Below are 47,536 nucleotides of genomic sequence, written 5' to 3' on the forward strand. Positions count from 1 at the left end.
TACCATTTCGCCATTGTCAACTTCTACGAAAAACTTTTTTAATTGTTAATTTTTCAAGGTGTTGTTGGCTACTTGTATTACTATATCACCTTTATTCGCAGAAGTCAACTTCTGTTTTTTATTCTTTTGATTAAAGTTCCTCATCAACTAATAAGCTCTTCATGAGGACGGATTCTCATTTTACAAAATAGCTACACATAAAGCAATACTTTTCTTCACTAAAAAACGACTGCTTCTATGAAACAGTCGTTTCCCGTTATTATCTCTTGTTAAACTCGTTAGGGTTTGGACCTTTGCGTCGGTTACGATTGATACCATTGATTTGTTCCATCTCTTCTGAAGAAAGCTCAAAATCAAATACATCAATATTTTCTTGAATTCTAGAAGGTGTCACAGATTTAGGTATTACAATTGAATTATTTTGTAGATGCCATCTTAATACGACTTGAGCAGGCGTTTTACTATGTGACTCAGCTAGTTTAATAATCACATCATCTTGTAGTACTTCTCCACCTTGGTCAAGAGGGCTCCATGCTTCTACGAAGATGTCATGCTTAGCGCAAAACTCTTTTAATTCATTTTGTGCTAAATATGGGTGGCACTCAATTTGGTTTAAGACTGGCTTTACTTCACATTCGTTAAGTAGTCTCTCTAAATGCGCAATTTCAAAATTACACACACCAATTGCTTTAACCTTTCCATCATGGTAAAGCTTTTCCATTGCCTTAAATGTTTCAACATATGTATCGTGTTCTGGTGTAGGCCAATGAATTAAGTATAAATCAATATAATCTAGACCTAACTTTTTCAGACTTAATTCAAAAGCTTCTATTGTGCTTTCGTAACCTTGGTCACTATTCCAAACCTTCGTTGTAATGAATAATTCTTCACGGGGTACATTGGATTCCTTAATCGCTTTTCCTACACCCTCTTCGTTTCCATAAATCATAGCGGTATCGATGGAACGGTAACCTGCTTCAATCGCAGCCGTTACGGCAGCTGTAGCCTCGTCATCTTTCACTTGCCAAACACCGAAACCAAGCTGTGGCATTTTTACACCATTGTTCAACGTTACAAAGTTCATATTCATTCTCCTTTAAGAAAGATTTACTTGATAACCTTGGAAGAAAATAGATTTCCTTGTTAATTTTAATAAAGATAATTTAAAATTTAAAGTAGTCAAATGTTTTTAATATAGTCACCTATTATTAACTTAGTATAAAAATGATACTGGGAGTTGAAGTTTTGAAGGATCCAGCATGTTCAATTGAGAAAACGTTAGAGATTATCGGAAACAAGTGGTCATTCCTTGTTCTAAGGGAATTATATGATGGCACAAAACGCTTTAATGAACTAAGAAGGTCGATTGAGGGCATTAGCCCTAATGCACTTACCTCCACTTTAAAGCACTTAGAACAAAAAGAAGTCGTTAAACGAAAAGCAATTCCTACTGTACCTGTTACAGTTGAATATTCTCTTACCGAGAAGGGTCAATCATTTAATAGCGTGTTAAAAGAAATGAAAAAGTGGGCAAGAGAATGGGGCTAATATCTTCGGTCAACCACACCTCCGAATAATAGTTTGATCTACCTTATTCTAATTATCCTTTCTATTAGAAATAACAATAACTGTAGAGCAATGCTCTACAGTTCATTATTAAAACGAAGTAGTTGCTTGAACCTTTTCAGTTCCGGCTGGCTCAATTATTTCTTCCGATGGTAGCTTTTCTATTTTAAATCCTGTATACGCATAGATAATTGCCACAATTGGACTGATTATACAAAGCAGCGCGTATGGCGCATATTGAAAGGTGGATACTCCAAGGGTAGCGGTCATAAATGCGCCACATGTGTTCCATGGAACTAGAGGAGAGGTCATCGTCCCCGCATCTTCTAGTGTTCGAGATAAGTTCTTTGGATGCAGGCCACGCTTACGGTAGGCAGTTAAGTACATTCTACCTGGCAGTAGAATTGATAGGTACTGATCACATGCGACAATGTTAGCAGTGATACAGGTCGCTACCGTTGTTGTAATTAAACTACCTGTTGATTTGGCCATTCTTAATAGGCTTGTCACAAGTGTATTCATCACTCCACTTGTTTCTAAAATCCCTCCAAAGCTCATCGCAATCATAACGAGAGATACAGTGTACATCATCGCTTCCGTTCCGCCATTGTTAAGCAAATTATCCAATACTTCATTGCCTGTTTCCATTTCAAAGCCATATACCATAATCGATAAAATACTGCCGATTGACTCACCCTGAACAGTGATGGCAACAATCCCCCCTAGAATTGATCCAATAACAAGGCCTGGGATCGCGGGTGTTTTCATAGCAATAATCCCAAGAACAATAACAGGAATTAGGAGTAACCAAGGACTGATAATGAAAATATCAGCTAACTCTTGTTGAAGAGTTGCAATGTCATTCACACCAGCTCCTTTTCCTTTAAACGTAAGGCCGATAAAAAAATAAATGACAACGGAGAGGACAAGGGCTGGTATCGTCGTATAAAGCATATGCCGTATATGGTCAAAGAGTTGAACACCCGTGATCCCAGGTGCCATATTCGTTGTTTCAGACAAAGGAGAAATTTTATCCCCAAAGTAACAGCCAGAGATGACGGCCCCAGCCACCATAGCTGGATTAATACCTAAACCAATTCCAACTCCCATAATAGCAATCCCTATTGTTCCTGCAGCTGTCCATGCATTTCCCGAAGCGATAGCTACTACACTACAAATGATGGCGGCAGCTGGGAGGAAATAGGTTGGAGATAGTATATCTAACCCGTAGTAAATCATGGTCGGAACAATTCCGCCTGCTAACCACGTCCCAATAATGGTACCAATAATCATTAAGATTAATAAGGCTTGGAGTGCCAGAGATACTGCTTTGATAATCCCTTGCTCAAGCTCTCGCCAAGTATATCCTAAATAAATGGATACTAGTGAGGCCACAGTGGCACTAAGCAAGAGGGGAATATGTGGATCTGCTTCAAACATGAAAATTCCTGTAAATAAAAATACAATCATGGCTCCGATTGGAATCAAAGCAACTGCTAGTGATGGCTGTTTCTTTTCTTTCATTATCATCCCTCTTTCAATATAAAATAGATTGCTATTTTTATATTGCAATTTCCGTGCCAGATGTAATATTCTTAATTTTCTGTTATCAACTTCCTTTCTCCTGCTTGATTAGAAAGCAATTCTGCATAATCCATTCAATTTTGCATAGTTAGCTTTTTCCACATCAAAAAAACCTAGTTCCGTATAGAAACCAGGTTTTTAAGCACTCTTTATATATTTAGTCCAATGGAAATATATTTTACCTCTAGGAACTCTTCTAGACCGTGATGGCCCCCTTCTCGACCTAACCCACTTTCTTTATAACCCCCAAATGGTGCTTGAGCCGTTGACGGAAGACCATCATTTAAGCCGATTATTCCGTATTCAAGCTCCTCGGTGATCCGGAAGGCACGACTTAGGTTTTCGGTAAACACATAGGCAGCTAAGCCGTAGACCGTATTATTGGCTCTCTCAATCACTTCCTCTTCTGTTTGAAAGGTAGCAATGGCTGCTAGTGGTCCAAAAATTTCTTCTTCAATGCACATCATTTGATCATTCACATTTGTGAGAATCGTTGGTGGAAAGAAGAATCCTTCTTCCCCATCTTGCTTATCTCCTTGATACACAATCTTTCCACCTTTATCAATCGCATCTTCAAGAATTTCATTTACTTTATCTACAGCAGGTTGATCAATAAGGGGACCGATATCAATTCCTTCTTTTATACCGTTACCGATTTTAAGTTTGCTTAGTTCATTTTTAAAGAGTTCGACAAATGGATCGAGAACCGATTCTTGAACGTAGATACGGTTCGTACAAATACATGTTTGACCGGCATTCCGAAACTTTGAAGCCAGTAACCCTTTGGCCGCTTTCTCTAAGTCCGCATCGTCCATGACGATAAAAGGAGCGTTTCCGCCTAATTCTAGGGAAATCTTCTTCACCGTATCAGCAGCGCCTCTCATAAGTACCTTCCCTACTTCAGTTGAGCCCGTAAAGGTAAGCTTACGAACGCGTGAATCCTTTAACCAAGCATCGCCAATTTCTTTTGATTTCCCGGTTACCACGTTAAATACCCCAGCTGGAATGCCTGCTTTTCCCGCTAACTCCGCTAGTTTCAGAGCAGTTAGTGGCGTTTGCTGAGCGGGTTTGACCACCACCGTACAGCCTGCGGCAAGAGCGGGGGCAACCTTTCTTGTGATCATCGCAGCTGGGAAATTCCATGGAGTAATCGCTGCAACAACCCCAACTGGTTCTTTTCTAACTAAGATACGCTTATTTGGATGCGTTGCTGGAATGGTTTCTCCATAAATTCTCTTTCCTTCTTCGGCATACCAAGAAAGAAAGCTATTGGCATAGTTCACTTCACCTATTGCTTCATTAACAGGCTTTCCTTGCTCCAGTGTCATCAATGTCCCAATTTCTACTTTATGCTCATCAATAAGATGGAACCATTTCATAAGCATCTGACTGCGTTCGTCTGCGGTTTTTTTCGACCAAGCTTTAAAGGCCTTATGAGCGGCATCTACTGCAGCCTTCGCTTCCAATGTTCCTCCATTTGGAATCCTGCCAATCACTTCTTTTGTCGCGGGGTTCATAACATGAATAAAATCCTCGCATTCGTCACCAACCCATTGGCCATCAATATACATTTTGTATAGATGCTGTTTTTGAAAAGCGATATTCGAACTCATCTACTTACCCTCTCTTTATATATATTGGGGAGATAAAACAGCCTCTAAGGATTCTTCTAAAATGAATAATCCTTCTTCAAGCTGCTCATCTGAAATCGTTAAAGGCATTAATAGTCTAATCACATTCCCAAAAATCCCTGCACTAAGTAATAGCAATCCTCTATTAGTCGCCTCTCGAACAATACGACTAACTAGTTCCTTGTCCGGCTGTTTAGATGTCTTATCCTTTACCATTTCAAATGCACACATCGCTCCTAAGCCACGGATGCCATCCACTTGCTCAAATCGATCAGACCATTGTTGAAACTTGTTCATTACTATTCTACCAATTCGTTCCGCTCGTACATTCAATTGTTCTTCTTCTATAATATCTAGGACCGCGAGAGCTGCTTGGCAGCCTAATGGGCTTCCTGCATACGTTCCACCGATTTCTCCTGGCAGGCTCACATTCATAATCTCTTCTCGCCCAATCACTCCGCTGATTGGAACACCAGCTGCCATAGACTTCGAAATAGTGATGAGATCTGGTTCCACACCAAAATGGTCAATCGCAAAGTAACGGCCCGTTCGTCCAAAGCCCGTTTGAATTTCATCTGCAATAAATAATATTCCGTGCTCCTTACAAATAGTATACACACGCTGTACAAATTCACGGCTTGGTATGATAAAGCCTCCCTCTCCTTGCACCGGCTCCATCACAACAGCCGCAATCGTTTCTGGTGCGACCTCCGCTAATAGGAACTGCTCGAACTGCTGAATGATGTATTCATGATACTGCTCTTCATTCATTCCATTTGGCTTCCGGTACTCATATGGATAAGGAGCTTTATATACCTCTGGTGCAAAAGGTCCAAATTCATATTTATAAGGCTTTACTTTACTAGTCATTGTCATTGTCATTAACGTACGGCCATGAAACCCTCTCGTAAATGAGACAATTCCTTGTCTTTTCGTGTATTTTCTAGCAATCTTTACTGCATTTTCCACGGCTTCTGCCCCACTGTTAAAAAAGGCTGCTTGCTTTGGAAATTTGCCTGGAGCGAGCTCTGTTAACTTTTCCGCCAATGTGATATAAGACTCATACATCATGACGTTAAAACCGGTATGAACAAAGTCTTCCACTTGTCTCTTCAAAGCCTGAACAACCTTTGGGTGGGAATGACCAACATTGATCGTTCCAATAGCACCAGCAAAGTCGATAAATGTATTTCCATCAATATCCTCTACTAGTGCTCCTTCCGCCTTATGAACAAAAGCAGCACAATTATTACTAATTCCTTGTGGAACGACTCTTTTCCTTCTTTCTAATAATGCTTGTGATTTAGGCCCTGGAATAGACGTCTTTACTTGGGCAAATTTTTTCACGGACTCGGCACCTTCCTTAACGGAAAAAGGAGGCTTCCCTCCTTTTTCTCTTCTATGTTTTTTATTGGATCGAGTGTAGAACCTCTTTAAAGTTTTGAATGACTGTATTTACTTCATCGTACTGAATCGTTAGCGGAGGCTCAATTCGAATCGTTTTTGAGTTTACTAGAGTTCCAGCAACAAGAATGCCTCGTTCAAACATTCCTTTTGACACTTCCCAGCCAATCTCATCACGTTCAAATTCGATTCCAATCATCAAACCTTGGCCTCGAATTTCCATTACTAAGTCTTCATGACCTTCAGCAGCTTTCTTTAATCCTTGTAAGAAATATTCCCCCACCTCAGCCGCACGAGCTGGTAAGTTCTCTTCTAATAGAACGTCGATCGTTGCAATGGCAGCTGCACATGCGAGTGGGTTTCCACCAAATGTGGTTGTATGCATAAACGGGTTATCAAACCAGCTTTTAAACACCTTTTCTTTTGCAACGATGGCACCTGCTGGCATTACTCCCCCACCGAAGGCTTTGGCAAGACAAAGAATATCAGGCACAACATGATATAAGTCCGAAGCGAACATTTTCCCTGTACGTCCCATGCCTGTTTGTACTTCATCAAATATTAGTAATGCATCATACTGGTCACATAACTCACGAACCTGTTGTAAATACCCTTCTGGCGGAAGGATGATTCCACCTTCTCCTTGAATCGGCTCTAAAAGGACCGCTGCTACATCTTCTCCAACAAGCGCGCACGTTTCAAACGTTTTTCTCATCATATCGATGTCACCAAAGGGTACATGGCGAAATCCTGGAATCAACGGTAAAAATGGCTTACGGAACACTCCTTTGGCTGTTCCTGAAAGCGATCCAAGACTTTTCCCATGAAAAGCACGGGTTGTAGAAATAAATGTGGATCTTTCGCTATACATTTTTGCAAGCTTTAGCGCTGCCTCCACACTTTCCGTTCCACTATTGGTAAAGAAAGAATATTTCAAATCCCCAGGAGTAATATCTGCTAAAATTTTCGCTAACATTGCACGTAGTGGATCCAAAAGGTCTTGGCTGTGCAGAGCTTGACGCTTTAACTGGTCGCTTACCGCCTTCACGACTTTTTCATTTCGATGACCGACATTATAAATCCCAAAGCCACCAAGACAGTCGATGTATTCCTTGCCATTCACATCCTTAAAACATGAATCTTTATCCGACCATTCAACGGCTGCAGAGAGTCCTCCCTCTGTAACGGTTTTTCGGTAATCAAGGAATCCCGGATTTACATGGTCGCGGAAATGCTGAATCGTTTCCTTTGAGATCCAATTGGCCTCCGCCTCCGTAATCTCCTCTTTTTCTATCATATTTAATACCTGTTTAATGTACTGCTGAACATTCTTTTCCTTTACTTCCTCTTGTTTTTTCTCAATATTGGTACTCATATGATCTCTCCTATTCGTGTTTTATTTTGAAAACCAGCCAATGGGTTCGACTTGTAAATTAACATTAATCTGCTTAATCTCTTGGAATGTCTCTAGACCGTACGTTCCAAGCGCGCGTCCAAAACCACTTTGCTTATATCCGCCCCAAGGAGCTTCGTTGTAAGTATTATGGTAGGTATTGATCCAGGTAATTCCTGCTCGTAATTGTTTGACGACACGGAATGCCTTCGCTCCATCCTTCGTAAACACTGCTCCTGCTAGTCCATAATCCGTTCCATTTGCTAAAGCAATGGCTTCCTTCTCATCTTTGAACTTTTCGATTACAACAATTGGACCGAAGATCTCCTCTTGAACAATTCTCATGTCAAGAAGTGTATCAACGAAAACCGTTGGCTCGACAAAGTATCCCCCTTGCAAACCCTCTTTCTCGATTCGCTTGCCCCCACAAACCAACCGAGCTCCTTCGTTCTTTCCAATCTCTATATAAGATAGAACTCTTTCCAAATGCTCTTTGCTCACTAAAGGACCCATTTCTACCTCTGGATCATTACCTGGACCAACCTTGATTTGATTGGCGCGATCAACAAAGCGAGAAACAAATTTGTCGTAAATCTCTTCTTCTACTAAAATACGAGAACCTGCTGCACAAATTTGCCCTGCCCCTGCGTATATACCAAACAATGCATAATCTACTGCTGTTTCAAAATCAGCATCAGCAAACACAAGATTTGGGGATTTTCCTCCAAGCTCTAACGATAATTTTTTTAGGCTGTCTGCTGCTACCTTCATAATTTGTTTCCCTGTCTTTGTTCCGCCTGTGAATGAGACAAGGTCAACGTCCTTGCTCTCTGCTATGGCATTCCCAACAACATCACCAGACCCCATTACCATATTAGCAACGCCTTTTGGTAACCCTACCTCTTCAAAGATCTCGAATAACCTCGTCGGGGTAACCGGAGTCACTTCAGAAGGCTTGTAAACAACCGAGTTCCCTGCCGCAAGTGCCGGTGCTAGCTTCCAAACACTTAATAATAAAGGATAGTTCCACGGAACGATTAACCCACAAACTCCGACTGGTTCACGGACGACGATCCCTTGAACCGGATCGGAGACTGGATATGTCTCACCATTAGGCTTTGTAATTAAGCCCGCATAATAACGGAAGCATGCAGCGGCATCTGCCACATCAAAGCCAGCTTCTCTTAATGGTTTGCCATTGTCTAAGGTTTCTAGTTCGGCTAACTCCTCTGCTCGCTCCTCCATTTTTTCCGCGATTTTAAATAAATAGGCCGCTCGTTCAGCTGGAGGAGTTTGTGACCATATCCCACTTTCAAAGCTGGACTTCGCAATCTGTATGGCTTCTTTTACATCTTCGATTGTTCCTTCAGCTGCTTGGGCAATCACTTCGCCTGTTGCTGGATTATAAATATCACGTGTTTCTTTATTTTGTGATTCTCTCCATTCACCATTGATATACATCTTTAACGCATGCATGTTAATCAATCCTCCTTTTTTATTACTAATGCAAGAACCGTGCCAACACTTTTTGCTTTGAATAGTAGGAATCATTAAAAAAAGCTATGCAATTTTGCATAACCCTAGTTACCTTTGCATAACTAACTTTTCTACATAAAAATGGCACAGACATTTGTCTGTACCATTCTTAAAAAGAGACTTCTCCGTACTTGGCTTGTCTATCATTCATGATTTTTTGATATTTTCTACTAACGGATGACTGGCTGATACCGAGTGCTTTTGCTGCTTTTGTCGTGGTTTTATATTGCTTCATTGCTAGTAGTATTAGTTGCTCCTCAATATAGTCTTGCGCTTCCTGAAGCGGCATGACATTCGTAAATACTGGTTTCTCTTTTTTTAGATTACTATTAAAAGATAAAAACTGATTCACAAAATCAGCATCTAGAGAGGAATGATCAGCTGACACAGCTAATCGTTCAATCATATTTTGAAGTTCACGAATATTTCCTGGCCATGAATACACTTCCAGTAAATTCAAAGCATCTGGTGTAAAATGATAGTTTTTATTGTATTTCTCATTCAGCCTCTGAAGAAAATGATACGCTAGAAGTGGAATATCTTTTGGACGTTCGCGTAAAGGTGGGACATGAATAGGGATGACATTCAAACGATAATATAAGTCCTCACGAAAGGTTCCTTCTTGAACCATTTTTTCTAGCTTTTTGTTTGTCGCTGCAACAATTTGTACATTGATCGGTATCGGAGTGGTACTTCCAATCGGAACGACTTCTTGTTCCTGTAAGACTCGTAACAATTTCACTTGAAGGCTAACAGGCATTTCGCCAATTTCATCTAAAAATAATATCCCTTGATCGGCTTTTTGAAAATAACCCACTTTCCCATTTTTATCAGCACCTGTAAAAGAACCTTTGCTGTACCCAAACAGCTCACTCTCTAATAGATTCTCAGGAATAGCACCACAATTCAGCTTAAGAAACGGTTGATTCGCACGGTTCCCACTTTGATGAATGGCCTGAGCAATTAATTCCTTCCCTACACCTGATTCTCCCGTAATCAGAACCGTAGAGGAAAAATGCGAAATCTTCGTAACATGCTCCATAATTTGTTCCATTTTTGGACTGCAGTAAATAAGTCGGTTAAAAAGGCGGTCTTTATTTTTAATTCTTTCGAGTTCCTGCTTATACTGATTGGATTGTTTCTTCACTTCTCGTAATTCAGATTTTAATTTGGTTGTTTCTGTAATATCCCTTGAAGCGATAATGATTCGGTCAATGTTTCCATTTTCATCAAAGATCGGGTTCCCTACCGCTAGGATTCGCTTATTCCTCTGGGTTTCTTGAACAATCGATACCTTTTTCTTCTGTTCCAGTACTAACCGAGTAACAGACGGGGTAAATAGCCCCTCTCCTTCAAGCTCCAACAGATTCTTTCCCATTAATTCCTTTAACTCCACTCCCCAAAAGTCGGAAAGAAACGTTTCACTATATCGAAGCAGCTCTCCTTTATGGTTCACGACTAAAATTTCGTCATAAATCGTTGATAAAATGGCATTTAGATCTTTATTTAAATTTTTAATATGTTCAATTTCCATGGCCATATCCTCAACCATTGGCAAATCTTGAACGATAATGATAATCCCTTCTACTTCATTATTAAAGTCGAAAATAGGACTGTAATCTACAAGGACACCCATCGTATCAGTAATTTGAATTTGATTTAATATAGTTTGACCTGATGAAAACACGTGGTGAATATGTTCCCCATGAAAAATATCCTCAGCAGGTTTTCCAGAAACATCCTCTGAAGTTAGCTTAGTCATTCGAAGGCCTGATTCATTAAAGTTAATTATCTTCTTTTCCCGATCCACAACGAATATCCCCATCGGAATGGAGGTTAAGATTACCTTTAATAAATCAACACTGCCATGCGGTTCTTGTTTAAATAAGAGGGCCAGCACATCCTCCCGTTTAATATAACCAGATGGCTTCCCTTGATCATCCATTACAAGTGCAAACGGCTCACCAATAATTTGAAAAAGAACAGGAACAGAAATCGTAGGATTTAACTTGGACACGTTGGACATAGGAACTGATTTTTCTTGGAAGACTTTTGATAGACAGATATTTTCGTTTAGTGGCACATCCTTCATTTGGATATAAGAGAGTATCTCCTGATCCTTTTCAAGAAAAAGGATGGGCTCATTGTGCCTTGTAAGACACGCTACCCACTCTTCTTCTGGATCATCTAAATTTATGGATAAAATGGGTCTTATCTTATCTTTTTCTAATGTAAACAAACGTCCCCCTCCTTTTTATCCTTTTCTTTTTATTATATACTGCAAAAATATTAATTTTCAAATTTTCAAACAAGTATGAAAAAGGAGATGGATCCTCCATCTCCACACTTCTTAGTCACATCCTGTTGGGATCAAATCATCTTTAATAAAAGCCAGCACCATGCCAGGAATAATGCTATCGCCCGTTTTCACTTCTATGGAAACGACTTCCCCACTAAGACCGACACTCACTGTTTCTAGATTTCCATTTACCGTTCGAATCGTAAATAACTTTTCCCATTCATAAATTCGTGAATGGACCTCAATTGCCACTTCCTCTACTTTACCGCTAACAGTACTCACAACAAAATCGTGTTCCACAACTCACCCTCCTAACTTAATATTGATCAGAAACTCCGTTATGGTTAAGTACCATCCTAAAAAACGTCTTACATTCCTCCACATCTACGTCAACGATGGCTAATCTCTCTGCCCAATACTCTTCATTTTCGATATCATCTTGGCACATTAATGCCCACTTCCCTGCTTGCATGGAAACGACCATCGCTTTGTCAAAAAACTGATGTGAATAGACAATCGTAAAATCATAACGGTGAGATCCAATTGATAAACAATAATAATGGATAGGTTGTGTTTCTCTTTCCTCTAATAACACTTCAACCATTTCCTCCACTCCCCTCATATTTTGATCCAGCCGCGAAGCTGTGACGTTTCCGCTAATGCCTGTATACCAACGATATAAGCCGCTATTTTTAAATTGGTACGATACTTTTTGCTCACCTGGAGGATTTGATCAAAGCTGATTTCCATTTTTTCTTTTAATTTTTCATCAACCTCTCGCTCCGACCAATAATATCCTTGGTTGTTTTGGCACCATTCAAAATAAGAGACGACGACTCCTCCTGAATTCGCTAGTATGTCCGGAACAACGAGAATATCCTTTTCCATAAGCACGTTTAATGCTTCCTTTGTCGTCGGTCCGTTCGCTGCTTCAAGTACAATTTGACACTTTAACTTATTGGCATTACGTTTTGTAATCTGGCCACCTAGTGCCGCCGGAACGAGGACGTCACATTCCTTTTCAAGTAACTCTTGATTGGAGATGGTCTGTTTGAAGAGATTGGTTACTACACCAAAGGAATCTCTACTATCCATTAGATAAGGAATATCTAATCCCTTTTCATCATAAATGCCACCAAGCACATCAGAAATCCCTACTACCTTTGCTCCACGCTCATATAAGTACAAAGCTAAATAACTACCGACATTTCCAAAACCTTGAATGATAATCTTTAAATCTTTTATAGGTAATTTCTTTACTTCTAACACCTTTTGGAGCGTATATAGTAAACCCTTTGATGTAGCCGTTTCGCGTCCTTTTGAACCACCTAATGCTATGGGCTTTCCGGTAATAAACCCCGGGTTATCAAATTCACGAATAAAGTTATATTCATCAAGCATCCAAGCCATTATCTGTGCGTTCGTATATACGTCAGGGGCTGGAATATCCTTTGTCGGTCCAACAATTTGGCTGATGGCTCTCACATACCCCCTGCTTACCATTTCTAGCTCTCGCAAACTCATCGTTCGAGGATCACATACAATTCCTCCTTTTGCCCCTCCGTATGGAAGACCTGTAATCCCACATTTCATACTCATCCAACCAGCTAGTGCTTTCACCTCTTCTGGGGTGACGTCTGTGTGAAAGCGAATTCCACCTTTTGTAGGACCTGTCGCGTCATTGTGCTGAGCCCGATACCCTCGGAAAATCTTGGTCGTGTTGTCGTCCATACGGACAGGAATATTCACTTCAAGAAAACGCAAGGGCTCCTTCAAAAGCTCAAAAACTTCCTCAGGATACCGTAAAATTTCAATCGCTTCTTTTAAGATTGAATGAAATTCCAACAGAGGATTATCTTGAAGTCCTTCCTTTTTTTCGATTGTTTGTTTTTTCGACTCGACGACTGAGTCAGCCATGATAACACCTCATTCTTATAATTTGTTATTAGAGATGCAAGAGCCGTGCCAACTTAATGAAAAGGCAGATATTAGGCTTCATCCTGTGAACATGACAGAGGACATCCTACTAAACTGAATAGACTATTCAATTCTGCATAATTAAAAACAAGACAAAAAATCCCCTATCACATGACCGTTTACTAGTCACCCATAGGGGATTGGAAAATGTTTTCTCTATACTTAATTTGTTCATATAAGATAGCCGTCAAGGTTTGTATGACTAAAAATATTGGAAATGAATAGGCTATTCGAAACCCTTTTTGCAGATTAATGATCCCTAACTGGGTAAAAAGCCAATGAGCACCCACTCCGACGATCGCCCACGCAAACACATAAAAAATAACCTTCTTCTTATTAATTTTAAATCTATGATAAAAATAGAAAAAGAAATACCCAAAAGGACTAAATAAAAGGAAATATACCACATCCGTCACTTCATAGGAATTGGAATCATTAACCCTATAAAAATCGAGAAGTCCTCCACCTATCGTAAACTCGATTAATATCCCTACAGTAAAACCCCAAACTAAACTTAAAAGTGTGATATGTGGTTTGAATATTTTTTTCCTTAACACAAGAAATAAGACAACAAAGACAAAAGTAAGTAAAATCAATAGGTAAATTTCATTGTTGTCAAATTGCTTCCACATTTTCATAACAGGGTTACCTCCTCTTTTATAAGCTTTCTATACATCTGTAAAGAGAAGTACGCTATTAAATGTAGAGAAATAAAATATAAAACATCGTACAACGTATTCCAATTATTTAGCTTTGTAATATTAAGAAAGTTCCCTATCATCTTTAATCCAAGAAGAATAACCGTAGAAAGACCTACATATAAATAAGCCTTTCCCTTCACATTGGCTGATCTAACGGCAGCATTTAATGTAATAACAATAATCAAAGGGATTCCAATACTTCGATTCATTAAAAAGGCTGTATAATCCAATGGCTGTCTTGATAATTCTAGAAACTTAAACTCTTCAAATATGATCCAAGACCAGTTCACGCTTACGATTAATATAATTAAAAACACAAATATATTTTCAACAAAAGAAAGTGATTTTTTCATTACCGTAAACAATACAGTTACAAGCCACGATACAAAAAAATAGAAGACGAAACCCAAATGAATCCTCCTCAAAAGTTTGGTTTTATCTTTTGCCAAAATACACTGATATATTCGTATATGTATAAAATTGAAATTTTTCCCAACGCTTTATAATCATTATAAATAACCGATATAACTGATACACCATATCTCTTGGTAACAGAGATAGAACGTCACAACAAAGGAGAACGTCATGTTTACCGTACCAAACTCCGCCTTCATTCTTGAAAGTGATTATACCTTTTCACTTGTTTTTTTATCTATAGTAATAGCCTGCAGCGCCTCTTATACCGCGCTCTCTTTGAATGAGAGAATCCAGCACAATAGCTTCTTTCATCGTTTTATTTGGATTGGATTAGCCTCCGTAGCAATGGGCTTTGGCATTTGGTCGATGCATTTCATTGGAATGGGTGCACTCAACCTTCCTTTCGATATGCAATATGATCCTTTTTTAACGCTCCTTTCTATCTTTCCTGCCTTGACTGCATCGCTTTTAGCTTTTTATATTGCTAATCGCCAGAATCAGAGTATTATTGCATTTATTTTTTCTGGAGTCATTATGGGACTTGGCATTTCAGCAATGCACTATATGGGCATGGCAGCAATGGAAATGGAGGTGAAACACGCCTATAATTTAGGGACTTTTGTGGCATCCATCCTGATCGCGATGACAGTATCCTTCGTTGCACTTTACATTTTTTCATCATTACAACGGTTGATGAATCGCAGAGTGATCAAAATGATAACAAGTTTGATTATGGGATTGGCTGTTTCGAGTATGCACTACACAGGAATGGCATCTGTTGTTTTTTATGTAGATGCTGACATTGCTATCCCTACAAACCATTCTCATTCAACCCATACATGGGTTCTTGTAATTGCGGTTGCGATTGGAACTTTCGTTTTACTCATCCTTTCTAGTTTGTCTGGTGCATTGGATCGATATGTTGATTACCGAATGAATTTTTTCGATCCCTTAACGAAGCTTCCTAATCGGCGTCAGTTTGAGAAGGCAATTCACCAGTTTTTACATGCAAATACAATAGCAATTCTGCATATTCATGACCTCGAGAAATGGAATATTGGGTATGGATACAAGTTTGGAGATAGAATTCTTACGGAAGTAAGTCAGTTATTGCTGAAGTTAAAATCAACGTCTTTAGAGATTTATAGAGTAGAAGGGAACCGGTTTGCTTTTATATGTAAGGAAGATACAAATGAACAACTAAAAACGACATTAGAGAGAATTTCGTCTATTTTAAAGGTGCCTTTACAGTTGGATGACCATACGGTTCTAGTAAATACAGTTAGTGCATTAGCTGTTAAGGAACGCAATGAAACAGCGAACCAACTGTACGCTAATGCTGTTGCTGTTCTGCATCATCCCTCTATCGAATATCAAAATCAAATCATTGAGTATAATCCGAAGATTCATACGTATAATTTTGAGCAGCGCCTTTTATCTGATATCGATACCGCTATGGAGAATAACCACCTATACATCGTGTATCAGCCAAAAATAAATGCATCTTCACATGAAATCTTAGGTGTCGAAGCACTCATCCGTTGGAATCATCCTGTTCATGGCTTTCTCTCACCTGGTCTATTTATTCCGGTGTTAGAGAGAAGTGGGAAAATGTTTGATGTGACCGATTGGGTCATTGCAAAAGTGTGTCAGCAGCTTGATCAGTGGAATAAGGAAGGTCAACCTGTGCGGCACATAGCTATCAATATCCCCGGTACCTACATTACATCTGCCAGACTGTTAAAAACTCTTAATAACTGTGTAGACAAGTATGCTATTTTGGCCAAAAATCTTGAACTAGAAATTACAGAAACAAGCGTAGTGAGTGATATTGAAAACGCCATACGTGCAGTAGGAGAAATACGAAAACAGGGATTTTCTGTAGCTCTTGATGACTTTGGGACAGGGGTTTCCTCATTGTCGTATTTAAAAAGACTACCAATTTCTACGTTAAAAATTGATAAATCCTTTGTAGACGGTGTACCAGAGTGTAAGAAGGAATCAGCAATTATTACCGCTATTGTCTCTCTCTGTCATTCGTTAGACATTGAAACCGTAGTTGAAGGTGTGGAAAATGTAAAGCAAGTCAACTATCTAACATCAATGCCAAAAATACCAACCATTCAAGGCTTCTATTTTGCTAAACCAATGAAACAAGAGGAGCTTATCACTTGGATGAAGCAATTCCATTCGCACCGTAATGAACTTTCAAATTCCATATAATTTGGTTAAAAAGGTATCGGCCCATTGGACGGTACCTTTTCTTGTGTCTGCTGTGACTTAAAGCATATGAGCAAACCATATGAAAATGGTATGCTAGCGATGCACAAAAGGAGGGATTTCAATTGAAACGAATTGTAACACTTAGTACTCGTAAACTAGTAGATACAGTCAAACACGGTGGTTGTGGCGCTTGCCAAACATCTTGCCAGTCCGCTTGTAAGACGTCGTGTGGAGTGGCGAATCAAAAATGTGAAAACCATTTAAACAGATAGAAATACATATCCCGCCCACTACATTCAGATGGGCGGCCATTTTTTTATTATAAGGAGACAAACATCACATATGATCCATCAATATAAATTAAACGGGTATAACATTGTCCTCGATACGTACAGTGGCTCGGTCCATGTGGTAGATGAACTAGCATACGATATAATCGGACTTTACGAACACGCTTCTTCTGATACAATCGTGGCATCCATGCTGGACAAATATAACCAAGATTCCCGAATTACCGAGATTGAAATAAGAGAAACTCTTAAAGATATTGAGGAACTAATAAATAATGGACAACTATTTACGGAAGATGAATTTAAAGACCTTTCTATTGATTTGAGAAAACGCAAAACCTATGTAAAAGCTCTATGTTTTAATGTTGCACATACCTGCAATCTATCATGTGATTACTGTTTTGCTAGCCAAGGGAAATATAACGGTAATCGGGCTATTATGAGCTATGACGTAGGAAAAAGAGCCATTGATTTCTTATTGGAACATTCCGGGCACCACCGAAACCTTGATATTGATTTCTTCGGTGGTGAACCGCTCATGGCATGGAACGTTGTTAAGCAAATCGTTTCATATGCACGAAGCAAAGAACAGGAGTATAGAAAGAATTTTCGGTTTACTTTTACGACAAACGGTATGCTGTTAAACGATGAAGTAACCGAATTTTTAAACGAAGAAATGGATAACGTGGTACTAAGTCTAGATGGTAGAAGAGAGGTACACGATCGACTTCGTAAAACAGTCAATGGCAAAGGAAGCTATGACCATATCGTTCCCAAGTTCCAGCAGTTCATTAGAAAGCGTGGAGAGAAAGAGTATTACGTTCGAGGAACGTACACACATGACAATGTCGACTTTACAAACGACATTTTTCATATCGCTGACCTTGGCTTTGATAAGCTGTCAATGGAACCGGTTATTTGTGACCCAAAGGAACCCTATGCTCTAACCGAAGAAGATCTCCCATACATTTATAATCAATACGAAATTCTTGCGAAGGAAATGATTGCTAGAGGTGAGAAAGGAAAAGGATTCACCTTCTACCATTACATGTTGGATTTATCCGAAGGACCTTGTATTCAAAAAAGAATATCTGGTTGCGGCTCTGGCACTGAATACCTCGCTGTTACTCCGTGGGGCGAACTCTTCCCTTGTCATCAATTTGTTGGCGATGAAGAATTTAGCATGGGAAACATCTGGGACGGGGTAACAAAGCCAGAAATTGAAGCACAATTTAAAGAAAGCAACTGCTACTCAAAGGCAGAATGCCAGAATTGCTGGGCAAAGCTGTATTGTAGTGGTGGTTGCCCTGCTAACTCACTGCACGCAACAGGTTCCATTAATGGAACCTACGATTTCAGCTGCGATATCTTCCGTAAAAGAGTTGAATGCTCAATGATGGTCAAGGTTGCTGAGTCTATTTGAGAGATGGAATAATATAACCCTATAAAAGAGGCCAGGTTATCATCAGATTGCTTTTGATGATAACCTAGCCTTCATTACACCCTGAAATGAAATGCAAAAATCTCGTGAACAAATCCAAATGTTCACGTATTTGAAAAGAAATCTGCATCGCCACTGCACCTTTATTTTGTAATATGAATATGAGAGGGTAATTTTGGAATAGAAAGGGTGTTTCTAATGAATTACGAAGAAATTAAACAGGACATTACCTTAAAAATTGAGGTTTTGCAAAGAAAATTAGAGGACCCAGACATAACACCATCTGAAACAGAAATGATTCAAAATATGATTAACAACTACCAGTATATTTCTGAGCTTGCAGAAATGAACCATTATCATCGGGGATTAATGTAGTAAAGCTTTTACAAGGGCTATGGTATTTAGCTCTTGTTTTTTTAATATTGACCAGCTTTTCTACCATATTTCCACATATTTCTTACACGGTAGGGGAATTTTATTACCTATTAAAAGTGTAAGGAGAACTCACAGTGAACGAAAAATTATTTAAAGTAATTAATCAATATTCGGGTCGTTTATCTTTCATTGATTTTTTAATGATATTTTTTTCGAATAAGATACGTTATGTGTTTGTTTTTGTATTAATTTTCATGTGGTTTAAAAATGGTATTTACAGAAAAGCAACCTATAAAGCTGGGATTTCTGCTGGGATTACGTTACTGTTCCATACATTAATTAAGCTCATGTATTACAAGCCTAGACCTTTTGTTAAACGACGAGTTGGTCTACTTATCCCCGCAAAAAGGGATTCAACCTTTCCAAGCAAACATACATTACTTGTTTTTGCTATATCAACTTCCATCTATCTTTATCACCGTGTAATTGGTTCCGTATTAGGGGTGCTAGCTTTATTAACAGGATTCTCACGTATTTGGGTAGGAGCCCATTATCCATACGATATTGTAGGGAGTGCTGCTATTGGTACTATGACCAGTATTATTTTTGACAAGACCACAAAACAGAATTTTGATTAAAAATACCCATCACAAGAGATGGGTATTTTGACCAATTAATTGGTTTTTTCAGGTCCTTTATTAGGGATTAATTCTTCTGCAATTTCAGCTAGCCCAGCAAGATTCCCCATTTTATTCATTTTCCCTATATCGAAGTTATTCATCATGTTATTGATAGGAGAGTTCATCTTATTATTTCTTCTTAATAGAAAAGCAGCTACACTGACTCCTATACTTAACAATGAACCCCACATCCACCCTCTACCGTTCCTTTTCTTCCCGAACAATGCCATTAAAGGGTTTCCTCTAGTTTGAAATAGTGACATGATCCAGTTATTCATCTTTACCCCCACCTCATCTAATCAATTTTGAATCCACTTTTCACTATTTAGATTTCTCCTCAAGAAACCTATACATCCTGACAAAATATTGGTGGTTTAGGAATACCATTTTTAAAACCAAAAATAAGGAATAATGATTTGATTATAAGACACCCTAAAAAAGGGTTCTCGAAACTTATCCGACAACCCTGCTTACTCATTGAAAGTTCTTGCTATTTTCTGATCCCCCAGTTCCGTGCATACTCTTATAGTGTTCCTCTAATTGCTGAACAGATAAATCCGGATGCATGTTCTTCAAATGTTCTTTCATTTGACCAAAATTCATGTTTTTACCGTTCATCATTTCGGCCATATTTAAATGCATCATTTCTTCCATATTTGAATCGGAGTTTACCATCCTATCCATCATCATATTTTCGTTTGAGATTCCTTCACTTTCTTGAGCAGAAACGTAATAAATACCTGTACCTCCTCCCAAGAGTAATCCAGCTCCTAATGAAATGACGAGTAGATTCTTTTTCATCATACACCTTCTCCTTTTTTAAAAATTTTGTTTATAACTAATACGTCCTCATGCACTTATTATCACTACATCTATACTATAGAAAAGAATCATGGAGAAAGTATGGAGATTTTAATGATTCTCAACCATTAAACGATAAAATTCCTGTTATAAACTCCTCACCTCACTTAGGAAAAAATATATAATAATAATGAGGTGTTTACTATGTGTGTTTCTAATCATGCGTTTGAATTTCAAGCATATAAAATGAGTGAACAAATAATAAACCATACAATATACCAACCTGTGAGAGTCGTTTATTTTGGGGAGAAAGACGCTTATGTAAACGATATTAATCCGTTAGAGCTAATTACAAAAATTATACTGCAGGACAATGAAGGACATTACTATGAGGTGGAACCTAGCGAAAATGGGATAAGGTTTGCCAAGGGAGAAATCACCTATCAAGAGTATTTACAATTGGGAAAAAAGGATATTAGAAACCTAATTACTTATTCTTCTGCTTCTATTGGCACTATATTTATTTTAAGCTGGGCATTGGTCAATTATTTTCTCTGAGGATAGTGAAAAAAAGACCTGTCCCTCGTAATATGAACAGGAAATTTTCATTTTATAAAATATCCATCCGAATTTTTACAGCAGTGTGATAGCGAATGAATTCTTCACACACAAGTAAATCCTTGTAGATTCTACAAGGATTTACTACTAACTAATTCCCTTCCTCAGCAGCCAATGCATCGGCCTTCGTCTCATGAATGGTACCAAATGGGTGCTGTGGGGGCGCATAAATGGAGTAGAGTTTTAGTGGTTTATTCCCCGTATTGACGACATTATGCCATGTACCTGCTGGTATGATCAAAGCAAAATCATCAACTACTTTTTCTTCAAAATCTAACTTATCTTTCTGGGGACCCATTCGAACCACCCCTTCCCCTTCTTCCACTCTCAAAAATTGATCGAGTTCAGGGTGAATTTCTAATCCGATGTCCTCACCAACATTAATACTCATTAAGGTTACCTGTAAATGGCTTCCTGTCCATAAGGCTGTGCGGAAGGTATCGTTTGCTTTCGTCGCCCTGTTAATATCCACAACAAAGGGTTTCCTTCCATAGTCCGTTACTCGAGAAGTGACTTCTTCACTTAAAAACCTAAAGCAGGCAGCATTTTCTTGTTCACCATTTAATGCCCATAAAAATACATTCTGTATCATTGGATGATGAATAAGCGAAAAACCCCTTTGATATTCATCATATCCCGCTACTTCTATTTCATAAGCCTTTTGTAACCCATCTTTGTAGTTAACAAAAGGAATTTGATCCACTTGGTAGACTGGCAAAGTGCCAGTAAATTGCACATAAAGATTGTTTAATTGTGTAAGCTGGGCTTTTTTTCTTTCTATAGCATGCAAAATATCGGTCTGATGCATGTCATTTGGAGCGACATTGACTAATTGTCTATATAACTCAATGGCCTCTGCCTCTCTTTTTATTCGGCTAAGTAGAACATTACATACTTGTTGATGATTCTCCTCATGATTTCTATTCCTATAATCAGAAGAATAGTTTGGGGTATTTGCCCAATAAGGATGCGAATACGTATTCGGAACAAAATACATGTTGGTCATTCCCCTCCAGAATTTTTATAAAACATCATATGCCTCTGACCAGAGAATGTACGTTGATTTACATAATTAAACTAGTTGACTTCATCACTAAAGATAAAATCAAAGTAATTTAGAGATCTATGTTATATTCAAGACATAGACTTTTTTTAGAAATCGGTAGATTCAAAAACTTGAGGAGGATTGCATATGAAATTTATCAAGGATAAGGAATGGCTTCTTAAGAATCTAGATCAGAAAGATGTAAGAATCATCGATTGCCGCTTTGCGCTTTCCAACCCTGAATTAGGAAAGCAAGAATATGACAACAGTCATATTCCGGGAGCGGTATACTTTGATTTAGAGAAGGATCTCTCTAGTCAAGTTAGTAGCCACGGTGGAAGGCACCCTATGCCAGAAATCAATAAACTAAAAGAAAAACTCGAAATAGCAGGCATTGATGAGAATACAACCATCGTTGCTTATGATAACGGTGAAGGAGCCTATGCAGCTAGATTTTGGTGGATGCTAACTTATCTAGGACATAAAAGAGTATATGTACTTGATGGAGGTTATAAAAATTGGTTAAAATCCAATTACCCTACCACATCTGATGTCCCTGTATTTGACAAGTCGGAATTCCATGTTGATGTTCAATCTTATCTATTAGCTGACGTAAAAGAGGTACAAGAAGTTGTATCTAGTGGTAATCCAAATATCATACTAATTGACTCACGTGAGAACAAAAGATACTTAGGAATCGAAGAGCCGATTGATAAGAAGAAAGGCCATATTCCAGGCGCTATTAACAAGCCTTGGATGGAAGGACTTCGTGATGGATATTATCACTCTATGGAAGAACAAAAACTAAGATTTTCAAGCCTTGACCCTGATAAGGAACTGATCGTTTATTGTGGTTCTGGAGTAACAGCAGTACCAAACCTTATTACACTAAAAGAAGCTGGCTTTGAAAAAGTACGACTTTACTTAGGAAGCTTTAGTGATTGGATTTCTTACGAAGAGAATAAAATAAAGTAATATTCATATCTAAAAGCTGTCAAAACGACAGCTTTTCTTAATTTCTCATCCATATATTTTATTATTTAATATATCCTTTATGGTATAGCTTTGAAGAGCAGACTGAAATTGTTCTTCCGCCTTTGAGATAACTAATGAAATAAATTGTTCGGTTCCTGTTGAAGGGACTGACCAGTAGGGAGTTGGTGAATGGTTTTCGAAGGCCAGATAAACACTTCTCACCGTAATCTCATTCGAATCCTTATACAAGCTATATCCACCGTATCTTCCACCATGAGCCTTTACAATAGCTGCCTTCACTAACTTAGCTAATATTTTTCTTACAAAAGTAGGATCCTCACCAAGTAGTGTTGCTATATTTTTACTTTTTAATATGTGATTAGATTCTGCCAGTAACGCTATCGCTCGTAAAGCAACATGAAACCACTTGGGACCAAGATCTCCTGATTGAGTGATAAGTTGCACGAAATCTCTCCTCTCATGTACGCCCCTATGTTAGAATTTTCTAAAAACTTATTGACCATTATATCATAGCCTAGCTGAGTTTAATTGTGAATTATTTACCGTAATTATATAAGCACCTATAAAAAACCGACCTTTCATTCAAAAAGAAGTAGACTAACCTAATTCAATGAGACAATATAAAACACCTTCGAAATGGTACACTTAATAAAAGTGGATTCGGAGGTGTTTTTGCATGGGCAAAAACGTATATTCAGGTGAAACAAAGTGGGCAGTAGTAAAGGATAAGATGAGTGGTCAATTTACAAACGAGGAAATTATGAAAAAGTATGGAATTAAGAATGTATCTCAAATCAAAACATGGATGAGATGGTATCGTGAAAATCAAGTACACAGATTTAATCAGCCTATAGGTAAACAGTACACTTATGGACATGGACCTGAAACAAAAAGTGACGAGGAAAAGAAAGAACAACAAATAACGCACTTGAAAATGGAGAATGAAATCTTAAAAAAGTATTTGGAGATCGAAAAGGAGTTGAAAAAGAAGTAGTTCTCCAGTTAGTACAAAAATTACGAAAAAAGTACAGCGTTACAGCGATTTTATCTGCTTTAAATATCCCTAGAGCTACATACTACCGTTGGGCATCTTCTAAACAAGCTAAATTGTCTATGAAAGAAGAAGCAATTATTTCACTATGTAAAGAAACAAAATATCGCTATGCCACCGAAAAATTAAAATGTTACTAAAGCGTAAGTATAAAATAGAGTTAAATCGTAATACCGTACAACGTATCATGCAAAAATATCACCTACAATGCCGAGCGAAAATTAAGAGGAAATGGAAATCTCAGGGCGAATCAGTCATAATAGCTCCCAACCTATTAAAAAGAGATTTTCAAGCATCATCACCTAATCAAAAATGGGTAACGGATATAACTTATATTCAGTATGGTTCAACTACACTGTATCTATCGACCATAATGGACTTATATAACAATCAAATTGTTTCCTATAAGCTATATTCACATCAACAAACTCCCCTAGTTATAGACACTTTAAAAGATGCTTTAGATGAAAGAGGATACCCAGAAGGAGTAATCATACATTCTGATCAAGGAAGTGTATATACCTCTTATTCGTTTCAAAACTTCGTGAAAGAAAAGAACTTGGTGAGCAGCATGTCAAGAAGAGGGAACTGTTGGGATAATGCAGTAATTGAGTCATTTCACTCTAACCTAAAATCAGAGGAATTTCAGTATGTAAAGTTTAATTCTATTTCTTTGGAGAAGGTAAGCGAAAAAGTTGATCACTATATAAAATATTACAATGAAGAGCGTATCCAAGAAAAATTAGGCTACCACACACCAATAGAAATCGGTAATATGGCTGCCTAAAAGGGTGTTTTATTTCTGTCTCAAATGTCTATGTCAGTCTAAAGGTCGGTTTTTTATATTACTCTCTTACTTTTTCACCTTTGTTACTTGATCACAGTCTTGCTTATCCATTGCTGTCCCTCTTCAGCAGACTCCCAATCATTTAGAGACAAATGTCCGTCTTTCGTTATTCCAAGTACCTTTCCGTTATGAACAGAAGTAACTCTTACAGTTCCGTTATCATTTTTTGAAATGAACCAACGTTGATTATGATAGCCAAGATAATCGTATAGCTGTATTTTATTCTGGCCGGTATCATAATCAATGGCTTTGCCACCCTTGGTTCGTATGGAATACGAACCATACTCATCACCAGTCGGAACCAACGTCCAATTTGTTGCATTGTCTGCGTCCGATACAGTCACTGGCTCTCCATTCTGAGACGTAGCCGTATAAATTGCTTGGCCTGTTGCTTTGTTTGTAAAGCTTGTTACCGTTAAGTTTGCATCTGTCATTTGATTAGCATTTACATTCTGATAAGATGCTTGACCACCAAATACATTGACTCCAAAATGTCCTTCTGCAAAGGTGCCATCCTTTATATCCATGATTTTTTGTCCATCCACTGTGATTACAATGTGAGGACCTTTTGCTTCAATTTTTACCTTATACGTTTTTCCACCTTGAATAAAGGCAGGAACTCTCCCAAGCACCATTCGATCTTCAAAGCGACCGTCTATTTTGTAGAAAAGACGAAAAGCTTTCATATTCGGATCAAGATTGAAGTAATATCCGCTACTTCCGTCTTCACTAGCCCGGAACAAAATGGAGCCTGCTCCCCCTGATTCCCCTAGCATCATATCAGCTTCATACGTAAAGTCGCCAGCCTGTTCAGCAGCGACATAATTCGCATCACTTGTATACGTTCCACGAATTCCGTTTTCTGTGAGGTTCCATTTGGAAGCAGAGATATCTGACTTCCATCCAGAAAGATTCGTAAAGAATTCCCCTTCAAATACTCTCACAATAACACTTTCAGAAGTTTTTCCATTAGGGGTAAAGGCGGTAATAACCGCTTCTCCTTTGCTTCCTGCTTTTAGTACTGCTTTTGAGTTAGTAGAGGAGGCTACCGATACGACTTTCGGGTTGCTAGATTTCCACTTTATTGGTTGTGTACTCTTTCCTTTTCCAGTCTCCACGGATGAGAATAAAGTAAGTTCATCACCTTTGCTCATCTCTCTTTGTATCGTATCCATGACAATTCTTGTCGTCTTTTCATTGTCTTCCGCCCAAGTATTAGCAAGAGAATGGACTTTTAAGGAGCGTACATTCACTTCTCCGCCCTTCGTGTAGAAGCTCATGCTTCGACTGGATGGATCAGGGAAAATAACATCAGAAAAAACAACCTTCCCATCATTGGCAAATACCTCAATGGACCCATCATCTACAAAAATATTCAGTTTGATGCGCTTATTTTCTGGCTTTAAAGGTGCTTCATGTAAGATGGAAAAAGAGCTAGAGAAATCCGTCTCTCCTGATTCTGCACGATTAACAAACATTTGATTTTCCGCTGGTTTGTATCCCACAACTGTTTTTTCATCCGTACCTTCACGAACTTTGAAACCAAATTCGGTAGTTTGGCTATTAGATGGGATTTCAATTTCCACCTCTATTTCAAATGCACCTGAAGTGATCCCTTTTAGAAGATTCGAAGCATTGGTAGGATGTAGAATTTTGTTCTGTGTTTCAAATATAGTGTTTCGAATGGACTGCAGTTCCTTAATCGGAGCTTGCGCCAGTCTTATACCTCCCTCCGTATTCACTAGTCTGACTTCCCTCGGAATCGACAGCTCCCCCTTCCAACCTGTAGTTGGGAAGGCAAATGGATAATCCCAGTTTGTCATCCATGCCATCATCACACGACGGTTATCTGGCATATTAGAAAAGGACATCGATGCGTAAAACTCTTTCCCATAATCTGTTTTTAATACTTTTCCTAAGGCATTGTCATTGACGAATTTTCCATCCGCCGTTAAATGCCCGATAAAATACTCTGCATCAGAGCCTTGCGTTTTCGGATTTGCTCCCGTGCTGATCATGAGCACCCACTTTTTCTCTCCTGTCCCGTCTACCTGAAGCTCAAACAGATCGGGGCATTCCCATACACCCCCACGAACATAATCCCCATATCCAAAATTATCTGTAAGTGTCCAATCTATTAGATTGGTGGATGTAAAGAAGCGAATATGATCTCCTCCTGATACAACCATCACCCACCGATTGTTGGCCTCATCACGTACCACCTTCGGATCACGGAAGTCCCAGCCACCTGGATCCTGCCCATTCTTACCTGGATTTTCTATCACAATAGGGTTTTCCGTTGAATATTTCCATGTTCGTCCCTGATCAGTGCTATACGCTAGACCAATTCGTTGGTTGCCATTCCATCCATCCGGATTAAACGAAGTGTAGTAAGCAATCAGCCCTTTTCCACCCGTATGAGTGAATAAACCGGAAGCATTATTCGAATCCGCAATAGCTGAACCTGACCAAACATGACCGTGGTCATTCCACGGCAGTGCAATAGGAAGTCGTTTCCAATTTACCAAATCTGTACTTACAGCATGAGCCCAAGTCCCGCCATCTTGATGAAATAAATGATATTCACCTTCGTAATAGACAAGTCCATTCGGGTCACTAACAGAGCCGCGAGCTGGAGTATAATGATAATCTGGTCGATATTTTTCTTTATAATAGTTTGTTGTTGGAACAACATACACATCTTGGAAGACTGCAGACCCAGAGGTTACCATAAACCCTACCAATCCAGTTGAATAGATCGTGTCCGAAATCTCAACAGCTGCCTCTAAATATCCATCCACATACAGCTCGATTTGATCACCGTTTGCAATAACCTCTAGATGATGTTTGCTACCTTCTTGGGAAGGATAAGCACGTTCAGAGGTTTTCAGAATTGTACCATCCATCTTCTTCAATTGCGCTTTAACCGTGTTTCCTTCCTTAATAAGTGCAGCTTCATACCCTTCGGTTCCTTGTTCATTTGTTCGAAAAACGAGTGCTGCCTCCGATTGTTGATGTTCAAAAGAAACATTTCCCTCAAGAACAAAGTCACTTTCACTCGTATGAAAAACATTTTTCGCTTTTACACCATCAATAGCCATTCCTTTTAAGCCATGAACGGATGGCTCCCATGTTCCTTCCTTAACAAGAGAAGAACCTAGATTAGTAGAAAGCTCACTAACCTTTACATTTTGAAACAATGCAGAGCCATCCCATACATTCAGTCCAAGAAACCCCTTCTCATAGGTGGCATTGTTCACATCAATAATGGGCGCATATTGATTACCCCAATATACTTTGATATTGTCCTCTACCACCTTCACCTTCAGATGATAGATTCCTCCCTCTTGAAGTGTGACTGGATATTCTGCTTTTAACCTTGTTTCGTCACGTGCATCGCGGAGTCGAATCATTCCCGCATTCGGGACAATTTGGAGCATATAGGAGTCCCAACCATCTTCACTCGAACGAAAGACTAACGTCGCGTCTGCATTCATATCAATGACTTGTATATCTGCTTCATAAATAAAATCTTGAGAAGTAACTCTTGAGATAGCCATTACATTCTCATTGGGTTCTGAAGTCAGCAATAATCCCTGTTGTGTGTCTTCTAATGACCCTTTTCCTTTCACTTGCCAGCCTGTTAGATTCGTATTTGCTTGTAATCCACTTTCTAAAATGGTTGCACCCTCCTTCGATTCGGTTGCCGATCCTGCCGTAGGGCGAAAATTAAAAATTCCTGCAGAGGAAGCAAGTAGCAAAGCTACCAAAAATACAGAAGCCTTTTTTTTGAAAGTTGGTTTCATCCTTTCCCCTCTCTTATAAATAAATGAATTTTTTGCGGTTCTCATTAATCAAACCTTTCACATCGTCCTCGGTCGGTAATGCTGATATGGCTCCCACTTTCGTACAAACCAATGCACCAACGATGTTGCTGTAAGAAATCACTTTTTTTAATTGTTCAAAGTCTTCTAAAACAAGTTTAGGATCTTTAAGCTTAGATAACTGATAGAGAGTTGCTCCTACAAAAGCATCTCCCGCTCCGGTTGAATCAATGGAATTGACTTTTATGCTAGGAACCATCTCACACTTCTTTCCATTGGAGATTAGTGTTCCCTCCGCCCCTAAGGTAACGGCAAGAACTTTGGCTCCCATTTGATGCAAAGCCGCAATTCCTTCCTTTACATCGTCCAGCCCCGAGAGAATTCTTAATTCTTCCTCACTCACTTTTACAAAGTCAGCGATAGACATTCCTAGCTTTGACCACTCCTTAAAATCATCCACTCTTCCTCTCCATAGAGAGGACCTATAGTTTGGATCGAACGATAGAAATTTTCCTTTTTCCTTTGCGTCCCTCATCAGACCTATATACGTAGATCGAAATGGTTCATTTAACAGGGCAGTTGCGGAACCGAAGTGAAGAATTTGATTCTTCATGATGCTCTCTATATCCAATTCGCCCTCTGTTACAAACGCATCTGCTCCTCGGTTGAAAATAAAATCTCTTTCCCCATCTGCCTTTAAGGAAACAAATGCTTGTGTCGTTGGATAAGCTTGATCGAATAATAATAAGGACGTATCTACAAGACAATTTTCTAATGTTTGCTTTAAAAAATATCCAAACGGATCATTTCCAACCTTGCCAGAAAACTGTGCTTTTCCCCCTAACTTCACAATTGCTGCACAAACATTGGCCGGCGCACCACCTGCCTGTTTTTCGAAGTTTTTTCCGTCTATTAAGTTCACATCCACATCTGTACAGAAAAAATCAATCAGTAATTCGCCTATACAAAACACCGATGAATTGGTTGCCATTCATCATCAACCTGCCTTTTCAACATTCTCTTAGTTTCGATTCAGGCTTCCTTCATTTCTCCCAAATGGAGGAGAGCTCAGTAAGTACTAATGAAGAGATATTTGTGGTTCCATCTTTTGAAAAGATGACCATTTTGTTATATGGTTGATTCGGATAGACTAGGGTTGTGCAAACATCCTTTCCATCATTGGCAAATACCTCTACGGAAGATGTGTCTAGCCAAATTTGTAAGTGTATTTGGTTGTTCTCTGTTTTTACGATTGCTTCCTGTATCGTAGCAAATGAGTCAGAGAAATGATTGATTCCTGCATTCACCCTGTCAACCGTTAGCTTTTCGTTTTCCGCATCATACTGAATGATGACTTTTTCCTGGATCGAATTTTCAAAGATGACTCCAAACAAAGTAGAATCTCTTTTTTCAAAGGAGATATTCACTTCCATTAAGCTACTAAGCAGATCGCAATGAAATGGGTTGTTCGATTCTAGCAATACTTCCTGAATGACTTCACTCTCATTTCGTAATGCCTGAATTTCTGATACAACCTTCTGTACAACACGAACTCCCGATTCAGTAGTGGTGAGGAATAGTTCTCTAGGCAATGTCATCGCACTACGCCATCCCCCGGTTGGGAGTAAGTTTGCGTACCGCCAATTGCTCATCCAGCCAATATAAATTCTTCTACCATCTTCCTCAGGTACATCCGACCAGCTCACTCCCGCGTAGTTATCTCTTCCAAAATCAAGCCAAAGAGTCGTATCATCAGAATTTTCATTCTTGAACGTTATTCCATCAAATTGCCCAATGAAATATTGTGTCCGGGACCCTTCTGAAAAAGCTGGATTATCTCCAATGCTAACAAGCATCACCCATCTCTTATTACTTTCATCACCATCTACAGGTAGTTCGAATAAATCTGGGCATTCCCACACTCCATCATGCGAACCTGCTAGATGGCCAAATTCACTAGCAAACTCCCACTCTATTAAATTGGAAGAGGTATAAAGAGTAACTGTTTGGCCAGTTGCTAAAATCATCACCCATTTGTTGGACTCCGTATGCCAAAATACCTTCGGGTCCCGGTAATCAGTAATCTCCTCGTCTGAAAGTACAGGATTTCCTTCGTATTTTATCCATGTTCGTCCGTTATCTTTGCTGTATGCCAGGCTTTGCCGTTGTCTTGGTCTCTCGGAATCCGGATACGTATCATGGCTCGTATAAATTGCTACCAATCCTGCTTTTCCATCAAAGAAGCCCGTCGTATCCTTCCAATCGACCACAGCACTTCCAGAAAAAATCGTGCCGTGTTCATCCGGATGCAATGCAATGGGATGCTGCTCCCAATGAACCAAATCTTTACTCACTGCATGCCCCCAGTGCATTGGGCCCCAAGTAATACCAAATGGATGATGTTGATAGAACAGATGGTATTCTCCTTCAAAGAACACCATTCCATTTGGGTCATTCATCCACTTTTCTTCCGGGGAGTAATGAAATTGAGGTCGATGTTTTTCTTTATATCGTGTCTTAATCATGCTTTTTCCGCTCCTTTTCTATAAGTAGAAGAAGGCTGTAAAAGGTTACAGCCTCACTCCTATTCATCCCATTACTGATTTCTGTCATAACCTGCTTGCTTAATTTCTAGCCAATCTTGTAAGCCTAGTCGGTCAAGCTCTTTTAGGTAGCTATTCCATTCTTTTTCCACTTTTCCATTTTGAATCCACTCCGCTCGTTTTCTCATTACGAAAGCGAACATATCCGTTTCTATCGCCGATAAACGATCAAGGTCTTCAATTGAGAAGAACACTCTTGGGTAAATATTATCCGCTTGCATATGAGGAACCATTACGTCCTTCAACAAACCTAATCTCCATGCAGCATCATCTGGCTTTGTTGTTACCGTACCGTAGTACTCGTCAAGGATGGCCAACGGTCCGCCAATATTTGTCTTTTGTCTTAACTCTACTGGTGCCGTACCTTCTAAAGGTAAGTGCTTCAGCATATTTGCCGCTTCATCGTATTCAAAGATGTTCTGTTGCTTATCGTCTCCGTACGTTCCCCAGTTATTTTGTACCGATTGAATCGGATCGTATAGCTCATCAATCCACTTGGCTGTTAATTCAAGATTTTTATTTGCACTCGTAATAACCATTCTTCCACGGTCAAAGCCCATACCATTTGTTCTTGTCACGTTTACATGCCCATCTGGACCAGCAAGTGGTTTCATAACATCGTACTTATCGTTCATTCCAGTAATATTTGCCTTATCCCAAGTGAAATATAGTCCGTAGCGGTTGTCTTTCCCCTTGGCAATGTAGGTATTCCAATCTTGTTCAAATGCCTCAATATCAATTAACCCTTCTGCGTATAATTCATTTAAAAATTTGATTCCTTCCTTATACCCTTCCTCGGAAGCAGTGAAGGTAACCTTTCCATCATTTGTAACGACTGTATGATCCCAGTTCTCACCAAGGCCGAAAGATCCAAATAAGAAGGCTAAGTCTTCCCCACCAGGCTTATTAATAAATGACATCGGAATTTCATCCGCTTTTCCATTTCCATTCGGGTCCTGTGTTTTAAAAGCAATTAATACTTCTTTTAACTCTTCTGTTGTGGTTGGCATTTCTAGGCCTAATTTGTTTAGCCATTCAACGTTAATCCATGGGAGATCATCTACAGAATGAATGCTCTCTTTTTCAGAACCAAGCTCCTCAATCCAAGGGAAAGAATAGATATGACCATCTGGAGCAGTCATCATTGCTCTATACTCTGGTGCTGCCTCAAGAACCTTTTGCAAATTCGGCATATACTTCTCGATTAAGTCTTCAACCGGGACAATAGCACCATCCTTTGCTAGTTTTAAAAGATCATAGTCTCCATACCCTGCGTCAATGATGGCATCTGGTAAATCTCCGCTCGCCATCGCAAGATTTCTTTTTTCTACAAACACATCGGATGTGTAGTTTTTCCACTTGATATTGACACCTGTTTCTTCTTCCAGACGTTGATAAATTAATTTTTCATTCGGATCCTTTGGAGCTAGCGGTGAGCTTTGTGTCATAAAGCTTAGTGTGACCTTTTCTTCAAGTGGAAAGCTCACATCCTTTAAGTTATACTCTTTTGATGCGGTTTCGCTGCTCTTGTTGCTGCAGCCAGAAGCTAGTAATAAGGCCGCTAAGGTGACGGTAGCAATCTTTTTTCCATTTTTCATAAAATTGACCCTCCTAAATAATTATTTGTAAGCATTTTCATTATCCTTTATAGTTAATAGCTCATTATTTTAATGAACCGACCATAACACCTTTTTCAAAGTACTTTTGGAAAAATGGATACATCACGATAAGAGGTAGACTCGAAATGACAATTGATGAGTATTTAATCATTTCTGACAGCTTTTTCAGCTCAGCCATCGCCAACTGATCGCTAATCATTCCAGGATCTGTTGAGTTTTGGATCAAAATCGATCGTAATACGAGCTGCAATGGATGAAGGTTTGGATCATCCAAGTAAATCATTGCGTCAAAGTACGAATTCCACTGTCCTACGAAGGCATACATGGCTAAAACAAAAATAATCGGTTTGGATAGTGGCAGGACAATTTTAAAGAAGATAAGTAAATCGGAAGCCCCATCTACCTTTGCCGCTTCATGTAGCTCGTATGGAATCCCCTTGAAATACGTTCTTGCGAGAATGATATTCCACACATTGATGGCACCTGGAAGAATGATGGCCCAAATCGTATTTAACATCCCTAAATCTTTTACAAGTAGGTAGGTTGGTATCAGTCCACCACTAAAAAACATCGTGATGATAAACATCGTCATAAAGAGGTTTTTTCCGACAAATCCGTTAACTGAAAGTGGATAGGCTGCAAACAAAGACACCACGACAGTAACAACCGCAAAGCCAACCGAATACAGAACCGAATTGATGAAGCCCTTTAGCATGGCATCATTGCCTAGGATGAGCTTATAGCCTTTCAGACTCCAATCCGAGAGATTAAAAGAGATTCCTTTATTTAATAGAACGGTTGGGTCCATAAATGAGGCTAATACCACATACACTAAAGGAACCAATACGACTAATACTGCTAGGAAGAGAAAGATATTATTTAAGGTTAAGATCATTCGGTCCATCCGCGTATACTTGATATTCATTGGTTTAACTCCTTTCTGATCAATATAACCCTTCGCCTTCGTTCAGCTTCTTCACGATATAGTTCACGACAACAAGCATGATAACATTAATGACTGAGTTAAATAGCCCAACGGCAGCTGAGTAAGCATAGTCTCCTGCTTGTAAACCAACTTTGTAAACATAGGTTGGAAGAATTTCAGAGGTGGGCAGGTTCATTGATGTTTGCATCAGATACGCCTTTTCAAACCCGATTGCCATGATTCCTCCTGCACCTAATATGAACGTCACAGCCATCAATGGCTTTAATGTTGGTAAATCGATATGAATCATTCTTTGTATAATATTGGCTCCATCAAGGGTAGCGGCATTATGCAATTCTGGGTCTACATTCGCTAGAGCAGCTACATAAATAATGGAAGACCAGCCGGCCGCTTGCCAGATTCCTGATAAGATATAAATGCTTCTGAAGTAATCTGGGTCGGATAGGAACCCAATGGGCTCTCCTGTCATTATCGTGACCACCTGATTGATTGGACCTGTCGGGGATAAAAAGATAAAAAGCATCCCAACGATAACAACGACAGAGATAAAGTTTGGTGCGTACAGGACAAGCTGCACATTTTTTTTAATAGCTGCCCGTCGAACTTGATTCAACATAAGTGCAAGGATGATGGGTATTGGGAACCCAAGGATTAACCCGTAAAGACTGAGCTTCAGTGTGCTCATAAAAATGGTTCCAAAGTTTGGCGATGTCAGAAACTTTGTAAAGTTTTCAAAGCCGACCCATTCGCTCCCAAGTATTCCTTTGATCGTACTAAAATCCTTAAAGGCAATGATCGCACCATACATTGGAATATATTTAAAAACGATAGTGAGAATAATAGCGGGTGCAATTAACAAATAGAGAAAATAATTTTCTCGGATATAACGTAATTTCTTACTTAGTTTCGTTACCCTTTTCTCTTCCTGAACCGGGAGTGCAGCGTCTTTGCCTGCTTCAGCTTTTAATAGTTCCTGCATTTCATAACCTCCAATCTAGTTTTCTACTAAAGAGCCAATAAAGTAAGGGGTTACATTTTCTTTTGATTATGACTTCCACCAGAACCCTAGCTCTCTTTCTTGTTTTAACTATAACAGGATGTTGAAAGACAATATTTTGAGTTCTTCGGAATTGGATGTTTAAAATTTTCGGCACATGGAATCGTTTCCAAAAACAAAAAAATCCCCTAGCCATTTAGCTAGAGGATCCATCCTTTATGGTTTCTGAAATTCCTGTATCCCTGCATTAATCTTGTCGACTGCCTCTTTGGCGGAGATATGAACATCCTTCCCTCCGAGACCAATGTCTTCAAATAAAACCCGGATGGCATTACTCACCACAGGATAGGCAGGAGTAACTGGACGGTTTTGCGAGTGCCTAAGCGTTTGCTCGACAAAAATATTTAATGGATACTGATTAAGTTCCGGGATATCTTTTACTACGGAGTATCTTGCCGGCAGATCACTTGTAATCGTGACATATTTCTTCATTCCCTCATATCCAGTCACGTACTTAATAAACTTCCATGCTTCGTTCGGATATTTGGATTGCGATGAAATTCCTAGCGCCCACCCCCCATTTGGAGACACTTGGTACATCCCTTTCGGTAAAGGAGCTACTCCAAAATCCTCTCCAAGAGTAAAATTTGAATTTCTTTCAAAGTCCTTAAGTGTCCACGATCCTAATAATGTCATCGCGAGCTTTCCTTTTATAAAGTCATCTGTTCCCATTTCCACTGAAGCGACCCCTTGCTTGTGATAGAAATCCTGGAATAATTGCAGAGCCTCTATTGCCTTCTCTGAATCCAAATATCCACTTGCTGTTGTTGAATCAGGACTCAACACATCGGCTCCAAACTGCCACAAGAACGGCATTTTAAAATAGGCAGGTGCTTCTCCTTCTCCAAATCCTTGGCCAGGATCAATGCCAATGATTCCTTTTTCCACATTTGTTACTTTTTTGGCAATCTCAATCACTTCGTCCCAAGTTAATGGTTCATTTGGATTGGATGATGGGAAAGGAACACCTGCATCTTTCAGAACATGCTTATTATAAAATAGAGCAATACTCGATTCTGCAATTGGAGCAAGATAGATTTGGTCATTATAACTTAGCCCTCTTAAAGTGGACGTTGGGAAGTCCTCAATACTCCCCTCGCTTTTCATAAAATGATCAATAGATAGGAGTGATCCAGCATTGGCATAAAGAGCGAGTGTTGGACTATCTATTGCCATTATGTCTGGAGGAGTGCCTGTTGCGATTTCTGTCCGGAGTCTCACTTCATAGTCGCTGTAAGGAATGGTTTTCATCTGAATTTTGATATCCGGATTCGCCTTTTCAAATGATGCAACTAACTCTTCATAAGCTTTATTTTCTGCATCATTTCCTCTATTTCTCCAAAACGTTAGCTGGTTTTTTTGTATAACCTTTGGTTGTGTCTCTGCATCTTCTTTTCTATCTGGTTGAAAGAGGGAAAGAACCACTACCAACAGGCCAAGAAATATAACGAAAGATAGAATGAAAGCCATCCGTTTTTGCATCTGTTCATATCCTTCCTAGTTTTTCTTTGTATGACTGACGAAAATCCACAGGTGTTTGCTGAAAATGCTTTTTAAAAACCGTACTAAAATATCCGGAGTTCGAATAACCAACCAAATTAGCAACATCAATGATCTTAAGCTGCTTGTCCTTCAAGAAATCCTTTGCTTTTTCCATTCGTACATTCAAGAGATAATCGCTAAAATTTTGTCCCACTTGATTTTTAAAGGTTTCTGACAAATGGGCACTATTAATATGAAACATTTCTGATAGAAAGGTAAGAGAGATTTCATTGGCATAATGCTGATCCAAGTACTGGCGGACACCCTCAATAATTAATTTTCCATTAGAAAAGCGGGCCGTTCTTACTTTTTCAATAATCAGTTGCCCTAACTCCATAAGTTGTTCAATCACTTTAGAGAAGGAGTTTAATTCCCAAATACTTTGCTGGCAACTCCACATCATGCTCTGAACGTCCCTTGTTTCCATATCATATTTACGGGCAGCTGATCCTAATAAAAATAACACCCGGTTGGAGAGGAAGGAGAAGGCCATAATGGACTGAGCTTCATTTCTTCCTAAAAGAGTTTCAATATTTTCCTTAAACAATCTGAAATTGGCCGTTTCGACCGCATTGACCAATTTCCTTTCCATATCTGACGAAAATTCAAAATCGCCTTCCTCTAAATGGGATGCATCCATAATCTGTGAACGAGAACCTAATTGACTCTTACTCCAAGCTAGTAAACTAGAAATATAGCCATTTTTCAGATTAGCTACTCCCTTTACCACACTGCCCAAGCCAATCACTGTCTCTAAATGAAGTAGATTTTGTACATTCTTCTGAATATCTTTGACCAGACTAGAACGCGTATCCTGTTCTTTGTCTACAACCTGTAAAAAATGAATCATATTCGCATAACTAGGATCATAAAACGGATACAGTCCCTTTTCACCATGTGCGATTTCTTTACACATCATGTGAAACGGGAGCCATAGTTCTTTTAAACGATAGACTTGCTCGTTTTTATCCCTGATTTCAACTGTTATAAAACGGAATTCTTTACTTTCACTTGCCATGTCTTCCAAATGAAGTTGTCGAAGTCTTTCTTTAACCATAGATGACTCGGTCCACTCTTCCTTCACTAAATAAAGTAAATATTGTTCTTGCACTTCTTGGAGGTGGGTCATGGCGAGATGTCTCATTTTGGCTGCTTCCGACTGCTTTTTCTTCTCTTCTTCCGTTTCTTTACGAATTTTTCGTAATGTTTCTTCTAGCTCATCTGGAGCAACTGGTTTTAATAAATAATCCTTTACTCCCTGCTGCATGGAACCTCTGACGTATTCAAAATCAGAGTATCCTGATAGCACGATCACTTTCACCTGTGGAAATTCTTCAAAGCAGCGTTGAGCAAATTCAAGACCATCCATAATAGGCATTCTCATATCAGTGATGACAAGGTCTGTTTTCATCGTTCGTAACCATTCTAATGCTTCTTTTCCATTGGATGCTTCTCCAACAATTTCAAACCCTTCTTCCTCCCAATCAATCTTCATCCGAAGCCCCATACGCACTTGCTTTTCGTCATCCGTGATGAGTACCTTCAACATTTCGGGTCACCTCCACTATACTTAATACGCAGCTGGATTTTTGTCCCTATCCCTTTGGTAGAATCAATTTGGTAAGAAAAGTCCTCCCCGTAATAAAGCTGTAAACGACCGAGTACATTTCTGAGACCAATACTCGTTCCCTTACTTTGAAGGACACTTGTTGATTCCTGTGCATCCTCCTGATGAAGGAGATCTACTAACATATCATCCGACATTCCCACACCTTTATCTTCAACCATTAATATCAATTGGTTATCAATCATTTTTGTTTGGATGAAGATATCAGCATAACTTTTCTCACTAAAGCTATATTTTACTGCATTTTCCACTAGTGGCTGGAGGATAAATTTAATGATTGGGAAGTGTTTAGCAAAGTTATCTTCATCAATCGTGATAGAAATGTTGTCAACATATCTCATTTTTAAAATATTAGTATAGCTGCGAATATAGCTCAATTCTTCCCCTAAAGTGACCATATCATTTTGAGTATTTAAGGAGTATCTCATCATTCGTCCTAAATAAACGCTAACATTCATTACTTCTCTATTTTTCCCTTGGGCAGCCAAGCCACCAATGATTTCAAGTGTATTATTCATAAAATGAGGATTAATCTGTAGCAACAAGGCTTTGTATTCTGCATCTTTCCTCCGAATATTCGCCTCATATTCGGTCTCTATTCTATTTTTCAGCTGATCGACTGTATGTCCAAAAACATTTACTAGATAACCAACTTCATTGTTTTGAGATTCAATCGTTGGCATAAACCGCTTAGCACCGGCAAAATCTCCTCTTTCAATAAATCCCATTGCTTTTGCCAGCTTCCCTAATGGGCTTACAATATTGGACGCGAGCATATACGAGGCCAAAATGGTAAGTAAGAAAACGAATCCACTAATCGTAAGCATGCGATGGCGCAAATCATTTGCCTTTGAAAATAAGTCTGACTCCGTTACTTCACTCAATAAAATCCAACTGCCAACAGATAATTTTTGATAAAACACGAAGTACGTTTCGTTGTTCAACTTTACTTCTATCAATCCGTTATTCTCTTTACTATTGTTGATTTTCGTAAGGCTCGTTGATAGCACCTGTTTCGGAGTATGAATCTCCCCTGTTAAGACATTTTCTCCTCTTTTGTTCAACAAGTAGGCATGGCCCTTTTGTCCAATCTTGTTTTTATTTAAAGCCGTCGCAAGCAATTCGGTTGGAAAATTCACCTTTATGATTCCATAGGATGCTAGTGTATTCATATCTATCAATGGTGATATATAACTATTAATATTCCCTGGTGTGGGCTGATAAGGATCCGTATGTGAAGTGATAAACGAACTCCCATCCCCTTTATACTCCTTATACCAATTTTCTTGCTTTAATAGTGGGTTATTTCCCCATGCACCTGTGCCATCATTAAGCATGACCCCGATGGACATCCCATGTGAGTTATTAACCGTCATTGAAGCAAGAAGACTCTTCATTTGATTCCTGATTAATAACCTCTGGTTTTTCGTCACATCCGATGAAACCTTATCTGTCTTCATCCACTGCAATGTCGTTGGATTAACAAGTATTTGTTTTCCTAAATCCTCCGCCTGCGTGGTAATCGATTGTATATACAACGAATATTGATCCATCATCTCCACAGTTAAATCCTGGGTCTGTTCTTCAATCACAGAAGAAAACCAACTTGGAACCAAGAAGGAGAAGACGACAAACGGAATCGTTAACAAACAGGTGAAAACCAAAAATAGACGATTACGTAATGAAAAAAACATTTCCCACCTCCTCATGTAAGAAACCCCTTACAAGAACTTGTTATACCCAATTTAGCATATCGAGTTATTTTGGAACATAGAAACTTAAAAAGTAAAAGACCTCCGTATCACACACGGAAGCCTTTTTCAACAGCTTATCAACGAATCAATGATGATGATCGTGACCTTCTTCTTTTTCCTGAACATCTTTTTGTAAATATTCTAGCTCACTGTTAGAAAGTTCGCCAACTACAACCTGGATTTGGGGCATGATGATTGATCCATCATTACTTGCATGGATTTTCAAATAATAAAGTCCATCGCTATCGAACTTTTTGGTAGTACCATATATTCCTGCTTCCAGTTTAATAGGTTGTTCACTAGTAGCGTGTAGAAAGTCATCATGTTTCCAAAATTCAAATTCCAACGAATCTACCTCTTCCACCCTTTTTCCATCTTGAGTAAGAATGACCTTTAATGGTACTTGTTCCCTGCTGCTTATGCTCTCGGGTAGAGTCACTTCTGCATGAAGGGGCTTTTCCTGTAGGTATAACTCAGCCACATCCTCCTTGAGGGAACATCCACCTAAGAACAAAACTATTATTGCTAAACAAAATAAATTTTTCATTAAATAGTTCCCCCTTTTATGCTGATAAAAATCTCTTTAAGAATGGGATTCGTTGTATCAATAACATATCCATAAGAAAAATGATGATTAGGGACAAACCAACCAAAGGAAACAGAATCCCCAAACCTACTAAAACAACTAAAAATAGCTTCATGTTTTTGATGCTAGTCGATTTCGGTGCACCCATACTTTTTTTCGGCTTGCGCTTTATCCATAAGTAAAAACCACTTAAGGCAACAAGAATCATTCCTAAGCAAATAAAAAAACTAACTAACTGATTGATTAACCCAAATTGTGTCCCTTTATGCAAAGTAATCCCTAATGCAATAACTTGTCCCATGAAACCATAATGATCAAAGCGATAGTCCGTTAACACGGCACCCGTATATTGGTCAATATGCATGGTGATCTCGTCTTCAGCTTTTGGCGTAAAAGCTGATAATGTATAAACACCTGTTGGTTCTCTTGGAATAAATACGGTATAACTTGGATGGACCCCTTCACGTTTTGCAATCTGAACTACATCATCAACCGATAGGGGGATGAAACCTTGTATCTCTGAAGCAGGTACATCTAGTTTTTCAGCTGCCCAAGGAACCTCGGCAATATCTTTTGTTACGGTTGAGACAGGTGCGTTGCCTACCCAAACAGAAGGTGGATAGCCTGCTCCAGTGTTGGTAACGATTGTTTGAAAATTATTCCCCCAAAACCCTGACCACGGTAACCCTGTCATTACTAAAAATATCATTCCTGCCGTTATCCAAAATGCTGGAACAACATGCAGATCTCTTGCTAGAATACTTTTTCCTTTATTCCATCGCAAAAAAAGGATACCAGCCATGTTCGGCTTTTTCCTTGGAAACCATAAATATAGACCAGTAACCAGTAACACGATGGTCCAGCAAGCAGCTAACTCTACTATTCTATCTCCTAGTGTTCCTATCATTAATTCGCCATGGATTTCCTCTATTTTATCCATGATTCGATCATTATCATTTAACTTACCCATTGATGTTCCAGTGTATGGATCAATAAAGACCGTAAGAGATTCTTCCTGTAAAGTGAGGCTCACCTCACTCGAACGTGTCTCATTTTCTCCCGGCCGATATTTAGTAATCACTGCATCAGGGTATAGCCTTTTTACTTCTTCTATTTGTTGCGATGCTGGTATTTTTTCACCTAGTGGAGTAACCTCGTATAAATCTTGATACAGCACTTGTTCTATTTGTGGCTTAAATAAATAGATAGAACCTGTAACAGCTAAGATGATTAAAAAAGGTGCCACTATGATTCCAGCATAAAAATGCCACCTCCACACGGTTCGATAAAGAGATGATTTCTTTTGTGTGTCTGATTTAGATGTAGTGTTTAAATCCGTATTCACTAATATTTCTCCTTTTAATACAATGTCAGATTCAATAACGTAACCTAGTTTACTGTTCAATTGTGATATAAGTATGAAGTTTATAATGAAAATGCAAAAAAAGTGTCGAGCATAGCCTTAACATAAAAAGGAAAAGGACATGAATCCTCCTAGATCCATGTCCATTTTCTCCTATAAAAGCCCTACCATTTTTAGTCCGTGTAGTATTCCATTTTCTTCAACAGACTTTGTAACAAATTGGGCTACTTCCTTTACCTTATCTTCTGCATTTCCCATGGCAACACTGTTTTTCACTGTGGAGAGCATCTCCAAGTCATTCAACCCGTCACCAAAGGCATATTGGCTTTCTGGTGGAAAACCTAGTGCATCTACGATTTTTTGTATCCCCTTCGCTTTTGATCCACCCTTTGGCACGATGTCTAGGGAAACAGGATGCCATCGGACAAAATCAAACGCATCATATTGCTCAGCGTATTGCTTTTCCTCCCCTTCTTCACAAAAAAGAAGGGTTTGATACAATTCACGCCCTTTGTAATAATGAGGATCATGCGTAGGGAAACGATTAATTTTTAACGTATCAATACTTTGTTTGATATAATCATGCTCTGGAACATTGGCTCTCATATCTTCATGATCCATAAACACAACTGGATGATCGTTCTCAAGTGCAGCAGCCGTTAATTTCACAAGTGAATCAATCTGTAATGGATTGGTATATAAGACCTTTCCATTTAACACGGTATACTGACCGTTATAGCTAACATATGTATTAATTTCTAACTCTTTCCTCAGTTCTTCAAACATAAAAGGGGCTCTTCCTGTAGCGATTGCCACCTCATGACCAAGTTCCTTTAATGTGAAAATCGCCTCTTTGGTTGTGGTGGGTAATTCTTTGTTATGGGTAAGTAGAGTTCCATCTATATCAAAAAAAATCACACTTCGATTCGTCATTTTCTCTCCAACTTTCATGTAGATTCTAAATACTTAATCATTGTTCTATTTTATCAGTTTGTCATGTTTTTATAAAAAATAATTAAGTAATTATGCTTTTTGAGATTTAAGATTATTTAGATGCTCGCTTTTTACTTATATCCTAGTCAGAATACAAGGTTTTTCATAGAAAGGGAAATTCCCCCACTTTATAAGGAGGAGGAAAATGGAAAAGACCCTAATATCCTTATCATACAGGAGGTTAAGGTCTAATAAATATTATGTTACCTTTCTATCTTAAGTGCTTATCTAGAAAATCTAAAACCTTGTTAATATTATTCGGGTCATCAAACTTCGGACCTCCATGACCTGCATCATCCAAAAGCTCGAGATACACTTTATCTGGTCCAAGAACGGATTCTAATTTATCAGCAAAGTGTACAGATTGCAGTCTTGGAATAATGTCATCAATCCACCCATGTTGGATAAAGATTGGAGGGCAATCCGGTGTGATAAAGTTTTCAGGATTATGCTTGGCAACAAGGTCTGGAATAAGTGTAATCTGCTGGCCCATTAGCTTTGATTCAAAGGAATCTGAGGAATTATGTATTTGTCCTTCAATGCCTATTTCTTCAAACTGCTGATCCATGGTTAGAAAGTTAATCGGCCCAAACCAATCTACCGCTGCCTGAACTTTATCAGAAACATCTACGTTCCCTAGAAGTGGATTCTTAAACTCCACAACATCACCGGAAGTAGCACACATAGCAGACAAAGCCCCCCCAGCCGATCCTCCCCAAGTAGCAATTCTCTCAGGATTCAGAGAATACTCAAATGCATTGGCTCTAATAAAACGTATAGCCGCCTTTACATCTTCAACATCAGCAGGAAAAGTTGCTTCCCCACTTAAACGGTAATTAACTGCTACCACCGCATAGTTTCTTTCGAGTGCATGCAATGTAGACACAGTATCAGGCCCCCGGCTGTCTCCAAATGCAAAAGCCCCTCCATGAATAACGATAATGACTGGAAAGGGACCATCTCCCTCTGGTAAGTAGATATCTAGTTTTTGTGTAGGGGAAAGATCAGCATAAGGAACATCAAGAATTTTCCTTTTATAGTAATCAGTATTTACTACTCGTAATACCCGTCCGTTTTTCTTAATTTCATAGCTTGGTTTGATTAGGTCCATCTTTATCCCACCTTTAAGAAGTTACTTATTTCTTTACCCTCGAAACCGTCATCCCATCACCGATTGGGATAAGCACGGATTCTAATTGAGGATTATTCGCTACCATTTCATTAAATTCCTTCATGAATTCTGTATATCGTTTCGGTGCCACCGCATCATCGGCCACACTACCACCCGCTAGAACATTATCAATAACGATTAATGCACTTGGTTCCGCTAATGTAATGCAATGGTTTAAGTAATTTCCATAGTTTTCTTTATCAGCATCAATAAAGAAAAAATCAAACTTCTGATTCTTACTAACAAGTGTTTCAAGACTTTGTAAGGCTGGCCCTGTTAGATAGGAAACCTGCTTAGCGAAGCCTGCTTTCAATAGATTACTATACGCAAGTTCTGCATATTTCTCCTCAAGTTCAAGTGAAGTTAATGTTCCATCACTCCCAAAACCTCTTGCTAGGCATATTCCACTATATCCACCAAGTGCTCCAATTTCGAGTACATTTTTAGCCCCGGAAATTTTTATAAGCATCGATAGTAGTTTTCCAGAGGAAGGAGATACTGACATAGACCGCATCCCGTTTTCTCTGATAGAAAAAAGAACTGCCTCTAACAGTTCATCGTGATTAGAAAATAACGAATCGATATAATGGTTAATTTGTTTCATTGGGTTCATCACCATCAACTAAGGACTCCTTACTTTTCAATGCAGATGCTTCTTCGTTCATCTTCTCAAATGGGAGGTCCATTGTTTCTCCCTCATGTAATTCAAATAATTGAATAAACTCATTTTTAACCATATCAATTGCTTTTAATTCACCGAGTAAGATCTGGTTAATTGATTGAAACTCAGGTTCTTCTAACTGTTGCTTAATCGTTGCACGCTTAAGGTTTAACATTTCCAAGAATGCAATTGCTCTCCCTCGGCGAAAAGTTTTTGCACCACCACGTTGGTGGGTAGCATGCTCCCTTCCTCTATGGCGCTCACCACGGTGATGTCCCTCTTTTTTAAAATCCTTAAATTTTTCTTCTCTCAATGTAAAGCTCCTTTCCTTTGTATACATTTGTATACAAGTTGTAATATCTCATATTGTATACAAATGTATACATTATGTCAAATCAATAAAAAAAAGCTTCTGTTTATAACAGAAGGCTTTTAATTTGGGAAAATATATTGTTCTATAATACATTTGAATGCTTTTATTTTATTTTTTAAATTTTAACATCTTACATATTTACGTTTGAAACCAAGTCTCCCTCTCACAATTTCCTTTTGAATACTTTCGTAAGCATTGAGAAAACTACTTTTTTTGTTATCCCGTTTGACTTCTACTATACCTACTTCCTTTGAAATCTCCACTGCTTTTTCATGGAGCGGCAAATAGGAAATCCCCACGGTGTATAGGAAATTATTCATAGCGGCTTTGGTTCGTTCTGGGGAATCATGAATCGAGTTTTTCACAAGATCAAGCATACTGGCAAGCTTGCCTACAGAAAACTCTTTGTCTTTCCGGTTCCCTAAAAGCCAGCAGTAACAACTCCATCCGGCTGACATTCTCAACTCATCACTGCTTGCAATCCATTTATCAGCAACGTCTTGTGCAATATCTGACTCTGATAAAGTTACTGCAACTACATAATCGGACAGCATATAAAAGTACGCCCCATCCATCCAACGATCGAAATCCGATTCAGTCATGGCTTTTGGGTCTGCAATAATGCCTGCAAAATACATTGCATCGTAGTTGCCTGTGGCATAAAGGTCTTCAGCCAAAGGTTGATTTATTTTTATTTTCTTTGCGATTGGCTTCATAGCACCTGTAGCCACGCCAAAAACTGGCTCGTGCGCACCATTGGATATGTACATTTTTTTCGTTCGTTCCTTACCGAGGTCTGCAAGCTCCTGCATAACTGTTTCGAAATCCATGTTTTTAGCACATCCTTTTTAATATTACTCACATAATTGTAATCAAGTCTATCACTAGTATATACTATGCTAAAAGCAAAAAAATGGATGATACCCGAAGATATCATCACATAAAATAAGTATTTATTAATATTCTGTTTTGGTTTTGGTGACTTTAACCTTAGTGCCTGGATAATAGTGGCCTAAAATTTCTTTATAGGTTTTCCCCTTTTCTGCCATTTCGTTTGCACCCCATTGACTCATACCAACACCATGACCATTACCATTACCACTTACTTTATAAGAAGTAGAGTTCATTTCAAACGAACTTATTAAATAACTTCTAAAGTGTGCTCCACCTATCATCGGTCGTATTTTTTTTAATTCAACATGTTCTAATGAGGCTCTTTCGAATAAAATGGTGCCATCGATCAGTCTTCTCATAAACTCAATTTGGATCGACCCTCTTACTGATCTTTGTGATCCATTTTTATCTTTATCGATTGCAAAAAAAGGAATACTTAAAATTTTTATTTCCCCTTCATACCCATTCCGATTAAGCCATTTATTAATAGAAATTGCGATTGTTCTATCTTTCTCCCTTAATTCATCCCAATCCTTTGTTCTGATTTCATCCATATCTATTTGTGTTTTTAATAATGTAAATTCCCAAGGTTGAATGGGATCATAAGGATCCTGTTTGATTGGGAAATATGGGCTTGGTTTGCCACCCCATACATTTTTATTACTTTCTGTTATCCCACCATTACTCGCAGAATAAAAAGCACTTATAGGTTTATCTTGAAACGTAATTATTTCCCCTTTGGTATCAATTACTGCCCTCTTTGTTTTATCGAATTCATTGTACCCTCCGTAGACTTGATATTGAATAGTGTCATCAAGTTGGGGACTTTTATGGGTGATTGTGTAAGTACGAGCAGCTAACGTTTGTGCTTTTAAGGCCTCTAGATTCCATTCAGGAAACACTTCAAATGGGACAACACCCTTTAAGTAATCCTCTAGTAGCACTTGATTAACGGGTCTAATGTATTTTTCTTCTTCTATATTGAACTCTATCGCACCCATATAAGGCCTTCCATCAATGTAAATTAGATGTTTTTCATCATAAACGTCTGGATATAAAATAAACGGACTATCTATCTCCATTTTTGACCCGCTACAAGTAAGAAGCATTTTCTCACCTTTAAACGAAAGGATATATTCATCTCCTTCATTTAACATCAATGCGGGTTCTAACGTTGAATAAGCACCTTTAATGTGAAGTGATAATTTAGAGGTGTCTCCAATATAGTTCCTTAACTTGACGGTGACCATCTCTTCCGCTTCTACTTCACTAGCGAACGAGAGTAAGAAAAAGGAGGAGATCATAAAAATTAAAGTTTTCATACTCCTATTATTTATAATGTATTTATTGATTATTCCTAAAGTTCTTAACGAATTAGAGAGCATAAAAAAAACGCTAATTAGCGTTTTTTGTCTTTTTTACGCGCCTTAGAGGATTCGAACCTCTGACCGTACGCTTAGAAGGCGTATGCTCTATCCAGCTGAGCTAAAGGCGCATTATAAATTAACGGAGAATAGGTAATTCACCAAATAAAAAAATGGCTCCGCAGGTAGGACTCGAACCTACGACCGTTCGGTTAACAGCCGAATGCTCTACCACTGAGCTACTGCGGAACATTAATATGTTATTTTGCTATCGCAAAATATTC

The 47,536-nt window shown here is 38.7% G+C and carries 41 protein-coding genes, 2 tRNA genes and 1 pseudogene; 9 read left to right on the top strand and 35 right to left on the bottom strand.

What is annotated here, in order from left to right; all coding sequences use genetic code 11:
* Positions 1-259: 259 nt before the first annotated feature.
* Positions 260-1,084: an aldo/keto reductase gene (locus BKO01S_RS21705; protein ID WP_066059586.1), complete on the bottom strand. Its 825-nt coding sequence runs from the start codon at positions 1,082-1,084 to the stop codon at positions 260-262.
* A gap of 161 nt (positions 1,085-1,245) precedes the next feature.
* Here BKO01S_RS21705 and BKO01S_RS21710 point away from each other — a divergent pair, with 161 nt between their 5' ends.
* Positions 1,246-1,548 carry a winged helix-turn-helix transcriptional regulator gene (locus tag BKO01S_RS21710; protein ID WP_439951058.1) on the top strand — a complete coding sequence of 101 codons (303 nt, stop codon included), beginning with the start codon at positions 1,246-1,248 and terminating at the stop codon, positions 1,546-1,548.
* 108 nt (positions 1,549-1,656) lie between these two features.
* Here the strand turns inward: BKO01S_RS21710 and nhaC are convergent, their stop codons facing one another.
* The 11 genes from nhaC to BKO01S_RS21765 form a co-directional block, all read right to left on the bottom strand.
* Complete coding sequence (gene nhaC / locus BKO01S_RS21715; RefSeq protein ID WP_066059592.1) at positions 1,657-3,090, bottom strand: Na+/H+ antiporter NhaC; 1,434 nt, start codon at positions 3,088-3,090, stop codon at positions 1,657-1,659.
* Positions 3,091-3,299: 209 nt separating this feature from the next.
* Entirely contained in the window at positions 3,300-4,721 is a 1,422-nt protein-coding gene (locus tag BKO01S_RS21720; protein WP_066059667.1) for an NAD-dependent succinate-semialdehyde dehydrogenase, read from the bottom strand.
* 57 nt (positions 4,722-4,778) lie between these two features.
* Entirely contained in the window at positions 4,779-6,128 is a 1,350-nt protein-coding gene (gene gabT, locus BKO01S_RS21725) for a 4-aminobutyrate--2-oxoglutarate transaminase (RefSeq protein WP_066059595.1), read from the bottom strand.
* Between the two features lie 61 nt (positions 6,129-6,189).
* Positions 6,190-7,560 carry a putrescine aminotransferase gene (locus BKO01S_RS21730; RefSeq protein ID WP_066059598.1) on the bottom strand — a complete coding sequence of 457 codons (1,371 nt, stop codon included), beginning with the start codon at positions 7,558-7,560 and terminating at the stop codon, positions 6,190-6,192.
* Positions 7,561-7,581: 21 nt separating this feature from the next.
* Positions 7,582-9,054, bottom strand: coding sequence for an aldehyde dehydrogenase family protein (locus BKO01S_RS21735; protein ID WP_066059601.1), 1,473 nt, complete (start codon positions 9,052-9,054; stop codon positions 7,582-7,584).
* A gap of 169 nt (positions 9,055-9,223) precedes the next feature.
* Complete coding sequence (locus tag BKO01S_RS21740; RefSeq protein WP_066059604.1) at positions 9,224-11,353, bottom strand: sigma 54-interacting transcriptional regulator; 2,130 nt, start codon at positions 11,351-11,353, stop codon at positions 9,224-9,226.
* Between the two features lie 111 nt (positions 11,354-11,464).
* Positions 11,465-11,713 carry a biotin/lipoyl attachment domain-containing protein gene (locus BKO01S_RS21745; protein WP_066059607.1) on the bottom strand — a complete coding sequence of 83 codons (249 nt, stop codon included), beginning with the start codon at positions 11,711-11,713 and terminating at the stop codon, positions 11,465-11,467.
* Between the two features lie 16 nt (positions 11,714-11,729).
* A complete protein-coding gene (locus BKO01S_RS21750; RefSeq protein ID WP_066059610.1) occupies positions 11,730-12,017 on the bottom strand; it encodes an SAV0927 family protein in 288 nt (95 codons plus the stop codon).
* A gap of 14 nt (positions 12,018-12,031) precedes the next feature.
* Positions 12,032-13,330, bottom strand: a complete 1,299-nt coding sequence (locus tag BKO01S_RS21755) for a Glu/Leu/Phe/Val family dehydrogenase (protein ID WP_066059613.1) — start codon at positions 13,328-13,330, stop codon at positions 12,032-12,034.
* Between the two features lie 182 nt (positions 13,331-13,512).
* A complete protein-coding gene (locus BKO01S_RS21760) occupies positions 13,513-14,028 on the bottom strand; it encodes a hypothetical protein (RefSeq protein WP_066059617.1) in 516 nt (171 codons plus the stop codon).
* On the bottom strand, positions 14,025-14,501 hold the full coding sequence (locus BKO01S_RS21765; RefSeq protein WP_066059619.1) for a hypothetical protein: 477 nt from the start codon (positions 14,499-14,501) through the stop codon (positions 14,025-14,027). Before BKO01S_RS21765 ends, BKO01S_RS21760 begins: the two co-directional genes overlap by 4 nt.
* Positions 14,502-14,676: 175 nt before the next feature.
* On the opposite strand from BKO01S_RS21765, the gene BKO01S_RS21770 reads away from it, so the two are divergent.
* The 5 genes from BKO01S_RS21770 to BKO01S_RS21780 all read left to right on the top strand — a co-directional run bounded on the left by BKO01S_RS21770 (position 14,677) and on the right by BKO01S_RS21780 (position 19,475).
* Positions 14,677-16,731 carry a putative bifunctional diguanylate cyclase/phosphodiesterase gene (locus tag BKO01S_RS21770; protein ID WP_066059622.1) on the top strand — a complete coding sequence of 685 codons (2,055 nt, stop codon included), beginning with the start codon at positions 14,677-14,679 and terminating at the stop codon, positions 16,729-16,731.
* A 122-nt stretch (positions 16,732-16,853) separates the two neighbouring features.
* A complete protein-coding gene (scfA, locus tag BKO01S_RS24095) occupies positions 16,854-17,003 on the top strand; it encodes a six-cysteine ranthipeptide SCIFF (protein WP_084362181.1) in 150 nt (49 codons plus the stop codon).
* 70 nt (positions 17,004-17,073) lie between these two features.
* Positions 17,074-18,444, top strand: coding sequence for a thioether cross-link-forming SCIFF peptide maturase (gene scfB, locus BKO01S_RS21775; protein ID WP_066059625.1), 1,371 nt, complete (start codon positions 17,074-17,076; stop codon positions 18,442-18,444).
* A 216-nt stretch (positions 18,445-18,660) separates the two neighbouring features.
* Positions 18,661-18,837, top strand: a complete 177-nt coding sequence (locus BKO01S_RS24495; protein WP_157077433.1) for a DUF3896 family protein — start codon at positions 18,661-18,663, stop codon at positions 18,835-18,837.
* Positions 18,838-18,971: 134 nt separating this feature from the next.
* Positions 18,972-19,475: an undecaprenyl-diphosphatase gene (locus BKO01S_RS21780; RefSeq protein ID WP_066059627.1), complete on the top strand. Its 504-nt coding sequence runs from the start codon at positions 18,972-18,974 to the stop codon at positions 19,473-19,475.
* Between the two features lie 35 nt (positions 19,476-19,510).
* Here the strand turns inward: BKO01S_RS21780 and BKO01S_RS21785 are convergent, their stop codons facing one another.
* Entirely contained in the window at positions 19,511-19,795 is a 285-nt protein-coding gene (locus tag BKO01S_RS21785) for a hypothetical protein (RefSeq protein ID WP_066059630.1), read from the bottom strand.
* 196 nt (positions 19,796-19,991) lie between these two features.
* A complete protein-coding gene (locus tag BKO01S_RS21790; protein ID WP_066059669.1) occupies positions 19,992-20,318 on the bottom strand; it encodes a hypothetical protein in 327 nt (108 codons plus the stop codon).
* Between the two features lie 204 nt (positions 20,319-20,522).
* Here BKO01S_RS21790 and BKO01S_RS21795 point away from each other — a divergent pair, with 204 nt between their 5' ends.
* Positions 20,523-20,876, top strand: a complete 354-nt coding sequence (locus tag BKO01S_RS21795) for a hypothetical protein (protein ID WP_066059633.1) — start codon at positions 20,523-20,525, stop codon at positions 20,874-20,876.
* A gap of 151 nt (positions 20,877-21,027) precedes the next feature.
* Here the strand turns inward: BKO01S_RS21795 and BKO01S_RS21800 are convergent, their stop codons facing one another.
* The gene (locus BKO01S_RS21800) at positions 21,028-21,933 is read right to left on the bottom strand and encodes a cupin domain-containing protein (RefSeq protein ID WP_066059635.1); all 906 of its coding nucleotides are present in this window, start codon (positions 21,931-21,933) and stop codon (positions 21,028-21,030) included.
* A gap of 195 nt (positions 21,934-22,128) precedes the next feature.
* Between BKO01S_RS21800 and BKO01S_RS21805 the strand changes: the two genes are divergently transcribed.
* Positions 22,129-22,956: a sulfurtransferase gene (locus tag BKO01S_RS21805; RefSeq protein ID WP_066059637.1), complete on the top strand. Its 828-nt coding sequence runs from the start codon at positions 22,129-22,131 to the stop codon at positions 22,954-22,956.
* A gap of 45 nt (positions 22,957-23,001) precedes the next feature.
* On the opposite strand, the gene BKO01S_RS21810 is transcribed toward BKO01S_RS21805, so the two are convergent.
* A complete protein-coding gene (locus BKO01S_RS21810) occupies positions 23,002-23,421 on the bottom strand; it encodes an Rrf2 family transcriptional regulator (RefSeq protein ID WP_066059640.1) in 420 nt (139 codons plus the stop codon).
* 232 nt (positions 23,422-23,653) lie between these two features.
* Between BKO01S_RS21810 and BKO01S_RS24100 the strand changes: the two are divergent.
* Positions 23,654-24,815 (top strand): annotated as a pseudogene (locus tag BKO01S_RS24100) (IS3 family transposase).
* A gap of 83 nt (positions 24,816-24,898) precedes the next feature.
* On the opposite strand, the gene BKO01S_RS21825 reads toward BKO01S_RS24100, so the two are convergent.
* The 19 genes from BKO01S_RS21825 to BKO01S_RS21915 form a co-directional block, all read right to left on the bottom strand.
* On the bottom strand, positions 24,899-28,681 hold the full coding sequence (locus tag BKO01S_RS21825; protein ID WP_066059671.1) for a GH32 C-terminal domain-containing protein: 3,783 nt from the start codon (positions 28,679-28,681) through the stop codon (positions 24,899-24,901).
* A gap of 13 nt (positions 28,682-28,694) precedes the next feature.
* Complete coding sequence (locus BKO01S_RS21830; protein WP_066059644.1) at positions 28,695-29,690, bottom strand: carbohydrate kinase family protein; 996 nt, start codon at positions 29,688-29,690, stop codon at positions 28,695-28,697.
* Between the two features lie 52 nt (positions 29,691-29,742).
* Positions 29,743-31,224, bottom strand: coding sequence for a glycoside hydrolase family 32 protein (locus BKO01S_RS21835; RefSeq protein ID WP_066059645.1), 1,482 nt, complete (start codon positions 31,222-31,224; stop codon positions 29,743-29,745).
* Between the two features lie 71 nt (positions 31,225-31,295).
* Complete coding sequence (locus BKO01S_RS21840) at positions 31,296-32,900, bottom strand: ABC transporter substrate-binding protein (RefSeq protein WP_066059648.1); 1,605 nt, start codon at positions 32,898-32,900, stop codon at positions 31,296-31,298.
* A 64-nt stretch (positions 32,901-32,964) separates the two neighbouring features.
* Complete coding sequence (locus BKO01S_RS21845) at positions 32,965-33,846, bottom strand: carbohydrate ABC transporter permease (RefSeq protein WP_066059650.1); 882 nt, start codon at positions 33,844-33,846, stop codon at positions 32,965-32,967.
* A 19-nt stretch (positions 33,847-33,865) separates the two neighbouring features.
* Complete coding sequence (locus tag BKO01S_RS21850) at positions 33,866-34,846, bottom strand: ABC transporter permease (protein WP_066059652.1); 981 nt, start codon at positions 34,844-34,846, stop codon at positions 33,866-33,868.
* A 234-nt stretch (positions 34,847-35,080) separates the two neighbouring features.
* Positions 35,081-36,406 carry an ABC transporter substrate-binding protein gene (locus BKO01S_RS21855; RefSeq protein ID WP_066059653.1) on the bottom strand — a complete coding sequence of 442 codons (1,326 nt, stop codon included), beginning with the start codon at positions 36,404-36,406 and terminating at the stop codon, positions 35,081-35,083.
* A gap of 4 nt (positions 36,407-36,410) precedes the next feature.
* Positions 36,411-38,015 (bottom strand): response regulator transcription factor, encoded by a 1,605-nt coding sequence (locus BKO01S_RS21860; protein WP_232311296.1) that lies wholly within the window; start codon positions 38,013-38,015, stop codon positions 36,411-36,413.
* Complete coding sequence (locus tag BKO01S_RS21865) at positions 38,009-39,787, bottom strand: cache domain-containing sensor histidine kinase (RefSeq protein WP_066059654.1); 1,779 nt, start codon at positions 39,785-39,787, stop codon at positions 38,009-38,011. The genes BKO01S_RS21860 and BKO01S_RS21865 overlap by 7 nt, the downstream gene beginning before the upstream one ends.
* A 145-nt stretch (positions 39,788-39,932) precedes the next feature.
* Entirely contained in the window at positions 39,933-40,394 is a 462-nt protein-coding gene (locus BKO01S_RS21870; protein ID WP_066059655.1) for a FixH family protein, read from the bottom strand.
* 16 nt (positions 40,395-40,410) lie between these two features.
* Positions 40,411-41,778, bottom strand: coding sequence for a PepSY-associated TM helix domain-containing protein (locus tag BKO01S_RS21875; RefSeq protein ID WP_066059657.1), 1,368 nt, complete (start codon positions 41,776-41,778; stop codon positions 40,411-40,413).
* A gap of 171 nt (positions 41,779-41,949) precedes the next feature.
* Positions 41,950-42,729, bottom strand: coding sequence for a Cof-type HAD-IIB family hydrolase (locus BKO01S_RS21880; RefSeq protein ID WP_066059659.1), 780 nt, complete (start codon positions 42,727-42,729; stop codon positions 41,950-41,952).
* 271 nt (positions 42,730-43,000) lie between these two features.
* Positions 43,001-43,900 (bottom strand): alpha/beta hydrolase, encoded by a 900-nt coding sequence (locus BKO01S_RS21885; RefSeq protein WP_084362183.1) that lies wholly within the window; start codon positions 43,898-43,900, stop codon positions 43,001-43,003.
* Between the two features lie 25 nt (positions 43,901-43,925).
* Positions 43,926-44,564: an O-methyltransferase gene (locus BKO01S_RS21890; RefSeq protein WP_066059676.1), complete on the bottom strand. Its 639-nt coding sequence runs from the start codon at positions 44,562-44,564 to the stop codon at positions 43,926-43,928.
* On the bottom strand, positions 44,551-44,934 hold the full coding sequence (locus BKO01S_RS21895) for a hypothetical protein (protein WP_066059661.1): 384 nt from the start codon (positions 44,932-44,934) through the stop codon (positions 44,551-44,553). Before BKO01S_RS21895 ends, BKO01S_RS21890 begins: the two co-directional genes overlap by 14 nt.
* A 182-nt stretch (positions 44,935-45,116) precedes the next feature.
* Positions 45,117-45,824, bottom strand: coding sequence for a DNA alkylation repair protein (locus tag BKO01S_RS21900; RefSeq protein ID WP_066059663.1), 708 nt, complete (start codon positions 45,822-45,824; stop codon positions 45,117-45,119).
* Positions 45,825-45,950: 126 nt separating this feature from the next.
* Positions 45,951-47,210 (bottom strand): SpoIID/LytB domain-containing protein, encoded by a 1,260-nt coding sequence (locus BKO01S_RS21905; RefSeq protein ID WP_066059665.1) that lies wholly within the window; start codon positions 47,208-47,210, stop codon positions 45,951-45,953.
* A 99-nt stretch (positions 47,211-47,309) separates the two neighbouring features.
* Positions 47,310-47,383: transfer RNA gene (locus tag BKO01S_RS21910), tRNA-Arg, on the bottom strand.
* A 43-nt stretch (positions 47,384-47,426) separates the two neighbouring features.
* A tRNA-Asn gene (locus BKO01S_RS21915) sits at positions 47,427-47,501 on the bottom strand.
* Between the last annotated feature and the right edge of the window lie 35 nt (positions 47,502-47,536).

The organism is Robertmurraya korlensis NBRC 107688 (assembly GCF_001591645.1).
GTDB lineage: Bacteria > Bacillota > Bacilli > Bacillales > Cytobacillaceae > Robertmurraya_A.

What these genes read in the sequence shown, in the direction of transcription:
- BKO01S_RS21785 (WP_066059630.1), bottom strand. Translation starts at nt 19,795, where the DNA reads ATGAATAACTGGATCATGTCACTATTTCAAACTAGAGGAAACCCTTTA.
- BKO01S_RS21800 (WP_066059635.1), bottom strand. Translation starts at nt 21,933, where the DNA reads ATGTATTTTGTTCCGAATACGTATTCGCATCCTTATTGGGCAAATACC.
- BKO01S_RS21830 (WP_066059644.1), bottom strand. Translation starts at nt 29,690, where the DNA reads ATGGCAACCAATTCATCGGTGTTTTGTATAGGCGAATTACTGATTGAT.
- BKO01S_RS21835 (WP_066059645.1), bottom strand. Translation starts at nt 31,224, where the DNA reads ATGATTAAGACACGATATAAAGAAAAACATCGACCTCAATTTCATTAC.
- BKO01S_RS21900 (WP_066059663.1), bottom strand. Translation starts at nt 45,824, where the DNA reads ATGGATTTCGAAACAGTTATGCAGGAGCTTGCAGACCTCGGTAAGGAA.
- BKO01S_RS21705 (WP_066059586.1), bottom strand. Translation starts at nt 1,084, where the DNA reads ATGAACTTTGTAACGTTGAACAATGGTGTAAAAATGCCACAGCTTGGT.
- BKO01S_RS21865 (WP_066059654.1), bottom strand. Translation starts at nt 39,787, where the DNA reads ATGTTTTTTTCATTACGTAATCGTCTATTTTTGGTTTTCACCTGTTTG.
- BKO01S_RS21735 (WP_066059601.1), bottom strand. Translation starts at nt 9,054, where the DNA reads ATGCATGCGTTAAAGATGTATATCAATGGTGAATGGAGAGAATCACAA.
- BKO01S_RS21795 (WP_066059633.1), top strand. Translation starts at nt 20,523, where the DNA reads ATGTGTGTTTCTAATCATGCGTTTGAATTTCAAGCATATAAAATGAGT.
- BKO01S_RS21860 (WP_232311296.1), bottom strand. Translation starts at nt 38,015, where the DNA reads ATGTTGAAGGTACTCATCACGGATGACGAAAAGCAAGTGCGTATGGGG.
- BKO01S_RS21890 (WP_066059676.1), bottom strand. Translation starts at nt 44,564, where the DNA reads ATGAAACAAATTAACCATTATATCGATTCGTTATTTTCTAATCACGAT.
- BKO01S_RS21750 (WP_066059610.1), bottom strand. Translation starts at nt 12,017, where the DNA reads ATGGTTGAAGTGTTATTAGAGGAAAGAGAAACACAACCTATCCATTAT.
- BKO01S_RS21790 (WP_066059669.1), bottom strand. Translation starts at nt 20,318, where the DNA reads ATGAAAAAGAATCTACTCGTCATTTCATTAGGAGCTGGATTACTCTTG.
- BKO01S_RS21755 (WP_066059613.1), bottom strand. Translation starts at nt 13,330, where the DNA reads ATGGCTGACTCAGTCGTCGAGTCGAAAAAACAAACAATCGAAAAAAAG.
- BKO01S_RS21770 (WP_066059622.1), top strand. Translation starts at nt 14,677, where the DNA reads ATGTTTACCGTACCAAACTCCGCCTTCATTCTTGAAAGTGATTATACC.
- BKO01S_RS21730 (WP_066059598.1), bottom strand. Translation starts at nt 7,560, where the DNA reads ATGAGTACCAATATTGAGAAAAAACAAGAGGAAGTAAAGGAAAAGAAT.
- BKO01S_RS21840 (WP_066059648.1), bottom strand. Translation starts at nt 32,900, where the DNA reads ATGAAAAATGGAAAAAAGATTGCTACCGTCACCTTAGCGGCCTTATTA.
- BKO01S_RS21850 (WP_066059652.1), bottom strand. Translation starts at nt 34,846, where the DNA reads ATGCAGGAACTATTAAAAGCTGAAGCAGGCAAAGACGCTGCACTCCCG.
- BKO01S_RS21825 (WP_066059671.1), bottom strand. Translation starts at nt 28,681, where the DNA reads ATGAAACCAACTTTCAAAAAAAAGGCTTCTGTATTTTTGGTAGCTTTG.
- BKO01S_RS21885 (WP_084362183.1), bottom strand. Translation starts at nt 43,900, where the DNA reads ATGGACCTAATCAAACCAAGCTATGAAATTAAGAAAAACGGACGGGTA.
- BKO01S_RS21805 (WP_066059637.1), top strand. Translation starts at nt 22,129, where the DNA reads ATGAAATTTATCAAGGATAAGGAATGGCTTCTTAAGAATCTAGATCAG.
- nhaC (WP_066059592.1), bottom strand. Translation starts at nt 3,090, where the DNA reads ATGAAAGAAAAGAAACAGCCATCACTAGCAGTTGCTTTGATTCCAATC.
- BKO01S_RS24495 (WP_157077433.1), top strand. Translation starts at nt 18,661, where the DNA reads ATGAATTACGAAGAAATTAAACAGGACATTACCTTAAAAATTGAGGTT.
- BKO01S_RS21870 (WP_066059655.1), bottom strand. Translation starts at nt 40,394, where the DNA reads ATGAAAAATTTATTTTGTTTAGCAATAATAGTTTTGTTCTTAGGTGGA.
- BKO01S_RS21720 (WP_066059667.1), bottom strand. Translation starts at nt 4,721, where the DNA reads ATGTATATTGATGGCCAATGGGTTGGTGACGAATGCGAGGATTTTATT.
- BKO01S_RS21760 (WP_066059617.1), bottom strand. Translation starts at nt 14,028, where the DNA reads ATGAAAATGTGGAAGCAATTTGACAACAATGAAATTTACCTATTGATT.
- scfB (WP_066059625.1), top strand. Translation starts at nt 17,074, where the DNA reads ATGATCCATCAATATAAATTAAACGGGTATAACATTGTCCTCGATACG.
- BKO01S_RS21855 (WP_066059653.1), bottom strand. Translation starts at nt 36,406, where the DNA reads ATGCAAAAACGGATGGCTTTCATTCTATCTTTCGTTATATTTCTTGGC.
- BKO01S_RS21845 (WP_066059650.1), bottom strand. Translation starts at nt 33,846, where the DNA reads ATGAATATCAAGTATACGCGGATGGACCGAATGATCTTAACCTTAAAT.
- BKO01S_RS21905 (WP_066059665.1), bottom strand. Translation starts at nt 47,210, where the DNA reads ATGAAAACTTTAATTTTTATGATCTCCTCCTTTTTCTTACTCTCGTTC.
- BKO01S_RS21880 (WP_066059659.1), bottom strand. Translation starts at nt 42,729, where the DNA reads ATGACGAATCGAAGTGTGATTTTTTTTGATATAGATGGAACTCTACTT.